The following is a 45,480-nucleotide window of genomic DNA, read 5'->3' on the forward strand; positions in this document are numbered from 1 at the left end:
GCCTTTACCAGGGCGTGGACCTGGGCCGCCGCTCGGTGCTGGACTACGGAACCGAGCCGTCGCGGGTGTTTCTCTATCGCCGCCCGATCCTGGACGAGTGGGCCGAGCGCGGCGACGTCACCCTGGGCGATCTGATCGCCCACGTGCTGGTCCACGAGATCGGCCACCATTTCGGCCTGTCGGACGACGATATCCACCGCATCGAGGACGAGGAATGAGCCTGTTCGACCAAGAGTCCTGGCGTGAGCGCATGGACGAGCGCTGGTTCGACACCGGCGTGGCCATGGCCGAGAAGGGTGACGTCGACCTCGTCGCGATGGAGGACGAGAAGGTCACCGCCCACGTCACCGGCAGCGTCGGCGACCTCTATGTCGTGGAACTGCGCGCCCCGAACGGCGAGGGATCCTGCACCTGCCCCGGCTTCGAGAAGTTCGGGGCCTGCAAGCACCAGGCGGCCGTGGTGACGGCGGCCAACGCGGCCGATCTGGCCAAGGTCCGCGAACGCATGGCCAAGCTGCGCGACGGCCTGGCGCTGGACAGCAAGGACGCCCTGATCGAACGCCTGGCCGAACTGGCGCGACTGCAGCCGGCGGTGCTGGCGGCCCTGGAAGGGCGTTAGAGAAAGTCGTCGAGCGCCTTGCGCTTGGCCTTGGGTTTCGGCCGTTCCCACATCACGCCGGGATAGCCCTTCAGCGGAACCAACTTGCCGCCGGCATAGGCCCAGTCGGGAGCCTCATCCAGCGAGGTGTGGTAGCGCGGCTCGCGGCCGGTGCGGCCGGCGAACAGGGCGCGGGGCAGGTTGATCATGGTCGGGGCGCGCTTGCGCTCCATGAAGATCGGCGTGCCGCAGCGGCTGCAGAAGCCGCGCGTCGTGCCTTCGTGCTCGTGGCGGGTGACGAGGTCCTCGCCGTCCAGCCAGCGGAAGCGGCTGCGATAGCTGGCCGTGTAGGTGACATAGGCGCAGCCCTGGGCGTGGCGGCTGGCGGCCGAGTGGTCGTGGAAGGACCACCGCGCCGGGATGCCGATCGCCAGGCGGACCACGCCACACGCGCAGGCGCCTTCGGCTTCCTCGGCGGGCGGTTTGAGGGGCTTGGGCATGGGGCGCTCCGGACGATATCTGTCAGCAGTACAACAGTTGCTGTCAGCCTTGTGTCAGCACCCGCTCCACCCACGCCGGCACCACCTCGCTCGCCGGCCCGTAGTGCTTCTCGTCGAACACATAGGCATTGGCCGAGGGCTCGAGATTGATCTCGCAGGTCGCGATGCCCATCGCCCGCGCCTCGGTCACGAACCCCGCCGCCGGATAGACCGAGCCCGAGGTGCCGATCGAGACGAAGAGGTCGGCGTCGGCCAGGGCGTCCTCGATCTCCTCCATGAACAGCGGCATCTCGCCGAACCACACGACGTGCGGGCGCGCGCCGCCGTCGCGACCGCAGGCCTCGCACACGGCCTCGGCTGTCAGCGGACCAGGATCGGGCCGCAGGGCTTCGCAGTGGGCGCAGCGGGTCACGGCCAGCTCGCCGTGCATGTGGATCACGCGCCTGGACCCCGCCTTCTCGTGCAGGTCGTCGACGTTCTGAGTACAGAGCCACAGCTCGCCGCCGCGCGTTTCAAGCTCGGCCTCCAGCCGCGCCAGCGCCACGTGCGCCGCGTTAGGCGTCGCGCCCGCCAGGTTGGCGCGGCGGGCGTTGTAGAAGTCGCGCACCAGGGCCGGATTGCGCGCGAAGCCCTCGGGCGTGGCGACCTCGGACAGGTCGTACTGGGTCCACACCCCGTCCTTGTCGCGGAAGGTGCCCAGGCCGCTCTCGGCCGAGACGCCGGCCCCGGTCAGCACGAAGATCTTCATTCAGCCCTCGGATTAGTGCGCCGCAGCAAAGGTGACGCCGCCGTCATTTTTCATTTGACCCGCCCGCTCACTTGAGTTGACAGTGTTTAGATAGCTGGAGACCTGCGCAAGATGGGTCCCGCCAATGGACGTCACCCGGCCGATAGGGAGCGCCGCGACATGACCGACAAGAACATCACCAAGGACGCCATGTACGACGCGGTCGCGCCGGACGACTTCGAGTCGATGCTCGAACTCGAACGGTATGGCGCCCGCTCCAGCGCCTTCGACAAGATCATTTCCGCGACCCACGACCACTTCTGGGATCCGCTGGACAAGGCCTATATCGATTTCGACGAGCCGTTCGACATGGAGAACCAGGCCCTGGTGCCTGAGGATCTCGTGATCGCCCTGTCGACCGACTACGTCTCCAATCACCTCAGCGATCCCAAGCAGCGCATCCGCTTCATCAACCAGTCGGTGCTGCGCAGCTTCTCGTCGATTCTGCACGGCGAGCAGGGCGCGCTGAACCTGTCGGCCAGCCTGTGCCATGTGCTCAAGGACCAGGGCGCGCAGGAATACGCCGCCAACCAGACCCGCGAGGAAGCCCGCCACGTCACGGCCTTCGCCAAATATATCAAGGCCCGCTGGGGCAAGCCGGTCGCGTGCGGCCCGGCGCTTAAGACGCTGCTGGTCGAGATCATCGGCGCGCCCGAGGTCTACAAGAAGATCATCGGCATGCAGATGCTGGTCGAAGGCCTGGCCATGGGCGCCTTCGCCACCTTCTTCAACCAGATCAACGATCCGGTCGGCAAGAAGCTGCTGCAGCTGGTGATGACCGACGAGGCCTTCCACCACAAGTTCGGGAAGATCTGGGCCGACCGCACGGTGCCCAAGCTGTCGCCCGAAGAGCACGCCATCATCGAGGACTGGGCGGCGCACTGCTTCCAGACCCTGCTGTTCAACCTGGTCTCGCCGCACCAGCAGCTGGATCTCTATGCCGAGTTCGGCCTGGATCCCGACAAGGTCGTCGAGGAGTACGGGAAGATCATGACCGACGACCTGCGTCGGGAGAACATGAAGGAGCAGACCAACATCTTCCGGGTGCTGGTCAAGACGCTGCTCAACGCCGGCATCATCACCGACCGCACGCGGGCGTTCTACGCCATGTATGTCGACATCGACGAGCTGAAGGCCGAGGGCGACCGGATGGTCGGCGACGACATCGCCGAGGAGGGCATCCGCCACCTACAGGCCATCAACTTCAAGAACCGTCCCACGGCCGCGATCGAGATCGCCGCCGAATAGACGGAACTTCGCCGCAACCTGCCGCGTTTGGGCGGACCTAGCAAAGGTTCGCCCATGCGCTTTTCAAAGTCCGTCCTGGCGACCGTGTTCGCCATGACCCTGGCGGTCGGCGGCGCTCTGGCGGCCGCCAAGCCGCCGACCAAGGCCGTCTCGGCCGAGTTCTATTCCGGCCGCTGGTACGAGATCGCCCGCACCCCCAATGCCGGCCAGCGCAACTGCGAGGCGCCGACCACCGACTTCACCACGCAAGGCTCGACCTTCAAGGTCCGCCAGATCTGCCATCGCGGCTCGCCCCTGGGCGAGGAGAAGGTCTTCACGACCAACGGCCGCATCCTGGACGGCAGCCAGAACACCCGCTTCACGATGAGCTTCTTAGGGGGCCTGAAGAAGCAGGAATACTGGGTGCTGGACTGCGCCGCCGACGGCTCGTGGGCGATCATGGCCACGCCGGGCGGCAACTTTGTCTGGCTGATCTCGCGCGTCGCCGACATGCCCGTCGCCACCAAGGCCGTGGCCCTCGAGCGGGTCAAGGAACTTGGCTACGCGAAACTCGAATTCCCGCAACATCCGCCAGGAGCCGGCGCTTGAGACTTCCCTTCCTCGCGGCGGTCGCCGCGCTGGGCCTGAGCGCCTGCGTCGCCGGTCCCGTCGGTAACCCGAACCCGCCGCAGCCGGCCAAGGCTGTCGACCTCGAACGCTATGCCGGCCGCTGGTACGAAGTCGCCCGCTACGACATGCGGTTCGAGAAGGGCTGCGAGGGCGTCACCGCCGAATATTCCAAGCGTCCCGACGGCCTGATCCGGGTGGTCAACACCTGCCACCAGGGCGCGGTCGATGGCCCCGTGAAGGTCAGCGAGGGCAAGGCGAAAATCGCCGACGCCGCGACCAACGCCAAGCTGAAGGTCAGCTTCTTCGGTCCGTTCTTCTTCGGCGACTACTGGGTTCTGGACCATGCCGACGACTACGGCTGGTCGATCGTCGGTGAAGGGTCCGGGCGCTATCTGTGGCTGCTGTCACGCAAGCTCCCGACCGAAGCCGACCGCGCCGCCCTGACGGCGCGCGCCAAGGCGCTGGGCTATGACACCAACCTGCTGCGACCGACCCAGCAACCGGCGCCCTAGGGGCGCTTGCTGGGCCAGGTCAGGTAGCCGTCCTCGTCACGGCCGGCGGCATGACGCCGGATCGGCGGCGGCGCCTGCGGCCTGAAGTCCGGCAGCGGCGTGGGCTCGGGATAGGACGCATAGACCGGCAGCGACGGCGCGGATGGCGGCCGGATCGCGATCTCGGTCTCGCCGGTCGCGGCGACGTCGGCGTGGGAGATCTGCGCCTGTCGCGCGAGCATGGCGCGAACGGGCTCAGGCGGCGGCTTTGAAATGGATGCGGCCAGGACTGGCGCAGGCGGCGGCGGGATCGGCGGCGGCGGTGGCGGCAGAGTGGCCTCAGGCGGCGGCTCGACCGGCGGCGGGGCGGCGATCGGCATGTCCCGCTGGGCGATCGCCTGCGGCGCCGCCATGGAGCCGTCCAGCTTGTCCAGCGCGCGGCTGAACTGCGCCTGGCAGTGCGTCGTCGCCAGGGCCATCTTTTCCTTCAACAGGGCCGCGCCATCCTTGACTAGGTCATCGCGGCTCATGCCCTCGACCTTCCCCGTGCCCCAACCGCAGCCGTCCTCGAGGACGACCTTCGCGGCCTGGACATCCACCACGACCATCTTGGCGGAATACCCGACCACATAGCTGTTCCAGTGGAGCGGCCGGTACATGTGGTTCCAGGCGGTGGTGTTCACCGCCACGATGTAGCGCGCGCCGGGCGCGGCGGCGGCCAGGGGCCTGGGCTTGAATCGGCCGTCGGTGGCGATCGGCTGCTCGGAGAGCACGGCCCCGCGCCGGTCGGCCAGGTCGCGCGCCACGCCGCTGGCCAGGGCCACGGCCGGGTCGGCGACGCCGTTCTTGCGGATCAGGTTCTTGCCGCTCTCCAGCATGACGACCGCGCCGAGCATGCCGCCGATCAGCCCGGCCTTGGCCGGCGTCATATCGAGATAGCTGGGCGCGGGACCGCTGCCGTAGGCGATGGTTTCCTGCGCGGTCGCCGTCTGGGCGGACGCCAGCGCCACCGACGCCAGACCGATGCTGAAGAATTTCGACACGAAGGCCCCAAGCGCAGCGACCGGTCCCCCGCCGATCGAACGCCACCATGGCGGACAGACCTTGCGCTGAGGTTGAGTGCCTTGGTTTACGCGCGCTAACGCTGGGCTTGTTTCGCGAACAAAGCTGGAACATGATCGCGGCGATGGACGTGATTATCGAACTTCAGACCCGGCCGGAGACCACCCTGGCCGTGACGCGCGGCGCCGCCCGGCTGCTCGTGGATCTGGGCTATGCGCCGCTGGCCGAGGTGACCCTGCCTAATGGCCGGCGGGCCGACCTGATGGCGCTGGGACCCAAGGGCGACGTGCTGATCGTCGAGGTGAAGTCGGGGCTGGAAGACTTCCGGGTCGACCGGAAGTGGGGCGAGTATGCGCCCTATTGCGACGCCTTCTACTTCGCCGTTGCGCCGCATTTTCCCGAGGGCATCCTGCCGGACGAGCCGGGGCTGCTGGTCACCGACGCCTTCGGCGGCGCGGTCGTGCGAGAAGCGCCGCTCACGCCTTTGGCGCCGGCGCGTCGCAAGGCCCTGACGCTGGCGTTTGCGCGCCTCGCGGCCTTGCGGGCCGCGGGGGTGCAGGCCGAGCGGCTGGCGCTGTAGGCCTCCCAACCCCGCTCATCCCCGCGAAAGCGGGGACCCAAGCTGAGTTGGAAGGCGATCCCAAACCGCGCAGCAGGCTGAGCGTTCGCTTGGGTCCCCGCTTTCGCGGGGATGAGCGGAGGAAGGAGTTAGTCCAGATTCCGCGCGATCAGGAACCCCACACCCAGACCGATCGCGAAGGCGCCAATCGCCACGCCCATCGGGTGTTCTTCGGCGGTGTGATGGGCGACCTGGGCCTTGTCGCGGGTCCAGGCGGCTCCGACCTTGGCCTTTTCAGACGCGAAGGTGCGAGTCTGGGCGGCCACTTCGGTGGCGGTCTCGCGGGCCGACTTCACGGCCTTGCTGACCGCTTCCTTGGCCTTTTGGGTCTTTTCGGCGGTCGTTTTCTTCGCACCGTCCAGCGCGGCGGCGGCGGACGAGGTGTCGGGGGTAAAGCTGCTGATGTCAGTCATGGGGGAGGCTCCTCGGCTTGACCCCGTACCAACTCGCCCAGCGCCGTTTAGTTCTCCCGCACCACCTTCAAAACCGCATCGCCATAACGATCCAGCTTGCCTTGGCCCACGCCGCCGGCCTTGCCCAAGGCCGCCAGGCTTCCCGGACGCGCCGCGGCAATCTCGGCCAGGGTGGCGTCGTGGAAGATGACATAGGGCGGCACATGCTGGGCCTGGGCCTGCTCCTTGCGCCAGGCGCGCAGGGCCTCGAACAGCACCTGGTTCTCGCTGGGAATGGTCAGGGCCTTGCCCTCGCGGCGCTTGCGGGCCCCGGTCGCACGGCCGGTCTCGGGGGCCTCGGCCATCTGGCGCAGGGCCACCCGGCGCTCGCTGCGATAGACCTGCCGCACGCCCTCGACGTCGCCCAGGCCGATCAGCGGCCGGCCGTCATTGGGATCCTCGCGCAGCAGGCCCTCGAAGATTAGGGTGTCGAACAGGTCGCGCCAGACGGGCTGGCTGAACTCGCGACCGATGCCGAAGGTCGGCAGCTGGGCTTCCTGGGGCGTGACGTCCTTGGTCTTGCCCATTAGGTGCTCAATCAGCCGGCCGCGTCCGAAGCGACCGCCCATGCGGTGCACGGCTGACAGCGCCTTCTGGGCGGCCTCGGTGGCGTCGATGCCGGTCGGCGGCGCGACGCAGATGTCGCAGACGCCGCAGGGAGCCACGCCCTCCTCGCCGAAATAGCGGCGGACGGCGGCGGCGCGGCAAGTGACGCCCTCCATCATCGAATAGAATTGGCGCAGCTTGCGCGACTGGGCCTGCTTGACCTCGTCGGGCGCGTCCTTGGTGTCAATGCGGCGACCGGCCCAGGCCATGTCGGCCGAGCCGTACAGGGTGATGCCCTCGGCCGGCTGGCCGTCGCGCCCGGCGCGGCCGACCTCTTGCCAATAGGCCTCGATGGCGGCCGGCGGGTCGGCGTGGATCACGAAACGGACGTCGGGCTTGTCGACGCCCATGCCGAAGGCGATCGTCGCCACCATCACGGCGGCGTCGGCCTCAAGGAAGTCCTCCAGCCGCTTGGCGCGCACGGCCTTGTCCAGGCCGGCGTGATAGGCGAGGGCCGGAATGCCTTCGGCGATGAGTTTCTCGGCCAGTTTCTCGGTCGAGTCGCGGCTGCCGGCGTAGACGACGCCGGCCCGGCCCGGACGCTCCAGCACCAGCTCAACCACCCGGTCATGACCCTTGCCGCGCTTGCGCTCGGCGCTGAGCGCCAGCTCCGGACGGGCAAAGCTGTCGACGAACTCGGCCGCGCCCTGCAGGCGCAGCTCGGCGCGGATGTCGTCGCGGGTGCGGGCGTCGGCGGTGGCGGTGACCGCCAGCCGCGGCACGCCGGGGAACAGCTCGGCCAGCCGCCCCATCATCCGGTATTCGGGCCGGAAGTCGTGGCCCCACTGGCTGACGCAGTGGGCCTCGTCGACGGCGATCAGGGCCAGCGGTGTGCGCGCCAGGCGATCCAGCATCCACGGCTGCATCAGTCCCTCGGGCGACAGGTACAGCATGTCGACCTCGCCGGCGTCGATGCGCCGCCAGATGTCGCTGCGCTCGTCCATCGAGACGTTGCTGTCCAGCCGCTCGGCCGCCACGCCCGCCTGGCGCAGGCCCTGGACCTGGTCGGCCATCAGGGCGATTAGCGGCGAAATGACGAGGCCCACACCTGGCCGGATCAGCGACGGAATCTGGTAGCACAGCGACTTGCCGCCGCCGGTGGGCAGCACGGCCATGGCGCTGTGGCCGGCCAGGATCTCGTTGATCACCCCGGCCTGCATGCCCCGGAAATCAGCATGTCCAAAGGTGCGCCGCAGGACGTCGCGGGCGTGGTCGAGTTCGGGGGATTCGGGAGGAACGTACACGGGGGCTCTTTTGGCAGCCCCGGACGGCGAGGCCAAGGAGTCCAGCGCGACTTGGGAGCCCTCAGATGACGAAGCCATAAACGTCATGGTCGTTCGCTGTTTGTTTCCTCAATTATAGGTGGCACAATGGCGCCGAGAGACCACCGCCACAAGAGCGCCGCAACGGTTGTTCACTTCTCGTCAATCTTGTCGCGCGTTCTGTGGGCTTCGGCTAAACGGAACGCGCGTGAGCGCGTGTGATTGCGCGCCTCTCGGCGCACTTGGAAACAGGACGACCATGGCGAACGGACCCTTCGGCGGGAACAAGGCGGCCAAGCCGCAGCGCACCCCGCTCCAGGCCCTGGTCTATTGGGGCACGGTCCTGGGCGTCTGGGGCCTGATCTTCGTCGTGGCCTTCTTCGCGGTGTTCGCCAGCGACCTGCCCGACACGTCCAAGCTCTATGACGTCAAGCGCCAGCCCTCGATCAACTATCTGGACCGCTCGGGCGCCCTGCTCGCGGTGCGCGGCAGCCAATATGCGCCGCCGGTCGATATCGACGCCCTGCCGAAATATGTGCCGGCCGCCTTCGTGGCGATCGAGGACCGCCAGTTCTACCATCACTTCGGCTTCAACCCCTGGGGCATCATCCGGTCGCTGGCGTGGAACGCCACCCATGACGGTCCCCAGCGCGGCGGCTCGACCATCACCCAGCAGCTGGCCCGCAACCTGTTCCTGAGCCCGGCCCAGAACTATCGCCGCAAGGCCCAGGAGTTGATCCTGGCCGTCTGGCTGGAGCTGAAGTTCAGCAAGAGCCAGATCCTGGCCCTGTACATGAACCGGGTCTATTTCGGCGCCGGCGCCTATGGCATCGAGGCCGCTTCGCAGCGCTACTTCAACAAGCCCGCCAAGGAACTGACCATCGGCGAGGCCGCGCTGCTGGCCGGCATGATGAAGGGCCCCGCCCGCTATTCGCCGGTCTCGGCCAAGGAGCGCGCCGCCCGCCGCGCCACGATCGTTCTCGACGAGATGGTGCGCATCAAGGCCATCACCGCCGAGCAGCGCGACGAGGCCTTCCGCACGCCGGTGCAGGTCTCGGCCACCCTGGCCAACCAGCGCGCTCAGTACTTCACCGACTATATCGACGCCCAGGTCCGCTCGCTGGTCGGCGAACCGACCGAGGACCTCGTCGTCGAGACCACGCTGGACCTGCCGATCCAGGTCTCGGCCGAGCGCGCCGTGAAGCTGGGCGTCGAGGGCCACGGGGCCCAGGGCGTGCAGCAGGCGGCCCTGGTCGCCATCGACGGCGAAGGCCGCATCCGCGCCTATGTGGGCGGCGCCGACTATGCCGACAGCCAGTTCGACCGCGCCACCACCGCCCGCCGCCAGGCCGGTTCGGCCTTCAAGCCGTTCGTCTACCTGACCGCCATGGAGGCCGGCCGCACGCCCGCCGTCATGGTCGTCGACGAGCCGGTCAAGATCGGCAACTGGGAGCCGCGCAACTACACCAACAAGTACCTGGGCCCGATGACCCTGCAGACGGCCCTGGCCCAGTCGATCAACACGGTCGCCGCGCGCCTGGCCAACGAGGTCGGCACCAGCAACGTCGCCAACACCGCCAAGCGGCTGGGCATCACCAGCAAGATCCAGCTGGACCCGTCGATGGCGCTGGGCGCGGTCGAGGTTTCGCCGATGGAGATGGCCCAGGCCTACGCCCCGTTCTCGAACGGCGGCTTCCTGGCCAAGGGCTACGGCATCGAGCGCATCCGCACCGCCAGCGGCAAGGTGCTGTACGACCACAGCGTCGACCGCCAGGCCCGGTCGGCCGTGATCGGCTCGCCGGCCCTGCAGTACATGAACCAGATGATGCGCACGGTCGTGACCTCGGGCACCGGCGCGCGCGCCAAGGTCGCCGGCTACGACATCGCCGGCAAGACCGGCACGACCAGCGACTACAAGGATGCCTGGTTCGTCGGCTATACGGGCGGCTTCGTCACCGCCGTCTGGACCGGCAAGGACGACAACACGCCGATGAAGCGCGTCACCGGCGGCGGCGCGCCCGCCGAGGTCTGGCGCACCTTCATGTCGGCCGCCCTGCCGCGCCTGAAGGCCACCCCGATCCCGGGCGGCGTGGTCGAGCCTCCGCCGGTCGAGAACACCGACCCGATCGGCGACTTGATCAACCCGACCCCGACACCGGAAGGCCCGGCGGCCGAGACCCCGGCGGGCACGACGCCGCCGGCCGATCAGCTGCCTTACTAGGACGAAAACAGAGAGGCTCTCCCGCATGGCGGGGGAGCCTTTTCTCCATGGGCTAAGCCCCGATCGCGTGCAGTTCCGCCGCGTGGGCTCTCAGCCACGCGCGGTGAGGCGCGGGATCACCGACCAGCTCTTCGCACAGCGCCCAGAAGCGCGGCCCGTGATTGGCCTCGATCAGGTGCGCGCATTCGTGGGCGACGACGTAGTCGGCCACCGCCGCCGGAGCCAGAATAAGCCGCCAGCTGTAGCGGATCGCCGCCGGCGTGCGGGGCGTGGCCGGGCGGCACGAGCCCCAGCGCGCTTTGGGATCAGCGACGGCCACCGAGGGCATCGGCCGGTTCAGGGCGGCGGCGTGGACGGCGGTGCGTTCGGTCAGGATGGCCAGCGCCTCGCGCTTGGCCAGGCGCACGACCTTGAGGCCCCAGTTGGCGTCGTCGGGCGCGACGATGCGGTCGCCGTCGATACGGGCGCGGCCGGGGCCAGCCTCAAGCCGATAGGCCCGGCCGTTCAGGCGCAGGGTCCCGCCAGGGGCCAGGCTCATCCGCTCGGGCAGGGCCGCCAGCTGCTTGGCGATCCAGCCGGACTTCTCCTGGGCGAAGGCGACGGCCTCGTTCAGGCGCTTGGGATTGGGAGCCAGGGCGACGATCTCGGACTTGGCCCGGTCGACGCGCAGCGAGATCCGCCGCGCCCGGCCGTCCACCCGCAGGCGGACCGGCCAGCCGCCGATCTCCAGTCGATCACCGTCGGAAAAACGTTGGGCAGCGCGCGCGAACATCAGCGCCTAAGATCGTGTGCGCCGAGGCTCGCCGCAAGCGTCCGTAACGTTACGCCTCTTCCTCGAAGTGCGGATCGCACTTGCGGATGAACTTGCGCACGCGCGGATAGATCTCTTCCCGGAAGCGGCGACCGTTGAACACGCCGTAGTGGCCGACGCTGGGCTGGACGTAGTCGAGCTTGAGATCGTCGGGGATGTTGGCGCACAGGCCGTGGGCGGCCTGGGTCTGGCCGATGCCGGAGATGTCGTCGTTCTCGCCCTCGACCGTCATCAGGCCGATGTCGGTGATGGCTTCCGGCTTCACCAGGGTCCCGCGGTGCATCAGCTCGCCCTTGGGCAGCAGGTACTGCTGGAAGACGATGTCGATGGTCTGGAGATAGAACTCCTCGGTCAGGTCCAGGACCGACAGATATTCGTCGTAGAACTCCAGGTGCTTGTCGGCGCTGTCGCCGTCGCCCTTCACCAGGTCGTTGAAGTAGCGGCGGTGGGCTTCCTGGTGGCGCTCGGCGTTCATGCTCATGAAGCTGGCCAGCTGGACGAAGCCCGGATAGACGCGCCGCCCCGCGCCCGGATAAGGCGGCGGCACGGTGTAGATCATGTTCGACTGGAACCAGGTGAACGGCTTTTCCTCGGCCAGCTGGTTGGTCACGGTCGGCGACAGGCGCGCGTCGATCGGCGAGCCCATGAAGGTCATGCTGGCCGGACGCGAGGGGTGGTTCTGCTCGGCCATCAGGGCGACCGCGGCCAGGACCGGCGGACCGGGCTGGCAGACGGCCACGACATTGGGGCGCGGCCCCAGCACCGACAGCATCTGGATGATGTGGTCGATATAGTCGTGGAAGTCGAAGCGGCCTTCCAGGACCGAGACGTTGCGGGCGTTGACCCAGTCGACGATGAACACCGAATGGTCGGGCAGGAACGCCTCGACCGTGCCGCGCAGCAGGGTGGCGTAGTGACCCGACAGCGGCGCGACGATCAAAACGGCGGGGTCCAGGCTGAACTTGCCGGCCCGGCGCATGTCGGCCATGTCGCGATCGAACTGGATGACGCGCGCCCAGGGGCTTTGCCAGACGATGGTCTCACGGACGCGGACGTCGACCTGGCCGATCTTGACCGTGTCGATGCCCCACTTGGGCTTGCCGTAGCGCCGGGTGACGTTGGCGAACAGATCCGCGCCGGCGTGCATGCGTCGGCCCAGCGCCGAGTCGGCGGCCGGATTCAGCGGCGATCCCCAGAAGTCCCGAGCCGCCAACGCCATCTGGCGCATGGGGGTGGAGGCGTAATAAGCCGCCTCATGTAGAGCGTAGAGCATGGCGCACTCGCGATGTTGCAATGCAACATAACACGCCGAGACCTAAGAAAGTCTACTCTTTCACGACATTTTGCACCGCGTCACAGCGTCACCGCTCGCTGAGATGGTAGCGCTCCCAGCCTTCGCGCATCGCGTCGGAGATCCGGCGGGCGATCTCGTCCGGCGGGGTGCCGTACGGGATGACCGTCTTGTAGCGGCCCTTGGGGTCCATCAGGTAGGTCACCGTCGAGTGGTCCATGGTGTAGCCGGGACCCTCGCCGTTCTTGGCGTAGTAGACCTTGTAGGCCTTGGCGGCGACCTGGATCTGCTCGGGCGTGCCCGTCAGACCGATGGTCGACTTCGGGATGAAGTCATTCGACAGGTAGGTCTTCATCTGCTCGGGCGTGTCGCGGCCCGGATCGACCGAGACGAAGACGATCTGCAGGTCCTTAGCCTTGGGACCCAGCTGGTCGGTCGCCGCCGACAGCGCCTGCAGCGTGCCGGGGCAGACATCGGGACAGTAGGTGAAACCAAAGAACACCAGGCTCCATTTACCCTTCAGCACCTTCTCGGTGGCGGGCTTGCCGTTCTGGTCGACCATCTGGAACGGACCGCCGATCGGCACGGGCGGCTCGGATTTGAAGACCCCGGCGTTCCAGGCCAGACCCGCAGTCACCGCGAGGCCGACGACGCAGGCCAGGATGAGCAAGAGGCGGTGACGAGGCATGTGCATTTCATCCATTTGCGGCCGCCCGATCTTTTACTCTCGCCAGGCGCGAGATTATGGTCAATCTTGCGGTCATGACTGACGTTTCGTTCGCGAGAACGCCCGACGATCAACGTCATAAAGGGCTCGATAATCCGGGTGACGAACCGGCGCAAGACGACGCCTGGTCGTGGACCGCGCCAGGGCTTCGCCGTGGACGCTTAAGGGTTCGCACCCTGCTGGCCCAGCGCTGGCTTTCGGTGGTCGGGCAGACCGCTGTCCTGCTGATTGCGGGCCTCGCCCTGAAGTTGCAGGTCCAGTGGGCGCTGTGCTTCACCCTGATCGCCCTGTCGGCCTGGCTGAACGTACTGCTGGGTCTGGCGTCCAGCGGCCAGAGACTGGCCCGCGACGGCGAGGCCACCGCCCAGATCGCCTGGGACATCCTGCAGCTGTCGGCCCTGCTGTACCTGACCGGCGGGGCGCTGAACCCGTTCTCGCTGCTGCTGATCGCCCCCGTCACCCTGGCCGCGGCCACCCTGCCCGCGCGCTACGCCCTGGGCCTGGGCCTGCTGGCCATCGCCTCGACCGTGATGCTGGCCCTGTTCCACATGCCGCTGCCGACCCTGGCCGGGCAGGCGCCGTCGCCGACGCCCACCGCGCTGATGCTGTGGACCATGGTCTGCGCCCGCATCTTCGGCATCGCCATCACCGGCGCCTATGCCTGGCAGGCCGCCAGCGAGTCCGCCCGGATGGAGCTGGCCCTGAACGTCACCGAGACCGTGCTGGCTCGCGAACAGCGGCTCTCGGCGCTGGGGGCCCTGGCCGCCGCCGCCGCCCACGAGCTGGGCACGCCACTGGCCACCATCTCGGTCGTCTCGCGCGAAATGGCCCGCAACGCCGTCAGCGAGGAGATCCGCGAGGACGCCGAACTGCTGATCGGCCAGGCCGCCCGCTGCCGCGAGATTCTGCAGCGCCTGACCGAAATGCCCGAGGCCAAGGACGCCGTGCACGAACGCATGAGCCTGGTCCAGCTGGTCCAGGATGTGATCGAGCCGCACCTGGTGCATGGCATCCGCGTGGAAGCCGTCGTGAACGGCCCTTCGGGCGAGACCGCGCCCGACATCTGGAGGCGGCCCGAGATCATCCACGCCATGACCTCGATCGTCGAGAACGCGGTCGATTTCGCCCGCAGCGAGGTGATCGTCATCGCCCGCTTCGACGCCCGCTACATCGTCATCGAAGCCCGCGACGACGGCGCCGGCTTCTCGCCGGAAGTGCTGGCCAAGCTGGGCGAGCCCTATGTCACGACCCGTCCCGGCGCGGAAGGATCTCGCACGGGCCATATCGGCATGGGGCTGGGCTTTTTTATCGCGAAGACTCTGCTGGAACGAACCGGCGCCACAGTGGATTTCCGCAATGGACGTCGTGGCGGCGCCGTAGTTTCGGCCCGCTGGCCCAGGCCCGCGCTTGAAGCTCCCGGCTTTATCGGGGCTTGAAGTACGGTGCGTATCCTGGAAACTATGGGTTGTTATTTGGCCTGTTGAGTATTGGCGCTGGGGAGGCGCGGACTTCATGGCGGATATTGGTGAGCTGGTCGCGGCCCTGCCGGACAAGACGCTGCTGCTGCTGGACGACGACGGCCCGTTACGGACGCGGCTGGGTCGCGCTCTCGAGCAGCGCGGCTTCGAGGTGACCCTGGCGGCTTCCGTCGCCGAGGCCCTGACCATCCTGCGCGGCGCCGCTCCGGCCCACGCGGTGCTGGACATGCGGCTGGAGGACGGATCGGGCCTGAAGGTGGTTGAGGCGGTGCGCGACGCGCGCCCCGACGCCAAGGTCATCATGCTAACCGGCTACGGCAACATCGCCACGGCCGTGGCGGCGGTGAAGGCGGGGGTGGTCGACTACCTGTCCAAGCCGGCCGACGCCGACGACGTGGCCCGCGCCCTGCTGGCCGCCAAGGACGCCGCCCCGGCCCCGCCGGAAAACCCGATGAGCGCCGACCGCGTGCGGTGGGAACACATCCAGCGCGTCTACGAGATGTGCGGCCACAACGTGTCGGAAACGGCCCGGCGGCTGAACATGCACCGGCGGACGCTGCAGCGGATCCTGGCCAAACGGGCGCCGCGCTGATCCTTATCCCCTCTCCCCCTGCGGGAGGGGTGGCCCGAAGGGCTGGGTAAGGGGTCGCACAGACAGAAACGCCGCGACGGCCGAAAGGCTTGTCGCGGCGTTTTGCGGTCTTCAACCCCTCATCCGTCGCCTGCGGCGACACCTTCTCCCGCAAGGGGAGAAGGGAACGCGATCACATCGCCGAAATGCCGCCGTCGACCTTGATCTCGGCGCCGGTCATGAACTTGCTCTCGTCGCTGGCGAGATACAGCACCGCGTTGGCGATATCGTTCGGCTCGCCGATCCGGCCCAAGGGGACTTGGCGGGCCAGCTTGGCGAAGGCCTCTTCCTTGCCGAACCGGGCCGAGAAGCCGTCCAGGATCGGGGTGTCGATGAAGGTCGGGTGGATCGAGTTCGAGCGGATGTCGAGCTTCATCTTGGCGCAGTACAGCGCGATGTTCTTGCTGAGCAGCCAGACCGCCGCCTTCGAGGCGTTGTAGGCGGGCGAATTGCCGTTGGCGATCAGGCCGGCGATCGAGCTCAGATTGATGATCGAGCCGGGCTGGTGGGCGCGCATGTGGGTCAGGGCGTGCTTGGCGCCCAGGAAGACGCTGTCGACATTGACCGACATCACCTTCTTCCAGAGGCCGAAATCCAGGCTCTCGATGGGCCCATCGCCGCCGATGCCGGCATTGTTGACCAGCACCGACAGGCCGCCCATGTCGCCGGCGGCCTTCTCCAGCACCTCGATCCACTGGTCTTCCTGGGTGACGTCCAGCTGGTAGGCGAAGGCCGTGCCCGCGCCGTGGGCGGCGTTGATCTCGTCGGCCACGGCTTGCGCGCCGGCCAGGTTCAGGTCGGCCAGGGCGACCTTGGCGCCCTCACCGGCCAGCATCCGCCCCGCCGCCGCGCCCAGACCCTGGGCGCCGCCGGTGATGAAAGCCTTCTTGCCGGCGACCCGGCCCGTGCTCTGCGCCATTTGCGGCGTCCTCCCGATTATAATTCAAACGATAGTTTGAACTGGAAGGGAGCAGGAGGGAAGAGCCGATCGTGGACGCCCCCTCCGTCACGGCCGTATTCGCGCCGCGCCACCTCCCCCGCAAACGGGGCAGGAGGAAGCCGCTACTCCTCCCCCGTGAAACGGGGGAGGTGGATCGCTGCGGATACGCAGCGAGACGGAGGGGGCGCTAGGCCGCCACCCCGTCCATGAATTTGGCGAGAGTCACATCCAGCTCCGTTACCCCATCCGCGTCATGCGTCGTCAATAACACCTCGACCCGGTTGTAGACATTAAACCACTCGGGGTGGTGATCCAGCTTGTCGGCCATGATCGCCACGCGGGTCATGAAGCCGAAGGCCTCGTTGAAGTCCGCGAACTTGAAGGTCTTGGCGATGGCGTCCTTGTGGTCCGGAGCGGCGCTCCAGCCTTGCAGCTGGGCGATCGCGGCGTCGGCGCCGATGCGGGGACGGGACATGGAGGTTTCTCCGAAGGGACTTTGCCCCCTCAGAACGACAATCCGGTCGCTTCGGCAAGGTCACTCAGCAACTGATCCTCGGTCGAGACCTTGATGGCCGTCATGCCCAGGGCCGCCGCCGGCTTGCAGTTGATGCCCAGGTCGTCGAGGTAGACGCAGTTCTCCGGCGCGACGTCCAGGCGCTCACACATCATCTGGTAGATGCGCGGATCGGGCTTGCGCACCCCGGCCTTGGAGCTTTCGATCACCGCGTCGAACAGGGCCATGATCTCGCCGACCGCCAAGGCCTTGTCGGCGCTCTGGGCCATGCCGGGACCGTGGCCGGTGGGGACGTTGTTGGTGATGCAGCCCACCTTGAACCGGGCCTTGCAGGTCTTCAGCGCGTCCAGCACCCGGGGCCGCAGGTCGCCATAGAGCAGCGGCAGAACCTCGGCGCCGCGCACGGCATGGCCCAGGCGCGTGGCCTCCTCCAGGAACAGTCCGTCGAAGGCGGCGGCGTCGATCTCGGCCCGCTCGAATTTCGCCCAGGCGTTCACGTCGCCGTCCGTGGCGTTGACCGTGCGGATGAAGTTCTCGGGCAGGCCGCGTTCGATCTCATAGCGGCGGAAGGCCTCGAACGGCGAGGTCGTGAACACGCCGCCGAAATCCCAGATCACCGCCTCGATCGCCATGGCCGCCCCTCAAACACTTGTTTGATCCACGCTAGCCGCAACGACCGCAGAGGGGAAGCGCCGCTTAGGTGCAAGGCCACGCTCGCGCGTTGGGTGAAACCGCATTCACGGTCGCGGCGAAAATGTTTTGTTAACCTCCATGATCGCGTTCCGCCTCGTTCCCGTCCTGGTTCTGACCCTGGCCAGCCTCGCCGCGCCGGCGATGGCCCAGTCGCATCGGGGCGTGGGCCTGCCGCTGGATTCGGAGCTGCTGCCGCCGAACTCGGGACCGGGCGACTGCGTCGTGCGCCGGGTGACCGGCCCGGGCGGCGCCTATCGCTGGGACCGCGTCGAGTGCGACGCCCAGCAAGGCTGGTCCGATCACGATCAATGGGGTTACGGCAACCGCCGTCTCGAAATCGAGACACGCGGCGGCTATGACGCGCCCTACGGCCGTTACGACGGCGATCGCTATGGCGAGCGCCGTCACGACCGTCAGGTCAGCCAGTATGACTACCAACACGCTCGCGCATACAGCGATGGTTACGAACAGGGCCGTGGGGGCCCCGCCGTAAGCTATCCGCCGCCTTATGCGTACGGTTACGTCGCCGCCGGGCGCGACGAGGCCGGTTATCTGATCTGGCCCGGAAAGACGCCCTAACCCAAAGCGGGTGGCGCCGCCCTTGCGCCGAGAGCGTCGACTTGCGCCAAAATGGGACGGGGGAATTTTTATCATGCGTACGCCGAGCCGACCGCTTTTCAAGGTCTATGAACTCGTGGCCATTGCCGTCTTCATCGTGGCGGCCGCCGCGGTGAGCAGTATCGGTTTGGTCTACTAAAGACCGAACCTTTCGGGTCAAATTGGAACAGGATCACCGGCTCCACGCGTTGTGTGGGTTCAACCGGAGCTACGATCCTGTCCACCGTCGACGCCATGCCCGCGCCCAAGCCGCCCCGGAACCCGTTCCGAGGCCTGTCTCGACGCGCGCGCATCGGCATCGGTGCGGCCCTGACTCTGCTGGCCGCGATCATCATCTTCCTGGTGATCTTCGACTGGAACTGGCTGCGCGGTCCGATCGGCCGCTACGCCTCTGTGCAGTTGCAGCGCGAGGTGGTGATCGCCGGCGACCTGCGGGTCCATCCCTGGTCGTTCTCGCCCAAGGCCGAGGCCTATAACCTGCGCATCGGCCAACCGGCCTGGGCCAAGTCGGTCGACAAGGACGCGGGCCAGATGGCCCAGGTCCAGCGCTTGGCCGTGCAGATCAAGATCCTGCCGCTGCTGAAGGGCGACGTGATCCTGCCGTTCCTGGCCATCGACAAGGCCGACGTGCGCCTGCTGCGCGACAAGGACGGCCGGGCCAACTGGACCTTCGGCGCGGCCAAGAGCGACAAACCGCTGAAGCTGCCGGCCATCCAGCGCTTCGTGATCAACGAAGGCAAGCTGCGCGTCGACGACCGCAGCCGCGGCGCGCTGTTCGTCGGCACCGTCAACGCCCAGGAACGCGCCGGCGAAAAGGGCGGCCGGTTCGTGCTGGAGGGCAAGGGCAGCCTGAACAACTCCGCCTTCGTGGCCCAGGTCACCGGCGGCCCGCTGCTGAACATCTCGCCCAGCCGGCCCTATCCGTTCGACGCCGACATCCGCGCCGGCTCGACCCGCATCACGGCCGAGGGCAACGTGACGAAGCCGTTCGACCTGGGTCGTTTCGAGACCCAGCTCAGCATCGCCGGCGCCGACCTGAACCGGCTGCACGACCTGACCGGCCTGACCCTGCCCAACACCCCGCCCTACAAGATCGCCGGCCACCTGGTGCGCAAGGGCGACCGCTACGACTTCGAAAAGCTGTCGGGTCGGATCGGCGACAGCGACATCCGCGGCGACCTCTTCGTGCTGACCGGGCGCGAGCGACCCTATCTGGAAGCGCAGCTGCGCTCGCGTCGCCTGGACTTCGACGACCTGGGCAGCCTGTTCGGCGCCGCCCCAGCCACGGGTCGCGGCGAGACCGCCTCGGCCGGCCAGAAGGTCGAGGCCGCCCAGCGCGACACCGTCCAGCGCCTGCTGCCCGACGCCACCTTGCAGGTCGACCGCGTCCGCGCCATGGACGCCAAGGTCACCTATCGCGCCGACACCGTGAACGCCCCGAACCTGCCCCTGCGCAAGGTCAGCCTGGACATGACGCTGGACAAGGGCGTGCTGACCATGGACCCGATCGCCTTCACCTTCTCGCGCGGCGATCTGAAGGGGAAGGTCCGCCTGGACGCCCGCCCGGCCGTGCCCAAGACCGACATCGACGTGCGCCTGCTGAACGCCCGCCTCGAGGACTTCATCCCGTTCAAGGCCGACGGCAAGCCGGCCATCGAGGGCGCGGTCATGGCCCGCGCCAAGCTGACCGGCACCGGCAACAGCGTCCACCGCGCGGCCTCTTCGGCCGATGGTTCGGTGACCCTGGTCGCCCCGCGCGGCCAGATCCGCCAGGCCTTCGCCGAGCTCCTGGGCGTCAACGCCTCCAAGGGCCTGATCCTGCTGCTGTCCAAAAGCGACAAGGAGACGCCGGTGCGCTGCGCCGTCGCCGACTTCGACGTCAAGAACGGCGTCATGACCACCAACACCCTCGTGGCCGATACCGGCGTGGTGTTGGCGCGCGGCCGGGGCACGGTGGACCTGCGCACCGAGCGCATGGACTTCCGCATCGAAGGCGACAGCAAGAAGCCGCGCCTGGTGCGGCTGTTCATCCCGATCACCATCAAGGGTCCGATCATGGCCCCCAAGCCGGGCCTGGACGCCAGCAAGGCGGTCGGCCAGGGCGGCATCGCCGCGGCCCTGGGCTCGCTCGTCAACCCGCTGGCGGCGCTGCTGCCCTTCGTCACCACCGGCGAGGCCAAGGACGCCGACTGCGCCGGCCTGGTCAGCGAGGCCCGCCAGCAGGGCGCGCCGGTCAAGGTGACCCAGACGACCCCGGCCAAGGTGAAGAAGTAGCCACCTAAGGTGGAGCTTTTGAGCGCCTGACGTGTTTAGGCGGGGCCGAGCTTGGCGCTCGCGCACGACCCAATCGTAAGGATCGATGCATCATGGCCTTCATTTCCCTGCTCGCGCTCGTGACCGGCTTGGCCGGCGCACCCGACGCCGTTCGCGTCACCGGCATCGACCAGACGCGCACGATCGAGTGCGACGGCCGCGCCGCGATCGTCGAGGGCACGGACCACGACCTGACCTTCAAGGGCGCCTGCGCGGGCCTGACCCTGACGGGCACGGGCAACAAGGTGACCATTGATCTCGCGCCAGGCGCGACCGTTTCGGTGACCGGCACGGACCAGACCGTCCGCTGGCGCTCGGCCAAGCCGCCCAAGGTCAGCGTCACCGGCATCGACAACAGCGTCAGCAAGGCGCCCTGAGCTGATCAGGACGCGGCGGGCTTGAGCTTCGCCGCGTCCTGCCCCATCTTCCCGCCACCAACTCTTCTAGTGTGGTTCATGTCCGAGATTGTGCGTGAGGTCCGGGCCTAACAGGCTCCGAACCTCGGTTCGAAAGTCGATTTAGGCTCGCTCCGCCCGCGTGTTCCGCCCTGGGCGTGACTAGTCACGCCCAGACTTTGAGAAAAGTAGGGTCTCGAAGAGACCCGGGGATACGCGATCGTACGCCTCGATCTCTCGGACAATCCCTTGAACATCTCCAAACCGCAGCAACGGACGCTGCATGCTCTGGCCCAAGGCGGCCGGATCGAACTCGAACGCGACGACAACGGCAAGATCATCGCGGCCGACTGCATCACCCGCGACGGCTGGGCGCTGACCGACTGCTCGGTCGGGGTCTTCCAGTCGCTGAAGCGCAAGCGGCTGATCGCCAGCCAGGACGGCGGGCCCTACCGGATCACCCGGCTGGGGCTCGGCCATCTGCGCGCCCAACTCGACAACCGGGTGGGCACTAGGGCGTGGTGAGCTTGTAGAACAGGACGCGCGCGGCGCCGTAGTCGCGCGCGTCGATTTGCTCGAAGCCTTCCAGCACCGGATCGACCTCGCCTCGGCCACGCTCGAACATCACGATCGCGCCGGGGGCCAGCCAGTCGTGGGCCTTCATCTCGGCCACGGCCTTCTCGCCCAGGCCCTTGTTGTAGGGCGGGTCCAGGAAGGCGATGTCGAACGGCGCGCCGGCGCTCGCCGGACGCGGGCCCAGGTCGGTGGCGTCGCGGCGGTGTACACGGGTGACGCCGAACAGGTGCATGGCGTCGATGTTCTCGCGGATCGCCCCGCGCGCGGCGTCATCGGTCTCGACGAACAGGCAGAAGGCCGCCCCGCGCGACAGGGCTTCCAGCCCCAGCGCGCCCGAGCCGGCGAAGACGTCGATGACCCGCGCGCAGTGCAGCTCCGGCGCCCAGGCGGCGTGCTCCAGGATGTTGAACACGGCCTGGCGGGCGCGGTCGGAGGTGGGTCGGGTCACCCCGCCCGGCGGCGTCGCGATGGCCTTGCCGCGATACTGGCCCGAGACGATGCGCATCAGGCGGCCGCTTCCGACGTGGGCTTGGGGGCGAGGCGACGGCCGGCCAGATTCAGGCCGACCACCAGCAGGACCAGCAGGCCCCAGCCCCACGGGAAGACCAGGCTGAACAGGGTCAGGCCGCACATCAGGCCCGGCAGCAGCGCCACCCGCACCAGCACGAACCACGCCTCGGCGGCCGGCATCGGCTCGGTCAGCTTGCCGATGAAGGCCGCATAGGCCCAGACCACGCCCATGGCCACGCCGATCAGGGCGACCAGCGCGACATAGACCAGCACGGCCTGTCCGCCGTGGCTCTCCCACAGCAGCTCGGTGGCCAGCGGCAGCAGGGCGATCAGGCCCAGCACCAGGAAGTTGACGAAGTCCAGCACGCCGTTGGCGCGGACCAGGCGCGCGAACACCCGGCGGTGACTGAACCAGCACACCCCGACCACCGCGAACGACACGGCATAGGCGGTGAGCTTGGCGCCCATCTGGCCAAACAGGTCGGCGACGCCGTGCCAGTGGTGCGGCGGATGGATCTCGATGGCCAGCAGGGTGATGGCGATGGCGAACACGGCGTCGGAGAACAGCACCAGCCGGTGCAGGTGTCCGGGCGTGCTGTCGTGCCCGCCTTTGCTCAAAACGCCGTCGCTCATGCCTGTCCCCTTACAACCGGTAACGGGATGTGTGCCGTCCCGAAGGCCCTGCGGCAAGCACGCGCTTTACAAGATCGCGGCCGTTCCCTCTTAGTCGCCGCGAACAGCCAGAGAGGCGATCGGGCGATGCGCATGGGCGAGCTGATGGAGGCGGTGAAGCAGTCGCGCTTCCTGGCCGACCTGTCGCCCTATGACCGCGACCCGTGGCGCACTGCCTTTGCCGTGCCGATCGGCGTGCTGGCCGGGGCCGTGGCGGCCCTGGCGGGCGGCGCGGTGGCCATGCTGATCTCGATGCTGGTGATCAGCGGCCTGGACGGCGCGCCGGCCGCCGGCGAGCTGTTCGCCGTCTTCTCCGATCCGAACCTGGCCGAGCCCTCGGGGCGCCAATCGCTGTTCATCCTGGCCACCCTGGCTGGCGTGAACCTGGGCGCGGCGGTCGGCTTCGTGTTCGCCGCCGGGGCCATCCACCACCGCAAGATCACCGACTACGTCAATTGCGGCGAGCCCGTGCGCTGGCGCCTGCTGCTGGGCGGCCTCGTTCTGGTCGGCGTCGTGATGATCGCGGTCGTGACGGTCGCCGCCCTGGGCGGCGAGGCGATCGATCCGCCGCTGTGGAAGGTGTCGCCGAACCTGGTCGGCCGCAGCCTTTACGGCCTGATGGCCGTGGGCCTGCTGATCCTGGCCGCCGCCGCCGAGGAGCTGGTCTTCCGGGGCTGGCTGCTGAAGCAGAGCGCGGCCTATGTCCGTGACCCGATCGTGCTGATGGTGCTGAACGGCCTGCTGTTCGCCGCCATCCACCTGGACCCCAATATCGACGCCTTCCTGGTGCGCGCGGCCATGGGCGCGGGCCTGACCTGGATGGCCCTGCGCCTGGGCGGCATCGAGCTGGGCATCGGCGCCCACGCGGCCAACAACGCCGTCATCCTGCTGCTGATCCGGCCGATGACCACCCGCCCCGACACCCCGCACGAGTTCAAGGCCGGGCTGATCGCCAGCGCCCTGGTGGTGCTGGCGGGGTTTATCGCCGTGGCCGAACTATCGGTACGCTGGCCGGCGCTGCGTCGCTGGACCGGCGTGCGGACGGCGGCGGCTTAGACGCAGCAACGCCCCCTCCGTCTCGTCGCGTATCCGCGCCGATCCACCTCCCCCGCAAGTGGGGCAGGAAGGAAGCGGCATCCTCCTCACCCGTGAAACGGTGGAGGTGGCGCGATGCGAATACGCATCGTGACGGAGGGGGCGCTCGCGCGCTTATCGCTTAGGACCACCGCGCGGAACATTGCCACGCGGCGCAGGTCCACGCGGACCCGCACCACCGCTCGGCTTGCCCGGAGAACGCGGCGCCGCGCGCCCCGGCTTTTCCGACACCCGACGCGCCGCGCCGTCCGCGGGCTTGGCGCCCGGACGGGCTACCGCCGGCTTGCCCCGCGCGGCGGGTTTGCCGATGTCGATGAACTTGCTCTCGATCGACTTGGGCGCGCGCTTGGCCTTGGGCGGGGCGATGCCCTTGCTGGCGCCCTTGGCCGGGGCGTGGGGCGAAACCTTCTTCTTCGGCTTGGCCCAGCCGGCCTTGTAGACCGGCTTCTCGGACTTCTCGGGCGCATCGATCACCACCGCGCGGTCGGCGCGCGGCGCGCCCCGACGCTGCAGATCACCGCCGCCGGGCGTGCCGGGGGCCTTCACGGCCGCCGCGATGCCGCCGAACTTGGGGCGATCGCCGGTCGGCATGTTCTCTTCGGAGACGATGCCTTCCATCAGCTCGCGGATCACCCGGGGGCCGACCTCCTCGATCTGGCCGGCTTCCAGCGGACCCAGCGAGAACGGGCCATAGGACATGCGGATCAGGCGGTTGACCTTCAGGCCCAGGGCTTCCAGCACCTTGCGGACTTCGCGGTTCTTGCCTTCCGACAGGCTGACCGTGAGCCAGATGTTCTTGCCGCCGCCGGCCTTGTCGTGGGCCTTGTCGATCTTGGCCTCGATGGCGCCGTAGGTGACGCCCTCGACGGTGATCCCGTCCTTCAGCTTGTCCAGCTTGGCCTGGGTGGTGTCGCCGAAGGCGCGGGCGCGATAACGGCGCACCCAGGCGTTGCTGGGCGTCTCCAGGGCGCGCGACAGCTCGCCGTCATTGGTCAGCAGCAGCAGGCCTTCAGAGTTCAAGTCCAGGCGTCCGACCGAGATCAGGCGCGGCAGGTCCTTGGGCAGCGAGCCGAACACCGTCGGCCGGCCCTTGGGATCGTTGTGGGTGGTCATCAGCCCGGTGGGCTTGTGATAGCGGAAGATCCGGGTCGGCTCGCGCTCGGCCACCAGCTGGCCGTCGACGGTCAGGAAATCGCCGGGCTGGACCTTGATCGCCGGGGTGGTCAGCACCTTGCCGTTGATCGCCACGCGACCGGCCTCGATCAGCCGCTCGACCTCGCGCCGCGAGGCTACGCCGGCCCGCGCCAGGGCCTTGGCGACACGTTCGCCGGGGCCGCCATCAAGCTCGCCGTCTTGACCCTCGAGGTGAGGCTCGTACAGGGGATCGTGTGGCTTGGTCATTTTCGGCGTCCTTCTCGGGCTGGGCGCATCTCTCGATGGGCTTTTCTTGGTAATGCGCACTGATCAGGACGAGGATCAAGACCACGCCATGATGCGGCTGGCGCTCGACGCCGCCCGCGCGGCCGCCGACGCGGGCGAGACGCCGGTCGGCGCGGTGATCCTGGATCCCAGGACCGGCGAGGTCATCGCCAGGGCCGGCAACGGCCCGATCGCCGCCCACGACCCCACGGCCCATGCCGAGATCGCGGTCATGCGGGCGGCGGCCGCCAAGCTGGAAAACTACCGCCTGACCGACCTCACCCTGGTCGTGACCCTCGAGCCCTGCGCCATGTGCGCCGGCGCGATCAGCCATGCGCGGATCGGGCGGGTGGTGTTCGGGGCCGAGGACCCCAAGGGCGGCGCGGTCGTGCACGGCCCGAAGTTCTTCGCCCAACCGACCTGCCACTGGCGGCCGGAGGTCACCGGCGGCGTGCTGGCCGAGGAGAGCGCGGACCTGTTGCGCGGGTTCTTCAGGGCCCGCAGGAAATCCAAAACTAGCTGAGCATCGCCGAGCCGAGCATGACCTTGGAGCCGGGCTTGCCCAGCACCTGGTCGGCGGCTTTCTGCAGTTCGCGGGCGACATAGTCGATGTCGGGGGCCACGCCGCCACGCAGGCCGGCGCAATAGATCATCAGCGCCTGGGCGAAGGCGGCCCGCAGGCGCGGGGTCGAGGCCTGGGCCCGCTTCATCAGCTCCGGATCCTTGACCTCGAGACCCGTCTCCACGGTCATCACGCCCCGGCGACCATCGCGGCGCAGGACGATCGCGTTGATCGGGTCCAGGGCGAAATAGGTGACGGGCTTTTCTTCCTTCTTGCCCTCATTCGCGAGGGCGGGAGTCGCGCCCGTGGCGGCGACCAGAAGGAGCGAGGCAAGGATGTGGCGACGGCGCATGACGCCTTGCTACCGCAACGTGGTTGACGTCCTCTTTACATCTGCAAGCGCATCAAGGGGCGTTAACCACGATTCGTAGCGACGCTCGGAAGCGCCGCGAACGTCGCAGGAGGCTGAACTTGGGCCGTTTTTCTCCCAAATCGCTCGATCTGGACGGCAAGGTGATCCTGGTCACCGGCGGGACAGGCTCTTTCGGCCGGCGATTCATCGAAACCGTGCTGCGCCGCTACGCCCCGCGAAAGGTCATCATCTATTCGCGCGACGAATTGAAGCAGAGCGACATGCAGCTCGAGATGCGCGAGCAGTTCGACGAGGCGACGGTCGCCAAGCTGCGGTTCTTCCTCGGCGACGTGCGTGACCGCGAGCGCCTGACCCTGGCCCTGCGCGGCGTCGACATCGTCATCCACGCCGCAGCCCTGAAGCAGGTGCCGGCGGCGGAATATAATCCGTCCGAGTGCATCCACACCAACATCATGGGCGCCGAGAACGTGGTCTGGGCCAGCCTCAACAACGGCGTGAAGCAGGTCGTGGCCCTGTCGACCGACAAGGCCTGCAACCCGACCAACCTCTATGGCGCGACCAAGCTGGCCTCGGACAAGACCTTCGTGGCGGCCAACAACCTGTCGGGCGACATCGGCACGCGGTTCTGCGTCGTGCGCTACGGCAATGTGGTCGGCTCGCGCGGCAGCGTGGTGCCGCTCTATCGCCGCCTGCTGAGCCAGGGCGCGACCGAGCTGCCGGTCACCGACCCGCGCATGACCCGCTTCTGGATCACCCTGAACGAGGGCGTCGACTTCGTGCTGTCGTCCCTGACCATGATGCGCGGCGGCGAGATCTTCGTGCCGAAGATCCCGTCGATGTCGATGCCGGACCTGGTCAAGGCCATGTCGCCGGACGTCGGCATGAAGGTCGTCGGCATCCGTCCCGGCGAGAAGCTGCACGAGATCATGATCAGCGCCGACGACTCGCGCTCGACCGTCGAGTTCGAGGACCGCTTCGCCATCGAGCCCAACTTCGCCGAGTTCGGCCGCACGCCCTACGCGGCCGCCGATGGCGCCAAGCCGGTCGCCGAAGACTTCTCGTACAGCAGCGACAACAACCACGACTGGCTGAGCCCCGAAGGCCTCTTGGCTATGCTGGAGGAGAAGGCCGCGCGATGAGCGGCTTCCTCCCCTACGGTCGCCAGACGATCGAGGACGACGACATCGCCGCCGTCGCCGAGGCGCTGCGTGGTGATTTCCTGACCACTGGCCCGACGGTCGAGGCGTTCGAAACCGCCTTCGCCGCCAAGGTCGGAGCGCAGCACGCCATCGCCGTCTCGAACGGCACGGCGACCCTGCACCTGGCGATGATGGCCCTGGGCGTCCGCGAGGGTGACGTCTGCGTCGCGCCGTCGGTGACCTTCCTGGCCACCGCCAACTGCGCCCGCTACGTCGGGGCCGAGGTGGTGTTCGCCGATGTCGATCCCGACAGCGGCCTGATGACCCCCGACACCCTGGGCAAGGCGCTGAACGGCATCAAGGGCAAGCGGGTCAAGGCGGTGCTGCCGGTGCACCTGCGCGGCGACGTCTGCGACCTGCCGGCGCTGAAGGCCATGGCCTCGGCGTCCGGCGCGGTGCTGGTCGAGGACGCGCCGCATGCGCTGGGCTCGATCGGCGCCTTCGGCGGCAAGGCCCACCCCGTCGGCGACGGCGCCTATTCGGCCTTCGCCAGCTTCTCGTTCCATCCGGTCAAGACCCTGGCCACCGGCGAAGGCGGCATGCTGACCACCAATGACGCCGCGCTGGCCGCCAAGGCCCGCCTGCTGCGCTCGCACGGCATGGTTCGCCAGCCGGGCGGCGATCCGTGGTGGTACGAGATGCCCGAGCTCGGCTTCAACTATCGCATCCCCGACGTGCTGTGCGCGCTGGGCCTGTCGCAGCTGGCCAAGCTGGATCGCTTCGTCGCCCGCCGCCGCCAGCTGACGGCGCTGTACGCCCAGCTGCTGGCCCAGCGCGCGCCGCGCGTGCGGCTGGCGTCGAGCCCGGCCCATTCGGATCCGGCCTTGCACCTGCTGACCGTGCTGATCGACTTCGAGGCCGAGGGCCTGTCGCGCCGCACCGTGGTCGACAGCCTCAAGAGCCAGGGGATCGGCACCCAGGTCCACTACATCCCGGTGCACCGCCAGCCCTACTATGTGAACCGCCAGGGCCTTGCGGATCTGCCCGGCGCGGACGCCTGGTACAAGCGCTGCCTGACCCTGCCGCTGTATCCGGCCATGACCGACGGCGACGTCGAGCGCGTGGTCGACGCCCTGGCCGCGATCCTGGGCTAGCGCGCCTCGCTGACCTGGGCGATCGGCTGGATGTCGGTGAAGTTGGCGACGTCGGCCATCACCTCCGGCCCGCGCGGTCCGGTCAGAGACGCCTGCAGCGCCGCCGCGTCGCGGAAGGTCAGGTTGACGATCACCAGATAGGGCGCGGAACCACCGCCCCCGCCGGCCAGGCCCTTGAGCACCTGCACGCTCTCCAGCCCCGTGGCCGCGAAGGCGTCCTTGACCAGCGGAATGTGGGTCGCCTCGTAGTAGTCGAGATCGAACTTCGCCCCGTCGACGGCGGGATAGAGGACGGTGAACACGGCCATGGCGGTCTCCCCTTGGTGATCCTTAGGCGACCCTACCGGGCGCCGCCGGGGAAGAGTCAAACGCCTTTCAAGCTTGGGCTTGTCCTCGCGCCAGAACGCAACCTAAGGTCAAAGCCACGCTCGTCGGGGAGCGGCTCCTTTACCTGGGATCGTCATGAAGACCTTGCTTGCTTCCGTCGCCGTCGTCGCCCTGCTGGCCGGCGCGCCCGCCCTGGCCGCTGCGCCCGCCAAGCCGGCCCAGAAGGTCACCGGCGCGATGGCCGTGAACCTGCCCTCGGTCGACATCCCCCACACCACCTTCAAGCTGGCCAACGGCCTGACGGTGATCGTCCACGAGGACCACAAGGCCCCGATCGTGGCCGTGAACGTCTGGTACCACGTCGGCTCCAAGAACGAGCCCGTCGGCAAGACCGGCTTTGCCCACCTGTTCGAGCACCTGATGTTCAACGGCTCGGAGCACTACAACGAGGACTGGTTCAAGGCGCTGGAGAAGGTCGGGGCCACCGACATGAACGGCACCACCAACCAGGACCGCACCAACTATTTCGAGAACGTCCCGACGGCGGCCCTCGACCAGGTGCTGTGGCTGGAGAGCGACCGCATGGGCTGGCTGCTGGGCGCGGTCGACAAGGCCCGCCTGGATGAGCAGCGCGGCGTCGTCCAGAACGAGAAGCGTCAGGGCGAGAACCAGCCCTACGGCAAGGTCTGGAACGTCATCACCGAGAGCACCTACCACCGCGACCATCCCTACGGTCACACGGTGATCGGCTCGATGGAGGATCTGGACGCCGCCTCGCTGGACGACGTGAAGACCTGGTTCAAGACCTATTACGGCCCGGCCAACGCCACCATCGTCCTGGCCGGCGACATCACGCTCGCCGAGGCGAAAGCCAAGGCCGAGAAGTACTTCGGCGACATCCCCTCGGGTCCGCCCGTCGCTCGCCAGAAGGCGTGGGTCGCCAAGCGCACCGGCTCGCAGCGGGCCGAAATGCAGGACCGCGTGCCGCAATCGCGGATCTACAAGGTCTGGAACATCCCCGGCTTCGGCGCGGCCGATGTCGACTATCTGAGCCTGCTCAGCGACGTGATGGTCTCGGACAAGACCTCGCGTTTCTACAAGCGCCTGGTGTTCACCGACCAGACCGCCACCCAGGTCGGGGCCAGCGCCTATCCCAGCGAGATCGGCGGCTGGTTCATGGTCAGCATCATGGTCAAGCCGGGCGGCGACGCGGCCGCCGTCGAAAAGGCCTTCGACGAGGAATTCCAGCGCCTGCTGCGCGACGGGCCCACGCCCGAGGAAGTCGCCAAGGTCCGCACCAACCAGCTGGCCGACCTCGTGCGCGGGGCCGAGCGGATCGGCGGCTTCGGCGGCAAGTCCGACATCCTGGCCCAGAACCAGGTCTTCCTCGGTGACGCCGGCGCCTACAAGGAGAGCGTCGAGCGCATCCGCAACGCCAAGGCCGCCGACCTCACGGCCGCCGGCCGCAAGTGGCTGACCGACGGCGACTTCACCCTGACCGTCACGCCCTTCCCCAACTACCAGGCGGCCCCGACCGGCGCCGACCGCAAGACCATGCCCGAGGTCGGCGCGCTCAAGGCCCCCGCCTTCGCCAAGCTGCAGCGCGGCACGCTGTCGAACGGCCTGAAGGTCATCGTCGCCGAGCGCCACGACACCCCGCAAATCCTGTTCAGCACCCTGTTCGACGCCGGCCTAGCCGCCGAAGCGGGCGGCGCCAAGCCGGGCGTCTCCAGCCTGGCCATCGGCATGATGACCGAGGGCACCGCCCATCGCGACAACCTGACCCTCAGCCGCGAGCTGGCCCAGCTGGGCGCCTCGGTCGGCAGCGCCAACGGTCTGGACTCGGCGTCGCTCACGCTCAGCACCCTAACGACGACCCTCGACCCGGCCCTGGCCATCTATGCCGACGTGCTGCGCAATCCGGCCTTCACCCAGGAGGACCTGGACCGCCGCAAGAAGCTGTCGATCGCCGGCATCCAGCAGGCCAAGCAGAACCCCAACGCCATGGCCTCGCGCGTCCTGCCGGTCCTGGCCTATGGCGAGGGCAGCGCCTACGGCCTGCTCTCTACCGAGGCCACCGTCAGCGCCATCACCCGCGACGACCTGGTCGCCTTCCAGAAGGCCTGGCTGCAGCCCAAGGACGCCACCCTGATCGTGGTCGGCGACACCACCTTGGCGCAGATCATGCCCAAGCTGGAGGCCCAGCTGGGCGGCTGGACGGGCGCGCAGGCCCAGAAGAAGGTCCCGCTGATCACGCAAGCCAAGAAGGGCGCGGTCTATCTGATCGACCGTCCCGGCGCGCAGCAGTCGATGATCATGGTCGGCAACCTGCTGGCTCCGCGCGACCCGGCCGACGAGGCCGCCATCGACGTGACCAACGCCGTGGTCGGCGGCGACTTCGTCTCGCGCCTGAACATGAACCTGCGCGAGGACAAGCACTGGTCCTATGGCGCCGGCAGCTTCGTCCGCGGCGCGCGCGGCACCCGGATGTTCGTCGCCTTCGCCCCCGTGCAGACCGACAAGACCGCCGAGTCGTTCACCGAGGCGCGCAAGGAACTGACCGCCATCATCGGCGACAAGCCGATCACCGCCGCCGAACTGGCCAAGGCCCAGAACAGCCTGACCCTGTCGCTGCCCGGCAACTGGGAAACCGGCTGGGGCGTCTCGGGTACGATCTCGGACCTGGTCAATTTCAACCTGCCGGACAGCTATCCCGACAACTATCCGACCGACGTCCGGGCAGTGTCGATCGACACCGCCACGGCGGCGGCGCGCAAGGCCATCAAGCCGGACGAGCTGATCTGGGTGGTGGTCGGCGACCGCTCGCTGGTGGAGCCGAAGCTGAAGGGCCTGGGGCTGGACCTGAAGGTGATCGACGCGGACGCCAAGCCCGTGAAGTAAGATGGGGACCCGTCAGGTCTTGGCGCGCGTCCGGGGCCTGCGGGCTTCCACCAGGCTGTAGGACAGCGCCCCCAGGAAGATGAAATAGAAGATCCACAGCGAGATCACATAGCCGCGCGCCATCAGGGTGGGATCCAGAACCATGCCCAGATGCGCCATGACCGTCGCCAGCTCGACGCCGGCGGCCAGCAGCAGCCAGCGGCGGTCGTAGCGCATGGCCAGCACGATCAGCAGGGCGCAGAGCGTCACATCGACCAGCGCCACGCCCAGCAGGGGCCAGCGCCCGCCACTGAGTCGCTGGGCGTAGGGCGAGATCAGATAGGCCGCCAGGGACGCCACGGCGACGATGCGTTCAGGACGACCGCCGCGCCACATCACTACGACGGTGACGATCGGCGTCAGGACCGCCCCCAGGGTCTGCACGGCTGAATGGGACATCGGCGCCTCCGGCGGCGATAGGAATGGCGAAGGCCCCTCAAGGTCAAGTCGGCCTTGCTCCGCGCTCGGATGTCATGAGGTAATACGCTGGCGCGGTCGCTCACCCGCGTCGCGCGGATATGCCTGGCCATGAATCGCTTCGACCGACTGACACCGCGCGAGCGTGAAGTGCTCCTGGGCGCGGCGCAGCTGAAGTCGTCCAAGGAGATCGCCTTCGATCTCGACCTGCGCAAGGCCACGGTCGACAAGCATTTCGCCAGCGCGGTCGGCAAGCTGGAAGCCTTGACGCGCCGTCAGGCGGCGATGGCCCTGGTCATCCATCTGCGCGGATCCGACCTCCCCATTTTGTACCAGGGGCGCCCGATACCACTACCGTTCGAACCTGCACCGCTCGCCAATGAACCGGCGAAAGGAGGGGTTCATGTTCGACCCGACGGAAGCGGTGCCAGCCTTTCCGGCGATCAGCTGGAGCGATTTGGAAGCGATCTACGAAGACCTGGCGGTGACCCGCGTGGAGAAGGAAGCCGTGCAGCATCTGCTGACGATCACGCGGCTTATGAGTCCTCACCTGTCTCCACTCGATCTGATGCGCGAGATTATCTGCATCGCTCTCGTGCTGACGCCCGCGAGCGATCCTTCGCCGAACGCGCGCTCGCCTCACGGCCGAGTCGGCCCAAAGCTGAACGGCTGATCCTGATCCTGGCGGCGGCCCTGGCGTCCGTCGTCCTTGCCCTGGTCGTCCTGGCGCTGGTGATCCAGGTCGGCCACCTGTCCGACTCCTACGACGCCTGGCTCAGGCGCCGTTAGGCCCCGGGCAGCATCCCATCGAAACTCCAACAAGGAGCCCGCCTGCTGGCGGGATCGAGACCGCATGCAAAGACGAGAAATTGCTCAATCCGTCGCCGACGCCTTCTTCGAAGCCGAACGGGCTGTCGATCTGGCGCTGGAAAAGGCGGCCCACTTCATCGCCCACACCTCGGGCCTGCGCCGCGACCACAACTTCTCGGCCGTGCTGGGCCACGAGGGCGTCACCGCCATCACCCGCTCGATCGAGACCCTGGGCCAGACGCGCGCGCACATGATGACCGCCCATGCGGCGCTCGCCGCGGCCGCGCCCCAGATCGGCGTGCGCCCCGCCACGCTGCACGGGACCGGCGTCGACAAGCCCGATCCCGAAGTGCCGACCGGCCAGATCGCCGCGCCGCGCGTCGTGGCGCAAGGCCACGACGAACGCGCGGCCTAAAGGGCGCCGTCGCGGCGGCCGGACGGCGGTCGTCGCGACATTCCGCTGAAGATCAGGAGGCCAGCGTCTCGGCCAGGTCGGTCAGCACGCGTTGCTGCACGGGCGTCAGCTGCGTGAAGGCGGCCGCCAAACGGCTGGAGCTCGGGGCGGCCAGGAAGTCGATGAACTGGCGCGTCAGATTGGTGTCTTCGCTGGTGTCCAGGCCCTCGAAGAAGGCGCTGGGCGCCAATCCCAGGGCCCGAGCGGCCTTGTAGAGCTTCGAGGCCGAGATGCGATTGGCGCCGGTCTCATACTTCTGGATCTGCTGGAAGGTGACCCCCAGGGTCTCGCCCAGATCCTGTTGCGTCACACCGGCCGACAGCCGCCGCGCGCGCAGCAGCTTTCCGACATGGATGTCGATCGGGTCTGGGGCGTCCGGGTCAAGCGCGGTCATGTGCAACCGTAGACCGTATGCGCCCGCAAGCTCAAGCCTTGAGCGCGCTCTTAAGCGGCCTGTCCCACCAGCGACTTGATCAGGTCCATGGTCTGCGGGGAGCCCTGCAGCTGCTCGCGGGAACTGGGATCGCGCGCCAGTTTCAGCGCCTCCATCCGGGCCTTCTCCGCCACGGGACCGCTGGGACCGGCCTCGCCCAGGGCCAGCTTGGCCAGGAGCTGCAGGCGGTGCGGCAGCGGCGCGGGCGCGCGGACCAGCATGGTCAGCAGGCGGGAGTCGCCTTCGATCAGGGCGCCGATGTCGCCCAGCTTGGCGCACAGCGGCTCGAAGTCCTCGCGCACCAGGCCCGAGCGGACCAGCTGGCGCTGCAGGCCGGCCAACTGGCCCAGCTTGGCGACCGGGGAATCGGGCCCCTGGCGCAGTTCCTTCTCGAAGCGCATGGCGCTGATATTGGCGTTCAGCCAGCGGGCGGCGTTGCGCTTGTTGACCGCGCCCATGACGTTCTCGGCCAGGCGGATCAGCATCTTGATCTCTTCGTGGGCCGAGCGGTCGCGGCCCAGCAGCGAATCGATGAAGTCGCCGTTCAGCAGGGTCTTGGAGCGGGTGGTGAAGGCGTTCTGGATGTCCTCGGCCTGGAGGATGCGGCCGGCGGCGGCGGTCAGGCTCATGGCCAGGGCCCGCAGGTATTCGATCTCCTGTTCGGCGTCGCTGGGCTTGAGGCGGCGCACGCCGTTCAGCTCGGTCAGCACGCGCTGGGCGATGGCCTTGCGCACACTGGGGAACTCGTCGCGCGACAGCCAGTCGCCGAGACGATAGGCGGTGCCCGACAGTTCCGGCATGACATTGCGGACGCTGTTCTCGATCTTGATCAAGGCCTCGACGGCGACACCGCCGGTCAGGCGGGTCATGGCCGCCAGGGTGGCGCCCAGGTCTTCGTTGGTGGTGTCCAGCAGGTCGGCCATGCCGGCGCGCGAGCCGATGATCTCCGACAGCGGCTGTTCGATGGCGGCCAGGGCGGCGGCGCGGGCGCGCGGCTCCTCCGGCGCGGCGTCGGCCAGGTCCAGCAGGCGTGCGATCTTGTCCGACCAGTTGCTGGCCACGGCGATCGAGGCGGCGACGCCGGCGCCCAGCAGGAAGGCGCGGTCCGGATCGGCGACCAGGCGCTCGGCGGCTTTCGCGAAGCCTTCCTTGTCGAGGTCGGGCAGCGCGCCCTTCTTGAAGGCCTTGGTCAGGTTGGCGATCGTGCGCTCGACCAGACCCTGGAAGTGGCGGATGACCTCGTGCACGGACTGGCCGCGCGCCTCGGCTTCCGGAATGGCGATCTTCTGCAGCGCGTGCTGCAGGTCGGTGCCGGACGCCTCGAGCTTTTCGACCAGGTCGGGGCGGTGCAGCAGTTCGAACGGGGTGGCCTTGTGCCGGTTCAGGAAGCCTTCCAGCAGGCGGCCGATCCGGTCACGGGCGTGGGCGGTGTAGAGGTCGGCCGGCTGCACGCACAGCGGATCGCGCTCCTCGACTTCCTTCTTCGGCTTGCCGCCGTCGACCATGCCCTTGGTGAAGATGGCGATCGACTTGTACTCGCCGGTCGCGCCGTCGAGGGTTTCCTTGCTGACGCGAACGGCGACGGCGCGGCCCTGTTCCAGGACGTCTTCGGCGACCTGGAGCGCATGGGCGCGGTTCTCGGAGGCGATCTCGAGCGTCCACTGCGCGCCGGCTTTCCGCCGGACAAAAAGCTCGTAATGGACTTGGCTCATTTGCCGACCTGCTCCAGGAAACCTCACTATGGGTCCCAAGACCTTAAGGTCAGGTTGAAGGTTACGGCCCCACGCAGCCCCAATCGCGCCTTCCTGGGGCCGCAAAGCCCGGCCAGAAGCTGGGGAAAGCTTTGCCGCTCAGCGCGTTGAAGCTGGATCGGTCGCTCTATAGGATCGGCTGAGCAAGAAGGCGAAGGACAAGATCGACTCAATGGCCGCCATCACCCTCATTGACGACGACGAGAACATCGTCGCCTCGGTCTCGCTGGCGCTGGAAAGCCACGGCCACGCGGTGAAGGCCTATTACGACGGAGCCTCCGGCCTGGAAGCCGTCGAGGCCAGCCCGCCGGACCTGGTGATCCTGGACGTGAAGATGCCGCGCATGGACGGCATGGAAGTGCTGCGCCGCCTGCGCCAGACTTCCGAGATCCCGGTGATCATGCTGACGTCCAAGGACGACGAGATCGACGAGATCCTCGGCTTCAACCTCGGCGCCGACGACTACATGCACAAGCCGTTCAGCCAGCGCCTGCTCCTGGAGCGGGTGAAGGCCGTGCTGCGCCGCGCCCGTCCGGAAGAGGAAGAGGTCGGCGGGACCGCCGCGGCCGGGGCCGCCGGCTCCAAGGTCATGAAGCGCGGCAAGCTGACCCTCGACCCGGCCCGCCACGACAGCCTGTGGGACGGCCGCCCCGTGCGCCTGACCGTCACCGAGTTCCTGCTGCTGCAGGCCCTGGCCCAGCGCCCGGGCTTCGTGAAGAGCCGCGACAACCTGATGGACGCCGCCTACGACGATCAGGTCTATGTCGACGACCGCACGATCGACAGCCACATCAAGCGCATGCGCAAGAAGTTCCGTCAGGTCGATCCAGAGTTCGACTCCATCGAGACCCTGTACGGCGTTGGCTACCGTTATCGCGAAGCCTGAGCCGGCGTCTCCCGAAGGCTCCAAGGAGCCTCGGAGGCGCTTCACCTGGCCGCGCGGGTCGCGGCTGGGACGGCTCATCATCACCCTGAACGTCTTGGCCCTGGCGATCGTGATCGTCGGGGCCCTGGTGCTGAACGAGCTGCGCAGCGGCCTGATCAACGCGCGGATCGACACCCTGACGACCCAGGGCGTCCTGATCGCCAAGGTCATCGACCAGGGGGCCACCCTGGGCGAGCCCGAGCCGATGCTGGATCCGATCCTGGCCAGCCAGATCCTGCAGGTGCTGTTCATCCCGAAGAACCAGCGCGCCCGCCTCTTCGACTCGGCCGGCAAGACCCTGGCCGACTCGTTCGTGGTCGCCGACCGCGTGGACTGGAAGATCCTGCCGCCGGCCCGCAAGCCGGGCGAGAAGGCCCCCGCCACCCATCTCAGCCCCGCCGCCCAGGCCCGCGCCGAACGGGCGCGCCAGGACCTGGCCAGCGAGATCGCCCGGGCCATGAAGGGCAAGATCGCCGCCGGCACCCGCATCGACGAGAGCGGCGAGCGGGTGGTGTCGGTCTCGATCCCGATCCAGCACGTCCGCGCCGTCCTGGGCGTCCTGACCCTGGAGGCTGGTGACGTCGACGAGATCATCTCGGCCGAGCGCAAGGCCCTGCTGCCGTTCATCATCGTGGCCATGGTCGCCATCGTCATCTCCAGCGTGCTGCTGCACCGCCTGGTCGCCGTGCCGGTGCTGCGCCTGGCCCGCGCCGCCGACCATGTCCGCCTGCAGGGCGCGCGCGCCATCTCGTTGCCCGACCTCTCCGAACGGCGCGACGAGGTCGGCGACCTGTCGCGCTCGCTGGAGGACATGACCCACTCGCTGTCCGAGCGCATGGACGCCATCGAGCGCTTCGCCGCCGACGTGGCCCACGAGATCAAGAACCCGCTGACCTCGATCCGCTCGGCCATCGAGACCCTGGACCTGGTCAGCGACCCCGCCGCCCGGGCGCGGCTGCTGGCCATCCTGCAGAACGACGTCAACCGCCTGGACCGCCTGGTCACCGACATCTCCAACGCCTCGCGCCTAGATGCGGAGCTGTCGCGCGAGCACCCCAAGGCCCTGGACCTGACCAAGCTGCTGATCGAGGTCGCCGCCCTCTACGAGGCCCAGCTGCGGCCCGGCCCCGCCCCCGGCAGCGTGAAGGTGCGCCTGAGCGTCGAGCCGACCCAGAAGACGCCGCTGATCCTGGCCCGCGAGACCCCCATCGGCCAGGTGTTCCGCAACCTGGTCGACAACGCCCGCTCGTTCAGCCCGGAAGACGGCGAGGTGCGGATCACCCTGGTCCGTCCGCGCGGCAAGGCCACCCTGGCGGTGATCGTCGACGACGACGGCCCCGGCATCCCCGCCGAAAACCTCGAGACCATCTTCGAGCGCTTCTACACCTCGCGCCCCAAGGGCCGGGCGTTCGGCGGCAATTCGGGCCTGGGCCTGTCTATCGCCCGCCAGATCGTCGAGGCCCACGGCGGCCTGATCCACGCCGAGAATCGCCAGGACGAGGCCGGCGCGATCATCGGCGCCCGATTCGTCGTCGAGCTGCCCGAGGCCTACGCGTGATTCGTCCCGAGATCCGGCACGGCGGCCTGATCGCCCGCCGCCAGGACGGCTTCTGGCGCGGCGCCCTGATCGAGGGGCCCTCGGGGATCGGCAAGAGCGATCTGGCCCTGCGCGCGCTCGACGCCGGCTTTCGCCTGGTCGCCGACGACCGGGTCGTGACCTTCACGTCCGGCGGCCGCCTGTGGGGCAAGGCCCACGAGGCCCTGGCCGGCCTGATCGAGGTGCGCGGCCTGGGCGTGATGCCCGTTCCCCCGCTGGCTTTTTGCGAGATCGCCCTGGTCATCCGCTGCGTCGCGACGCCCGAGGCGGTCGAGCGCCTGCCTGATCCCCGATCCGAGACGATCCTGGGCGTTTCCGTCCCCGTCTTCGACCTGTGGCCGCGAGAACCCGCCGCACCCTCGAAAATCGGACGCATGCTTGTGTCTCTTGGAGTCCCATCCTAACGGGCGTATCAAGGCCGCCCGCGCGACGCTCTCCCGTCGCGAAGGGGAATGGGGATCCCGTTTGAGACACAAGGCATGATCGGGCTCGTGATCGTGACGCACGGGCGTCTGGCGGAAGAGTTCGTCTCCGCCATGGAACATGTCGTAGGGCCGCAGGCCGCCGTGAAGGCGATCTGCATCGGTCCCGAAGACGACATGGAACGTCGCCGCTCGGATATCTTGAAGGCCTGCGCCGAAGTCGATGTCGACGGCGAGGGCGTCATCCTGCTGACCGACATGTTCGGCGGCACGCCCAGCAACCTGGCCATTTCGGTCATGGAGCAGACCAAGGCCGAGGTCATCGCCGGCCTGAACCTGCCCATGCTGATCAAGCTGGCCAGCGTGCGCCAGCGCGAGACCCTGCAAGCCTGCGTCGCCCATGCCCAGGAGGCTGGACGCAAGTACATCTCCGTGGCCTCCTACGTGCTCGCTGGAGAAAAGTAGCGGGCATGACGTCAAGGACGGTCGAGATCATCAACGAGCGCGGCTTGCACGCCCGCGCCTCGGCCAAGTTCGTGAAGATGGCGTCCGGTTTCGACGCCGAGGTGACGGTCAGCCGCGAAGGCTCCTCCGTCGACGCCCGCTCGATCATGGGCCTGATGATGCTGGCCGCCGGCATCGGCTCGACCATCGACATCACCGCCGAGGGGCCCGAGGCGCAAGCCGCGCTCGAGGCCCTGTGCGAACTGGTCGAGAACCGGTTCGACGAGGAGCGGTAGGGGCCAAGCGCCCCTACCATCGACATTCTAAAAACAACCGTCATTCCCGCCCTTGTGGCGGGAATGACGAAATATGTGATAGCGACCCCGCTCTCCTACTTCCCGCCGAAATACCCCTTCAGCCGCTCCGCCTCCGCCGGCGTCACCGCGATCACCGCGCCGTGCTTGGCGCCGGAGAAGTTCGTCGCCTTCATCGGCGAGTCCGGCTCGTTGAAGCGCCCCAGGTTCTTGAAGTGGACGAAGTCAGTCGTCTCCGAAAAGCCCATGTTGTTCTTCGGCTTGGCCCCGAACACATCGTACATCAGGACATAGGTCCCCGTGCCGTGCCGCCGCCACAGGTTGGGCGCCTCGGTGCTGACGGTCTCGGGGTCGACCTTGGCGGGGTCGAAGACGTAGCCGCCATTGGCCCGGTCCGAGATCGCCTGCTTCAGATAACCCGGCGTGTCATGGGCCACGTAGAACAGGTGGTACTTGTCGCCGATCTTGGTGATGTCGCCGTCGATGGCGGCCTTGCCCGCCACCGGATACTCGAACAGCGACTTGGGCGCGGCCGTCAGGGTGGTGAAGGCCGGGTCGGCATAGGCATAGACCAGCGACGCCGGGTCGTTGCGGAACCGGGTCGTGAAATAGACCATCAGCTTCTTGGCCGCCGGGTCCCAGATCGTTTCCGGCGCCCAGGCGGCGCTGCGGTTGTCGTCTTTGTCGAACAGCTTGCCGACCGGAACCCGCGCATGGGTCCAGTGGATGAGGTCGTACGACTTCATCAGGATCAGGTTCTTGTTGTTGCCCCAGCCATAGGGGTCTTCCGGCCGCTCCCACTTGGTCTCGCGCAGCCCCGCCTCCTTGGCGAAGATGTGCAGGTCGGTCATGGCCATGTAGAAGGCCCCGTCCGGCCCGCGCATGATGTGCGGATCGCGCAGGCCCTTTTGCTGCGCCAGCTGCGGGCCGGTGAAGATCGGCTCACCGTCGTTGACGTCGGTGAAGGTGTAGCCGTCCGTCGAGGTCGCGAAATAGGCCGCGTGGGTCTCGTCCTTGAAGTAGACGAAGAGGTAGGCGGTTTGCGCCTTCTCGGCGGGAACGGCGGCGGCGCGGCCAGCCAGCTTTTCGACCAGCTCGAGGGTTTTCGGCGCGGCGAAGGCCGGAGCGGCGGCGGCCAGAAGGGCGATGGCGGCGACCGCCGCGTTCAGCAGGCGTTTCATCGTCATAGCTCCTACTTCACCGGATCCAGGCCGATCACCGTCACCGAGTGCGGTGGCAGTTCCAAAACACCGCCGGTCTTGATGACCGCCGGCTGCGGCTTGACCCGCGTCGGAGCTGCGAAGGTGTTGAACGCGCCCATGTCGTCGCCGGCCAGGGTGTCGCCTGTCGCGCCCTTGAAGGTGTAGCCCGCCACCGTCGGGGTGATCGTCAGCGGCTGGCGGGGATCCAGGTTGGTGAACGACAGCCACAGCTTGCCGTCCTTGCCGACCGCGCCCATGGCGTCCAGGCGTGGCAGGGCGATCTCGCCCTCCTTGTAGGTCCCGGCCTCATAGGCCAGCGGCACGACGCTGGCGCCCTGGAACGGCGTGTACATGCGGAACACGTGGTAGGTCGGGGTCAGCAACATCTTGCCGCCGTCGGTCAGGATCATCGCCTGCAGCACATTGATCGTCTGGGCGATGTTGGCGCCGCGCACCCGGTCGGCGTGACGGGCGAAGATGTTGAGGTTCAGGGCCGCGACGATCGCGTCGCGCTGGCTGCTCTGCTGGTACAGCGACGACTTGGCCGCCCCTTCCTCTTCCTTGAACCAGGTCCCCCACTCGTCGACATAGAGGCCGATTTTCTTCTCGGGATCATGCTTGTCCATGATCGCCGCGTGCTTGGTGACCAGCTCCTCCATCCACAGGGTGGACTTCAGGAGCTCGGCATATTGGTGCGCGTCGAAGCCGGTCGCGCGCTCGGACTTCTTGGGCCAGGTGTAGCTGTGCAGCGAGAGGCCATCGATGCTCCAGTTCCACGCCGTCTTGACCGCGGCCTGCATCACCGTCTCGGTCCAGGCGTAGTCGTCACGGTCTGGGCCGACCGCGATCTTGAGCATCTTGTCCGGTGACTTCGAATCTTTCTGAGCCGGGTTGAAGCTCTTGGAGAAGTTGGCGTAGCGCCGCATCTCGTGGACGTACTCGGCCGCCGTCATCGCGCCGCCGCAGCCCCAGCTCTCATTGCCCAGGCCCAGGATCGACACCTTATAGGGCTTGGGATGACCGTTGGCGGCCCGCAGCTGTCCCAGCGCCGTTGGCAGGTCGGTGGTCATGTATTCCAGCCACTCGGAACTTTCCTGCGGCGTGCCCGAACCGACATTGATCGAGATGTAGGCGTCGGCCCCGATCTGCTCGGCGAAATCCATGAACTCGTGGGTGCCGAAGGTGTTGGGTTCGATCACGCCGCCCCAGCTGGAATTGATCGTCGTGGGCCGGTCTTTGCCGATGCCCTTTTTCCAGTGGTACTCGTCGGCGAAACAGCCGCCGGGCCAGCGGACGTTCGGGACCTTGATCGCCTTCAGGGCGGCGACGACGTCGTTGCGGACGCCGCGGGTGTTGGGGATCGGCGAGTCCGGCCCGACCCAGATGCCCTCATAGACACCCCGCCCCAGATGCTCGGAGAATTGTCCGAGTATATTGCGGTTGATCACCGCGCCGGGCTTGGCGGCGTCGACGGTGATCTTGGTGTCGGCGTCTGCCGCGAAAGCGGAGGATGCGCACAAGGCCAAGGCAAGACCGGTCGCAAGTCCGATGAGCTTCATAGCGGCTTCCATCCCGTTTATTTTGTCTGACTAATGAGGCAGCGGAGCCAACGTTGTCAAGGCTGGGGAGGGGGCGACGGCCTGAAGGACCCCAGCCCAAGCCGTCATCCCGCGACTTGTTCGCGGGACCCATTTGTCCGCCGCAGGTGCAATGCGGACCTGAGTTCTCACGTGGAAGCCGAACCATGGGTCCCGCGCATAAAGCGCGGGATGACGGGGAGGGTATGGGGATTAGCGGCGCTCTATCCTCGGCGTTCGCGAGATCGAACCCAGCGAAATCAACCGCTTGTCGATTTTACACGCTGTCGAATGATCCGCGCTCAAAACCCCCGCAATACTGACTGCACCCGATGGCTTGGAAGGGACGTCCGGCCGGCGATCGTGACGGCTGTCGGGGGTGGTCGAGCGGGTAGCGCTCGTCGGCGCGGGATAACACCCGCAACTTTGTCCATCTGGCGGTAGTCGACCCTGGAACACAGAAACGACGTTGGACGAAGGCTGGCGGCGCCACAGGCATGGGCTGAAATCGCTCATGCGGTCCGGACGGGATAGCCAATCCCGCCGCCCGTCGGAGGCGCGTTCGGAAGCGGGTTAAGACCCCGCGCGTCGAAGGCTTTCGGATAACGGCTACGCGGAGCGTTCGGGCTTCGTCGAAACGGTATTCAACTTCCACACTCCGGACGTCGTCCGGAGCGCTCCGCGTCCCTTTCATCGACTTCAGCGGCTGGCCGCGTGAAGGCGCGGCGCCGCGCCTACTCGGCGGCGATGATTTCGTGATCGTGCGCCTTGGCCTCGACATGGACCTTGCCGCCCATCGGCCGCAGGTCCAGGTCCTGGAACAGCTTGCTGTCCTCGTCCATGCCCGGCAGCGGGGTGGTCAGCAGCTTGCCGCCGACGAAGATCGAGTTGGCGCCGGCCATGAAGCACAGGGCCTGCAGCTCGCGGCTCATGCCCTCGCGGCCGGCCGACAGGCGGACCATGGATTTCGGGCAGACGATGCGGGCGACGGCGATGGTGCGGACGAACTCGATCGAGTCGATGGCCTTGCCTTCCGCCAGCACGCGATCGCCCAGCGGCGTGCCGCTGACCGGCACCAGGCCGTTGATCGGCAGGCTGTCGGGATGGGCCGGCAGGGTGGCCAGCTGGTGCAGCAGGCCGGCGCGGTCGCGGCGCTGCTCGCCCATGCCGACGATGCCGCCGCAGCAGGTGCTCATGCCGGCGTCGCGGACGTGGGCCAGGGTGTCGAGGCGCTCCTGGTAGGTGCGCGTGGTGACGACGTCCTTGTAGTAGTCCGGACCGGTGTCGAGGTTGTGGTTGTAGTAGTCGAGGCCGGCTTCCTTGAGGGCCTTGGCCTGGTCGGCGGTCAGCATGCCCAGGGTGGCGCAGGTCTCCATGCCCATGGCTTTGACCTCGCCGATCATCGAGGCCAGCTTGGGCAGGTCGCGGTCCTTCAACTCGCGCCAGGCCGCGCCCATGCAGAACCGCTGGGCGCCGCCGTCACGGGCCGCGCGGGCCTTGGCCACCACGTCCTCGGTGGCCATCAGCTTCTCGGCCTTGAGGCCGGTCTTGAAGTGGGCCGACTGGCTGCAATAGCCGCAGTTCTCGGCGCAGCCGCCGGTCTTGACCGACAGCAGCTGCGACAGCTGCACTTCGGAGGGATCGAACCAGGCGCGGTGGACGTTGGCCGCCTGGAAGACCAGCTCCATGAAGGGCAGGTCGAACAGGGCCTCGACTTGATCGAGGGTCCAGTCGTGGCGGGGCTGCGAAGCGTTGATCTGCGTCATGGCGCGCACGTTTGGACCCGGACATGACGCTTGGCAAGACTTGGGGGCAAGACTTGGGGGCAAGACTTGGGCTAGAGGTGGCGCCGCTGGACAGGGCTCTGGAGTTGGTCGGTATGGATCGCGAGATCGAGCTGAAGTTCCTGATCCCGCCCGAGGCGGCGGCGCTGGCCCTGGCTCAGCTGAACGGCGAAGGCGCGGTGCGCCAGCTGGACGCCACCTATTTCGACACCCCCGACCACGCGCTGCGCAAGGCGGGCTACGGCCTGCGGGTGCGCGACGGTGAGGGCGGCCGCAAGCAGACCCTGAAATCGGCCTCGGCCGGCGGCGTATTTTCGCGCGGCGAATGGGAAGAGAAGATTGTCGGGCCGGGCCCCGATCGCGACGCCCTGGCCCGCACCCCGGCCGCCGCCATGCTGGCCGGCGAGGACCTGGCGCCCGTCTTCACCACCCGTGTCGAGCGGACGGTGCGCATCGTCCATGTCGGCGAAGCGGTGATCGAGGCGGCCCTGGATCGCGGCGAACTCAGCGCCGACGGCCGCCGTGCGCCGGTCTGTGAGCTCGAGCTGGAGCTGAAGTCCGGCGAGCCCGCGGCGCTGTTCGACCTGGCGCGGCAGCTGTCCAAGCGCGTGCCGCTTAGGCTGTCGCTGATCAGCAAGGCCGAGCGCGGTTATGGCCTGGCCGCAGGTCCCGAAGGGCTGGTTCCGCGTCGGCAAGCCGCGCTCCTGGATCCCAAGGCGAGCGTCGCCGAGGCTCTGCAGGCGTTGGGCCAAGCGGACCTGACCCACCTCTGCGCAGGCCTCGAAGCCTTGCGCGAACGCCCCGAGCCCGACGCTGTGCACCAGGCCCGCGTGGCCACCCGCCGACTGCGGGCGCTGCTCAAGATCTTCAAGCCACTGACCGGCGATGACGCCGCCCGCCGCCTCGATGAGGAGCTGAGTTGGCTGGCCGGAGAGTTCGACGCCGCGCGGGATCTCGACGTCTTCGTCGGCGAGGTCTGGGAAAAGCAGAGCGCCGGCGCGACCTTCGCCCGCCGCGATGACTTCGAGCGCGGCCTGAAGGCGGCCCACGCCAACGCCTATCTGCGCATGGAAGCGGCGCTGGAAAGCCCGCGCACCCGCGACGTCCTGCTGGAAGCCGCCGCCTGGCTGGAAGCCGGTCCCTGGACGACCGATCCGGCCCTGGCGGACATCCGCGAGAGCCGCGCCGCCGCCTTCGCCGCCGAGGTCCTCGACCATCGACGCAAGCAGGTGAAGACCCGCGCCAAGCACTTCGCCGATCTCGACGTCCACGCGCGCCACCAGCTGCGCCTGAAGGGCAAGACCCTGCGCTACGCCGCCGAGGATCTCAGCGCCCTGTTTCCAGACCATCCGAAACGCGCCGAGCATTTCGTCGAGGCGTCCAAGGCCGTGCAGGACCTTCTGGGCCAGCTGAACGATCGCAGCGTCCGTCAGGGCCTGATCGAAACCGCGACCCACGGCGACGAGACGCTGGCGCGCGACGCCGCCCGCGTGGTGCTGGCGGACGACGAGGACGACCTGCTGAAAGCCGCCGGCAAGGCGCTAGACGGCCTGCTGGACGCCAAGCGGTTCTGGTGAGTTGGGAATTCTGAAGTCCAGAAACGAAAAAAGCCGCCCGAAGGCGGCTGTTTCGTAGAAGACCCTTGGGTGCGGGGACAGGATTTGAACCTGTGACCTTCAGGTTATGAGCCTGACGAGCTACCGGGCTGCTCCACCCC

49 protein-coding genes and 1 pseudogene (1 of these 50 running past the window's edge) are annotated in these 45,480 nt (G+C 67.9%); 28 read left to right on the forward strand and 22 right to left on the reverse strand.

Annotated features, from left to right (window positions below):
• Positions 1-218 carry the 3' portion of a metallopeptidase family protein gene (locus AC1RR5_RS12930; RefSeq protein WP_492813658.1) on the forward strand. It extends 184 nt beyond the left edge of the window, so 218 of the gene's 402 nt are visible here — the last part of the coding sequence; the start codon falls outside the window, past its left edge; its stop codon occupies positions 216-218.
• Positions 215-619 carry an SWIM zinc finger family protein gene (locus AC1RR5_RS12935; RefSeq protein ID WP_492922041.1) on the forward strand — a complete coding sequence of 135 codons (405 nt, stop codon included), beginning with the start codon at positions 215-217 and terminating at the stop codon, positions 617-619. The genes AC1RR5_RS12930 and AC1RR5_RS12935 overlap by 4 nt, the downstream gene beginning before the upstream one ends.
• Here AC1RR5_RS12935 and AC1RR5_RS12940 read toward each other — a convergent pair.
• The gene (locus tag AC1RR5_RS12940; protein WP_492922042.1) at positions 616-1,098 is read right to left on the reverse strand and encodes a GFA family protein; all 483 of its coding nucleotides are present in this window, start codon (positions 1,096-1,098) and stop codon (positions 616-618) included. The genes AC1RR5_RS12935 and AC1RR5_RS12940 overlap by 4 nt on opposite strands.
• Positions 1,099-1,141: 43 nt before the next feature.
• The gene (locus AC1RR5_RS12945) at positions 1,142-1,846 is read right to left on the reverse strand and encodes an NAD-dependent deacylase (RefSeq protein WP_492922043.1); all 705 of its coding nucleotides are present in this window, start codon (positions 1,844-1,846) and stop codon (positions 1,142-1,144) included.
• 159 nt (positions 1,847-2,005) lie between these two features.
• Here AC1RR5_RS12945 and AC1RR5_RS12950 point away from each other — a divergent pair, with 159 nt between their 5' ends.
• Genes AC1RR5_RS12950 through AC1RR5_RS12960 form a run of 3 tightly spaced genes read left to right on the forward strand, consistent with a single transcriptional unit; the run spans position 2,006 to position 4,254 of the window.
• Positions 2,006-3,133: a ferritin-like domain-containing protein gene (locus AC1RR5_RS12950; protein WP_492922044.1), complete on the forward strand. Its 1,128-nt coding sequence runs from the start codon at positions 2,006-2,008 to the stop codon at positions 3,131-3,133.
• Between the two features lie 54 nt (positions 3,134-3,187).
• Entirely contained in the window at positions 3,188-3,721 is a 534-nt protein-coding gene (locus AC1RR5_RS12955) for a lipocalin family protein (RefSeq protein ID WP_492922045.1), read from the forward strand.
• Positions 3,688-4,254: a lipocalin family protein gene (locus AC1RR5_RS12960; protein ID WP_492922102.1), complete on the forward strand. Its 567-nt coding sequence runs from the start codon at positions 3,688-3,690 to the stop codon at positions 4,252-4,254. The genes AC1RR5_RS12955 and AC1RR5_RS12960 overlap by 34 nt, the downstream gene beginning before the upstream one ends.
• On the opposite strand, the gene AC1RR5_RS12965 is transcribed toward AC1RR5_RS12960, so the two are convergent.
• Positions 4,251-5,276 (reverse strand): hypothetical protein, encoded by a 1,026-nt coding sequence (locus AC1RR5_RS12965; protein WP_492922046.1) that lies wholly within the window; start codon positions 5,274-5,276, stop codon positions 4,251-4,253. The genes AC1RR5_RS12960 and AC1RR5_RS12965 overlap by 4 nt on opposite strands.
• A gap of 143 nt (positions 5,277-5,419) precedes the next feature.
• Here AC1RR5_RS12965 and mmcB point away from each other — a divergent pair, with 143 nt between their 5' ends.
• Positions 5,420-5,875, forward strand: coding sequence for a DNA repair putative endonuclease MmcB (gene mmcB / locus AC1RR5_RS12970; protein ID WP_492922103.1), 456 nt, complete (start codon positions 5,420-5,422; stop codon positions 5,873-5,875).
• Between the two features lie 128 nt (positions 5,876-6,003).
• On the opposite strand, the gene AC1RR5_RS12975 is transcribed toward mmcB, so the two are convergent.
• Together AC1RR5_RS12975 and recQ are read right to left on the reverse strand one after the other, a co-directional pair.
• Positions 6,004-6,327 carry a hypothetical protein gene (locus tag AC1RR5_RS12975; protein WP_492922047.1) on the reverse strand — a complete coding sequence of 108 codons (324 nt, stop codon included), beginning with the start codon at positions 6,325-6,327 and terminating at the stop codon, positions 6,004-6,006.
• Between the two features lie 47 nt (positions 6,328-6,374).
• Positions 6,375-8,216, reverse strand: a complete 1,842-nt coding sequence (recQ, locus tag AC1RR5_RS12980) for a DNA helicase RecQ (protein WP_492922048.1) — start codon at positions 8,214-8,216, stop codon at positions 6,375-6,377.
• 277 nt (positions 8,217-8,493) lie between these two features.
• Here recQ and AC1RR5_RS12985 point away from each other — a divergent pair, with 277 nt between their 5' ends.
• A complete protein-coding gene (locus AC1RR5_RS12985; RefSeq protein WP_492922049.1) occupies positions 8,494-10,455 on the forward strand; it encodes a transglycosylase domain-containing protein in 1,962 nt (653 codons plus the stop codon).
• A gap of 52 nt (positions 10,456-10,507) precedes the next feature.
• Here AC1RR5_RS12985 and AC1RR5_RS12990 read toward each other — a convergent pair whose 3' ends face one another.
• From AC1RR5_RS12990 to AC1RR5_RS13000, 3 genes are all read right to left on the reverse strand, one after another.
• On the reverse strand, positions 10,508-11,227 hold the full coding sequence (locus AC1RR5_RS12990; protein ID WP_492922050.1) for a M48 family metallopeptidase: 720 nt from the start codon (positions 11,225-11,227) through the stop codon (positions 10,508-10,510).
• Between the two features lie 49 nt (positions 11,228-11,276).
• Complete coding sequence (locus tag AC1RR5_RS12995; RefSeq protein ID WP_492922051.1) at positions 11,277-12,539, reverse strand: polyhydroxyalkanoate depolymerase; 1,263 nt, start codon at positions 12,537-12,539, stop codon at positions 11,277-11,279.
• A gap of 88 nt (positions 12,540-12,627) precedes the next feature.
• Complete coding sequence (locus AC1RR5_RS13000) at positions 12,628-13,245, reverse strand: SCO family protein (protein ID WP_492922052.1); 618 nt, start codon at positions 13,243-13,245, stop codon at positions 12,628-12,630.
• Between the two features lie 74 nt (positions 13,246-13,319).
• Between AC1RR5_RS13000 and AC1RR5_RS13005 the strand changes: the two genes are divergently transcribed.
• Positions 13,320-14,720 (forward strand): ActS/PrrB/RegB family redox-sensitive histidine kinase, encoded by a 1,401-nt coding sequence (locus AC1RR5_RS13005; RefSeq protein ID WP_492922053.1) that lies wholly within the window; start codon positions 13,320-13,322, stop codon positions 14,718-14,720.
• Positions 14,721-14,796: 76 nt separating this feature from the next.
• The gene (spdR, locus tag AC1RR5_RS13010; RefSeq protein ID WP_291880393.1) at positions 14,797-15,354 is read left to right on the forward strand and encodes a stationary phase response regulator transcription factor SpdR; all 558 of its coding nucleotides are present in this window, start codon (positions 14,797-14,799) and stop codon (positions 15,352-15,354) included.
• 172 nt (positions 15,355-15,526) lie between these two features.
• On the opposite strand, the gene AC1RR5_RS13015 is transcribed toward spdR, so the two are convergent.
• The 3 genes from AC1RR5_RS13015 to AC1RR5_RS13025 all read right to left on the reverse strand — a co-directional run bounded on the left by AC1RR5_RS13015 (position 15,527) and on the right by AC1RR5_RS13025 (position 17,479).
• The gene (locus tag AC1RR5_RS13015) at positions 15,527-16,312 is read right to left on the reverse strand and encodes an SDR family oxidoreductase (protein ID WP_492922054.1); all 786 of its coding nucleotides are present in this window, start codon (positions 16,310-16,312) and stop codon (positions 15,527-15,529) included.
• Positions 16,313-16,520: 208 nt separating this feature from the next.
• The gene (locus AC1RR5_RS13020) at positions 16,521-16,808 is read right to left on the reverse strand and encodes a 4a-hydroxytetrahydrobiopterin dehydratase (RefSeq protein ID WP_492922055.1); all 288 of its coding nucleotides are present in this window, start codon (positions 16,806-16,808) and stop codon (positions 16,521-16,523) included.
• A 29-nt stretch (positions 16,809-16,837) separates the two neighbouring features.
• Positions 16,838-17,479, reverse strand: coding sequence for an HAD-IA family hydrolase (locus AC1RR5_RS13025; RefSeq protein ID WP_492922056.1), 642 nt, complete (start codon positions 17,477-17,479; stop codon positions 16,838-16,840).
• 139 nt (positions 17,480-17,618) lie between these two features.
• Here AC1RR5_RS13025 and AC1RR5_RS13030 point away from each other — a divergent pair, with 139 nt between their 5' ends.
• The 5 genes from AC1RR5_RS13030 (at position 17,619) to AC1RR5_RS13050 (ending at position 21,391) form a co-directional block, all read left to right on the forward strand.
• Positions 17,619-18,119: a hypothetical protein gene (locus AC1RR5_RS13030; RefSeq protein ID WP_492922057.1), complete on the forward strand. Its 501-nt coding sequence runs from the start codon at positions 17,619-17,621 to the stop codon at positions 18,117-18,119.
• Positions 18,120-18,192: 73 nt separating this feature from the next.
• Positions 18,193-18,297, forward strand: coding sequence for a hypothetical protein (locus AC1RR5_RS13035; RefSeq protein WP_492922058.1), 105 nt, complete (start codon positions 18,193-18,195; stop codon positions 18,295-18,297).
• A 53-nt stretch (positions 18,298-18,350) separates the two neighbouring features.
• The gene (locus tag AC1RR5_RS13040) at positions 18,351-20,432 is read left to right on the forward strand and encodes an AsmA family protein (RefSeq protein WP_492922059.1); all 2,082 of its coding nucleotides are present in this window, start codon (positions 18,351-18,353) and stop codon (positions 20,430-20,432) included.
• 92 nt (positions 20,433-20,524) lie between these two features.
• The gene (locus AC1RR5_RS13045) at positions 20,525-20,848 is read left to right on the forward strand and encodes a DUF3060 domain-containing protein (protein ID WP_492922060.1); all 324 of its coding nucleotides are present in this window, start codon (positions 20,525-20,527) and stop codon (positions 20,846-20,848) included.
• A gap of 267 nt (positions 20,849-21,115) precedes the next feature.
• A complete protein-coding gene (locus AC1RR5_RS13050) occupies positions 21,116-21,391 on the forward strand; it encodes a YjhX family toxin (RefSeq protein WP_492922061.1) in 276 nt (91 codons plus the stop codon).
• Here the strand turns inward: AC1RR5_RS13050 and rsmD are convergent.
• The gene (gene rsmD / locus AC1RR5_RS13055) at positions 21,378-21,947 is read right to left on the reverse strand and encodes a 16S rRNA (guanine(966)-N(2))-methyltransferase RsmD (protein WP_492922062.1); all 570 of its coding nucleotides are present in this window, start codon (positions 21,945-21,947) and stop codon (positions 21,378-21,380) included. The genes AC1RR5_RS13050 and rsmD overlap by 14 nt on opposite strands.
• Entirely contained in the window at positions 21,947-22,585 is a 639-nt protein-coding gene (locus AC1RR5_RS13060; RefSeq protein WP_492922063.1) for a TMEM175 family protein, read from the reverse strand. The genes rsmD and AC1RR5_RS13060 overlap by 1 nt, the downstream gene beginning before the upstream one ends.
• A 132-nt stretch (positions 22,586-22,717) precedes the next feature.
• Here AC1RR5_RS13060 and AC1RR5_RS13065 point away from each other — a divergent pair, with 132 nt between their 5' ends.
• Together AC1RR5_RS13065 and AC1RR5_RS13070 are read left to right on the forward strand one after the other, a co-directional pair.
• Positions 22,718-23,680, forward strand: coding sequence for a CPBP family intramembrane glutamic endopeptidase (locus tag AC1RR5_RS13065; protein ID WP_492922064.1), 963 nt, complete (start codon positions 22,718-22,720; stop codon positions 23,678-23,680).
• Between the two features lies 1 nt (position 23,681).
• Positions 23,682-23,813, forward strand: a pseudogene (locus tag AC1RR5_RS13070) (hypothetical protein); the annotation flags it as partial.
• Between the two features lie 20 nt (positions 23,814-23,833).
• Here the strand turns inward: AC1RR5_RS13070 and AC1RR5_RS13075 are convergent.
• A complete protein-coding gene (locus tag AC1RR5_RS13075) occupies positions 23,834-25,120 on the reverse strand; it encodes a pseudouridine synthase (protein ID WP_492922065.1) in 1,287 nt (428 codons plus the stop codon).
• 52 nt (positions 25,121-25,172) lie between these two features.
• Here AC1RR5_RS13075 and tadA point away from each other — a divergent pair, with 52 nt between their 5' ends.
• Complete coding sequence (tadA, locus tag AC1RR5_RS13080) at positions 25,173-25,661, forward strand: tRNA adenosine(34) deaminase TadA (protein WP_492922066.1); 489 nt, start codon at positions 25,173-25,175, stop codon at positions 25,659-25,661.
• On the opposite strand, the gene AC1RR5_RS13085 is transcribed toward tadA, so the two are convergent.
• Complete coding sequence (locus tag AC1RR5_RS13085) at positions 25,654-26,052, reverse strand: flagellar basal body-associated FliL family protein (RefSeq protein ID WP_492922067.1); 399 nt, start codon at positions 26,050-26,052, stop codon at positions 25,654-25,656. The genes tadA and AC1RR5_RS13085 overlap by 8 nt on opposite strands.
• A gap of 119 nt (positions 26,053-26,171) precedes the next feature.
• Between AC1RR5_RS13085 and pseB the strand changes: the two genes are divergently transcribed.
• Positions 26,172-27,212: a UDP-N-acetylglucosamine 4,6-dehydratase (inverting) gene (gene pseB, locus AC1RR5_RS13090; RefSeq protein ID WP_492922068.1), complete on the forward strand. Its 1,041-nt coding sequence runs from the start codon at positions 26,172-26,174 to the stop codon at positions 27,210-27,212.
• A complete protein-coding gene (gene pseC, locus AC1RR5_RS13095; protein ID WP_492922069.1) occupies positions 27,209-28,366 on the forward strand; it encodes a UDP-4-amino-4,6-dideoxy-N-acetyl-beta-L-altrosamine transaminase in 1,158 nt (385 codons plus the stop codon). Before pseB ends, pseC begins: the two co-directional genes overlap by 4 nt.
• Here the strand turns inward: pseC and AC1RR5_RS13100 are convergent.
• A complete protein-coding gene (locus tag AC1RR5_RS13100) occupies positions 28,363-28,674 on the reverse strand; it encodes an EthD family reductase (RefSeq protein ID WP_492922070.1) in 312 nt (103 codons plus the stop codon). The genes pseC and AC1RR5_RS13100 overlap by 4 nt on opposite strands.
• Before the next feature lie 154 nt (positions 28,675-28,828).
• On the opposite strand from AC1RR5_RS13100, the gene AC1RR5_RS13105 reads away from it, so the two are divergent.
• Complete coding sequence (locus AC1RR5_RS13105) at positions 28,829-31,594, forward strand: M16 family metallopeptidase (protein ID WP_492922071.1); 2,766 nt, start codon at positions 28,829-28,831, stop codon at positions 31,592-31,594.
• Positions 31,595-31,606: 12 nt separating this feature from the next.
• On the opposite strand, the gene AC1RR5_RS13110 is transcribed toward AC1RR5_RS13105, so the two are convergent.
• On the reverse strand, positions 31,607-32,032 hold the full coding sequence (locus AC1RR5_RS13110; RefSeq protein WP_492922072.1) for a hypothetical protein: 426 nt from the start codon (positions 32,030-32,032) through the stop codon (positions 31,607-31,609).
• A 129-nt stretch (positions 32,033-32,161) separates the two neighbouring features.
• On the opposite strand from AC1RR5_RS13110, the gene AC1RR5_RS13115 reads away from it, so the two are divergent.
• A complete protein-coding gene (locus AC1RR5_RS13115) occupies positions 32,162-32,839 on the forward strand; it encodes a helix-turn-helix domain-containing protein (RefSeq protein WP_492922073.1) in 678 nt (225 codons plus the stop codon).
• Between the two features lie 64 nt (positions 32,840-32,903).
• Positions 32,904-33,275 (forward strand): hypothetical protein, encoded by a 372-nt coding sequence (locus AC1RR5_RS13120; RefSeq protein ID WP_492922074.1) that lies wholly within the window; start codon positions 32,904-32,906, stop codon positions 33,273-33,275.
• Between the two features lie 52 nt (positions 33,276-33,327).
• Here AC1RR5_RS13120 and AC1RR5_RS13125 read toward each other — a convergent pair whose 3' ends face one another.
• Both AC1RR5_RS13125 and AC1RR5_RS13130 read right to left on the reverse strand, forming a co-directional pair.
• The gene (locus tag AC1RR5_RS13125; protein WP_492922075.1) at positions 33,328-33,708 is read right to left on the reverse strand and encodes a helix-turn-helix domain-containing protein; all 381 of its coding nucleotides are present in this window, start codon (positions 33,706-33,708) and stop codon (positions 33,328-33,330) included.
• Between the two features lie 50 nt (positions 33,709-33,758).
• Positions 33,759-35,459, reverse strand: coding sequence for a hypothetical protein (locus AC1RR5_RS13130; RefSeq protein WP_492922076.1), 1,701 nt, complete (start codon positions 35,457-35,459; stop codon positions 33,759-33,761).
• Between the two features lie 211 nt (positions 35,460-35,670).
• On the opposite strand from AC1RR5_RS13130, the gene chvI reads away from it, so the two are divergent.
• The 5 genes from chvI to AC1RR5_RS13155 all read left to right on the forward strand — a co-directional run bounded on the left by chvI (position 35,671) and on the right by AC1RR5_RS13155 (position 39,182).
• Entirely contained in the window at positions 35,671-36,384 is a 714-nt protein-coding gene (gene chvI, locus AC1RR5_RS13135; RefSeq protein WP_492922077.1) for a two-component response regulator ChvI, read from the forward strand.
• On the forward strand, positions 36,359-37,981 hold the full coding sequence (gene chvG, locus AC1RR5_RS13140) for a two-component sensor histidine kinase ChvG (RefSeq protein ID WP_492922078.1): 1,623 nt from the start codon (positions 36,359-36,361) through the stop codon (positions 37,979-37,981). Before chvI ends, chvG begins: the two co-directional genes overlap by 26 nt.
• Before the next feature lie 11 nt (positions 37,982-37,992).
• A complete protein-coding gene (locus AC1RR5_RS13145) occupies positions 37,993-38,424 on the forward strand; it encodes an HPr kinase/phosphorylase (RefSeq protein ID WP_492922104.1) in 432 nt (143 codons plus the stop codon).
• A 75-nt stretch (positions 38,425-38,499) separates the two neighbouring features.
• Positions 38,500-38,907: a PTS sugar transporter subunit IIA gene (locus AC1RR5_RS13150; RefSeq protein ID WP_291880350.1), complete on the forward strand. Its 408-nt coding sequence runs from the start codon at positions 38,500-38,502 to the stop codon at positions 38,905-38,907.
• 5 nt (positions 38,908-38,912) lie between these two features.
• Entirely contained in the window at positions 38,913-39,182 is a 270-nt protein-coding gene (locus tag AC1RR5_RS13155; RefSeq protein WP_492083964.1) for an HPr family phosphocarrier protein, read from the forward strand.
• 95 nt (positions 39,183-39,277) lie between these two features.
• Here the strand turns inward: AC1RR5_RS13155 and AC1RR5_RS13160 are convergent, their stop codons facing one another.
• From AC1RR5_RS13160 to bioB, 3 genes are all read right to left on the reverse strand, one after another.
• Positions 39,278-40,381 carry a glycoside hydrolase family 43 protein gene (locus tag AC1RR5_RS13160; protein WP_492922079.1) on the reverse strand — a complete coding sequence of 368 codons (1,104 nt, stop codon included), beginning with the start codon at positions 40,379-40,381 and terminating at the stop codon, positions 39,278-39,280.
• Positions 40,382-40,392: 11 nt separating this feature from the next.
• A complete protein-coding gene (locus AC1RR5_RS13165; protein WP_492922080.1) occupies positions 40,393-41,961 on the reverse strand; it encodes an alpha-N-arabinofuranosidase in 1,569 nt (522 codons plus the stop codon).
• A 752-nt stretch (positions 41,962-42,713) separates the two neighbouring features.
• Entirely contained in the window at positions 42,714-43,745 is a 1,032-nt protein-coding gene (gene bioB / locus AC1RR5_RS13170; protein WP_492922081.1) for a biotin synthase BioB, read from the reverse strand.
• Between the two features lie 113 nt (positions 43,746-43,858).
• Between bioB and AC1RR5_RS13175 the strand changes: the two genes are divergently transcribed.
• Positions 43,859-45,340, forward strand: a complete 1,482-nt coding sequence (locus AC1RR5_RS13175) for a CYTH and CHAD domain-containing protein (protein ID WP_492922082.1) — start codon at positions 43,859-43,861, stop codon at positions 45,338-45,340.
• The last annotated feature ends 140 nt before the right edge of the window (positions 45,341-45,480 follow it).

This window comes from Caulobacter sp. GW821-FHT11E11 (assembly GCF_058808315.1).

What these genes read in the sequence shown, in the direction of transcription:
- AC1RR5_RS13155 (WP_492083964.1), top strand. Translation starts at nt 38,913, where the DNA reads ATGACGTCAAGGACGGTCGAGATCATCAACGAGCGCGGCTTGCACGCC.
- rsmD (WP_492922062.1), bottom strand. Translation starts at nt 21,947, where the DNA reads ATGCGCATCGTCTCGGGCCAGTATCGCGGCAAGGCCATCGCGACGCCG.
- spdR (WP_291880393.1), top strand. Translation starts at nt 14,797, where the DNA reads ATGGCGGATATTGGTGAGCTGGTCGCGGCCCTGCCGGACAAGACGCTG.
- AC1RR5_RS13035 (WP_492922058.1), top strand. Translation starts at nt 18,193, where the DNA reads ATGCGTACGCCGAGCCGACCGCTTTTCAAGGTCTATGAACTCGTGGCC.
- AC1RR5_RS13175 (WP_492922082.1), top strand. Translation starts at nt 43,859, where the DNA reads ATGGATCGCGAGATCGAGCTGAAGTTCCTGATCCCGCCCGAGGCGGCG.
- AC1RR5_RS12990 (WP_492922050.1), bottom strand. Translation starts at nt 11,227, where the DNA reads ATGTTCGCGCGCGCTGCCCAACGTTTTTCCGACGGTGATCGACTGGAG.
- AC1RR5_RS13115 (WP_492922073.1), top strand. Translation starts at nt 32,162, where the DNA reads ATGAATCGCTTCGACCGACTGACACCGCGCGAGCGTGAAGTGCTCCTG.
- AC1RR5_RS13130 (WP_492922076.1), bottom strand. Translation starts at nt 35,459, where the DNA reads ATGAGCCAAGTCCATTACGAGCTTTTTGTCCGGCGGAAAGCCGGCGCG.
- AC1RR5_RS13075 (WP_492922065.1), bottom strand. Translation starts at nt 25,120, where the DNA reads ATGACCAAGCCACACGATCCCCTGTACGAGCCTCACCTCGAGGGTCAA.
- AC1RR5_RS13100 (WP_492922070.1), bottom strand. Translation starts at nt 28,674, where the DNA reads ATGGCCGTGTTCACCGTCCTCTATCCCGCCGTCGACGGGGCGAAGTTC.
- AC1RR5_RS13120 (WP_492922074.1), top strand. Translation starts at nt 32,904, where the DNA reads ATGCAAAGACGAGAAATTGCTCAATCCGTCGCCGACGCCTTCTTCGAA.
- AC1RR5_RS13025 (WP_492922056.1), bottom strand. Translation starts at nt 17,479, where the DNA reads ATGGCGATCGAGGCGGTGATCTGGGATTTCGGCGGCGTGTTCACGACC.
- AC1RR5_RS13110 (WP_492922072.1), bottom strand. Translation starts at nt 32,032, where the DNA reads ATGTCCCATTCAGCCGTGCAGACCCTGGGGGCGGTCCTGACGCCGATC.
- AC1RR5_RS13160 (WP_492922079.1), bottom strand. Translation starts at nt 40,381, where the DNA reads ATGAAACGCCTGCTGAACGCGGCGGTCGCCGCCATCGCCCTTCTGGCC.
- AC1RR5_RS12950 (WP_492922044.1), top strand. Translation starts at nt 2,006, where the DNA reads ATGACCGACAAGAACATCACCAAGGACGCCATGTACGACGCGGTCGCG.
- AC1RR5_RS12985 (WP_492922049.1), top strand. Translation starts at nt 8,494, where the DNA reads ATGGCGAACGGACCCTTCGGCGGGAACAAGGCGGCCAAGCCGCAGCGC.
- pseC (WP_492922069.1), top strand. Translation starts at nt 27,209, where the DNA reads ATGAGCGGCTTCCTCCCCTACGGTCGCCAGACGATCGAGGACGACGAC.
- AC1RR5_RS13125 (WP_492922075.1), bottom strand. Translation starts at nt 33,708, where the DNA reads ATGACCGCGCTTGACCCGGACGCCCCAGACCCGATCGACATCCATGTC.
- AC1RR5_RS13020 (WP_492922055.1), bottom strand. Translation starts at nt 16,808, where the DNA reads ATGTCCCGTCCCCGCATCGGCGCCGACGCCGCGATCGCCCAGCTGCAA.
- AC1RR5_RS13005 (WP_492922053.1), top strand. Translation starts at nt 13,320, where the DNA reads ATGACTGACGTTTCGTTCGCGAGAACGCCCGACGATCAACGTCATAAA.
- AC1RR5_RS12940 (WP_492922042.1), bottom strand. Translation starts at nt 1,098, where the DNA reads ATGCCCAAGCCCCTCAAACCGCCCGCCGAGGAAGCCGAAGGCGCCTGC.
- mmcB (WP_492922103.1), top strand. Translation starts at nt 5,420, where the DNA reads ATGGACGTGATTATCGAACTTCAGACCCGGCCGGAGACCACCCTGGCC.
- AC1RR5_RS12995 (WP_492922051.1), bottom strand. Translation starts at nt 12,539, where the DNA reads ATGCTCTACGCTCTACATGAGGCGGCTTATTACGCCTCCACCCCCATG.
- AC1RR5_RS13045 (WP_492922060.1), top strand. Translation starts at nt 20,525, where the DNA reads ATGGCCTTCATTTCCCTGCTCGCGCTCGTGACCGGCTTGGCCGGCGCA.
- AC1RR5_RS12955 (WP_492922045.1), top strand. Translation starts at nt 3,188, where the DNA reads ATGCGCTTTTCAAAGTCCGTCCTGGCGACCGTGTTCGCCATGACCCTG.
- AC1RR5_RS13030 (WP_492922057.1), top strand. Translation starts at nt 17,619, where the DNA reads ATGATCGCGTTCCGCCTCGTTCCCGTCCTGGTTCTGACCCTGGCCAGC.
- AC1RR5_RS12975 (WP_492922047.1), bottom strand. Translation starts at nt 6,327, where the DNA reads ATGACTGACATCAGCAGCTTTACCCCCGACACCTCGTCCGCCGCCGCC.
- AC1RR5_RS13060 (WP_492922063.1), bottom strand. Translation starts at nt 22,585, where the DNA reads ATGAGCGACGGCGTTTTGAGCAAAGGCGGGCACGACAGCACGCCCGGA.
- AC1RR5_RS13085 (WP_492922067.1), bottom strand. Translation starts at nt 26,052, where the DNA reads ATGCGCCGTCGCCACATCCTTGCCTCGCTCCTTCTGGTCGCCGCCACG.
- AC1RR5_RS13150 (WP_291880350.1), top strand. Translation starts at nt 38,500, where the DNA reads ATGATCGGGCTCGTGATCGTGACGCACGGGCGTCTGGCGGAAGAGTTC.
- AC1RR5_RS13165 (WP_492922080.1), bottom strand. Translation starts at nt 41,961, where the DNA reads ATGAAGCTCATCGGACTTGCGACCGGTCTTGCCTTGGCCTTGTGCGCA.
- bioB (WP_492922081.1), bottom strand. Translation starts at nt 43,745, where the DNA reads ATGACGCAGATCAACGCTTCGCAGCCCCGCCACGACTGGACCCTCGAT.
- tadA (WP_492922066.1), top strand. Translation starts at nt 25,173, where the DNA reads ATGCGCACTGATCAGGACGAGGATCAAGACCACGCCATGATGCGGCTG.
- AC1RR5_RS13105 (WP_492922071.1), top strand. Translation starts at nt 28,829, where the DNA reads ATGAAGACCTTGCTTGCTTCCGTCGCCGTCGTCGCCCTGCTGGCCGGC.
- AC1RR5_RS12935 (WP_492922041.1), top strand. Translation starts at nt 215, where the DNA reads ATGAGCCTGTTCGACCAAGAGTCCTGGCGTGAGCGCATGGACGAGCGC.
- AC1RR5_RS13000 (WP_492922052.1), bottom strand. Translation starts at nt 13,245, where the DNA reads ATGCCTCGTCACCGCCTCTTGCTCATCCTGGCCTGCGTCGTCGGCCTC.
- AC1RR5_RS13015 (WP_492922054.1), bottom strand. Translation starts at nt 16,312, where the DNA reads ATGGCGCAGAGCACGGGCCGGGTCGCCGGCAAGAAGGCTTTCATCACC.
- chvI (WP_492922077.1), top strand. Translation starts at nt 35,671, where the DNA reads ATGGCCGCCATCACCCTCATTGACGACGACGAGAACATCGTCGCCTCG.
- AC1RR5_RS13065 (WP_492922064.1), top strand. Translation starts at nt 22,718, where the DNA reads ATGGGCGAGCTGATGGAGGCGGTGAAGCAGTCGCGCTTCCTGGCCGAC.
- AC1RR5_RS12945 (WP_492922043.1), bottom strand. Translation starts at nt 1,846, where the DNA reads ATGAAGATCTTCGTGCTGACCGGGGCCGGCGTCTCGGCCGAGAGCGGC.